Here is a 57,671-nt window from a genome sequence, read left to right on the forward strand (position 1 = left end):
TACGCCAAATATCCACCCCAGAAACAGCGAAACGGTGCGCATTTACAACTCCCTTCTCTAAGTAATGGCTTAATGCCGGCGCGCCATGTTCAGTTCCAAGCCTTGAAGAAGCAAGTTTTTAGTTGCTGTTTATGCAGGGATAAGTCGATTCAATAAAACGACGTGTTGCACCGTCTCTTGCATCTGCTCTGGGCGAACTCAATCACTCAACTCATGCACCAGAAAATCCAGGAACGCCCGTGTCTTCAATGGCACACGTCGGGCGGACGGATACACCGCATTGATTGAGATCGGCGGGGCCTGCCAGTCGCACATCACGGGGATCAGTCGTCCTTGCTCCACGGCTTTTTCGACAATGAAGGTCGGAAGCAGGGCAATGCCCATGCCGGCTTCAGCCGCTTGTGCCAACAGGTCGCCGTTATTGGCATGCAGCGGGCCAGTGACATGGACTTTCTGGGTTTCCTTGCCATTGCTCAGTTGCAGGCTGACGCCGCTTTGCAGGTAGCCATAGTTCAGGCATTGATGCGCCGCCAGATCGCGGGGGACTTGCGGGGTTCCTTCACGAGCCAGATAAGCGGGTGAAGCCACCAGCATGCGGGGCGCCGGGGCGAGATGGCGGGCGACCATGGAAGAGTCCGCGAGGCTGGCAATGCGGATGGTCACATCGAAGCCGCCCTTGACCGGGTCAACCTGCTGGTCGCTGAACACCAGTTGCAGCTCCACCTTGGGATGTTGCTCATGGAATTTGGGAATCAATGGTCCCAGTCGGCACAGCCCGAATGACATGGGCGCGTTGACCCGCAGTACACCCTGCACTTCCCCCAGCCCACTGCGCGCCCGCTGCTCGGCTTCATCCAGCGACGCCAGCACTTCACGACAGGCATCGTAGTACTCGGCCCCCGCCTCAGTCAGATGCAGGCTGCGCGTCGTCCGCAACAGCAATTGCACGCCCAGGTTTTCTTCCAGAGCCTGGATTTGCTTGCTGACTTTCGAGCGAGGTACATCCAGCACACGAGCCGCTGCTGCGAAGCCATTGGCGTTCACTGTGGCAACGAATGTGCGCATGCAGTCGATACGATCCATGAATGTCCCTTATCTGGAAACAATGAGTCTCGATTTTAGGGAATTGTCTCGATAACCGCTAGCCCGTAAATTTACTCCCAAGCCAGCAAGCAAACGCCAGACAGGCAAAGCGGCTAACTCATTAACGATTCGCACTAATCAACTTGAAAGGAAATCATCATGTCCAAACTCGAACTGCTGAACCCGACCAACTCTGCTCTGATCCTGATCGACCACCAGCCACAAATGGCTTTCGGCGTACAATCGATCGACCGCCAGACACTGAAGAACAACACCGTAGGCCTGGCCAAGGCCGCCAAGCTGTTCAACGTGCCAACCATCCTGACGTCGGTAGAAACCGAAAGCTTCAGCGGTTACATCTGGCCAGAGTTGCTGGGTGTGTTCCCCGATCAGCAGCCCATCGAGCGCACTTCGATGAACTCCTGGGAAGACAAGAAACTGGTGGAAGCGGTCAAGGCGACCGGTCGCAAGAAACTGATCATCGCGGCACTTTGGACCGAGGTCTGCCTGACCTTCCCGGCTCTGGAAGCCATGGCTGAAGGCTACGAGGTGTACATCGTCACCGATGCCTCGGGCGGCACGACCAAGGAAGCTCATGACATGTCGGTACAGCGCATGATTCAGGCAGGCGCGATTCCGGTGACCTGGCAACAAGTGCTGCTTGAGTACCAGCGTGACTGGGCACACAAGGAAACTTACGACGCCGTCATGGCGCTGGTTCTGGAGCACAGCGGTGCTTACGGCATGGGCGTCGACTATGCCTACACCATGGTTCACAAGGCACCGCAACGGACCGTTTCCTGATACTCGATTGCAACCCTGCCGGCGCGTCTTGATGACCCGCCGGCATTTGCCGTTTTTGCCATGGCAGTCTGTCGCATGGCCTCAATAAGCCATGAAGCCTTTGAGTAAATATGTCACGATCAATCCCAGCCGAAACGGCACACTAAAGATCATCAGGCTCGACCACATCGTTGCCTTGGAGTACAGCATTTTGAACAGCAAATTGACGGCTGCAGAACTGGCCGTAATCAGTGAAATAGAAGCGACATCCAGCCTTTTGAAGCTGGTGACGCGGCTGACCGGTTTAAGATTTGCTGCCATCGCCAAAGTGACGGAAACCAACTGGACCGCCTGCGCGGTCTGCGATGAAATCCAGTTCGGTGTCGAGCCCGGTCACGAGCTTGAGATTGAAACCACCATCTGCAATGAAATACGCGCCAGCCGCCATACCGTATTGATCGACGAGGTGGCTACAGACCCTCTGTATGCCAACCATCCCGTGCCGAAGCTTTACGGTTTCCAGAGTTATTTCTCCATGCCGATCATTTTTCCGAATGGCGTGTTCTTCGGCACGTTATGCGGGCTTGATCCATTGCCGGCCAAGCTTGGCAATCCAGAGACTGTCGATACCTTGAAGGTTTTCTGCACGTTGCTGGGCAGCACGCTGTATGCGCATGAACAGTTGCTGGAAAGCCAGAGCGAGATGAGTTGTTAATCCGCTGCTTTCGTTTTGCGCTTATGCGGTCGCGGCTCTCGGGGCGATAAACCTGCCCTTCAACTGATGAGAAAATCCATGGAGTGGACTTCACGCAAGAGCAACTGCCCTTTCATTCAGGAATTACTGGACGCATGGCTGAAGGCAGTCAAACGCTATGTCGACATGCTCGATAACGATAACTGCTGGTGGCATAACGAGCGCGCCAATGTCAGTACGCTGGCCGGTGCGGCCTGGTCGCTCGGTTGGGTGGCACTTGAGGAATACCCCACGCGCAAGCATCGCCCCGCGAACTCGGACATAGATAAACCCGAAACAGATGGACGTGGGCGTTGCGATCTCTATATCAGCAACAAGCACGAAGATTTCGCATTCGAGGCCAAACATGCCTGGCAACTGGTCGGCGGGCCGGATGTAGTGAAGGCGGCAATGGTATTGGCGAGAAGGGATGCGCTAGCTCTCAAGAGAGAAGCCAGCCGTCATTTCGCGGCGACCTTTATCGTGCCGTTCTTGCCGAAAGCACAGGTTCAAGGCATGACAGGCGATGATTTGCTGGGACAACTCAAGCAATGGCTGCACAGTCAGAATGAGTTCAACGGCGATAAGCAGCAAAATATCTCCTATGCCTGCACCTTTTCAGGAACAGGCAAGGAGTCATGGAGTAATGACATCAACCACTTCCCCGGAGTGGTACTGGTCCTGGAGGAGGTTCACGTCGCTACGCAGGACAAGAATCAGCCTTTCAAGGACTGAAGACCAGCACCCGATTTCGTCGACGAACGGTAAGGCTCACGCCGACGGCCTTCCTCCTGGTGCAGGCCACGGCCCGCAAGTCCTGGAGGGCTTCTGGAGGTAAAAATATTTTTTTGCCGGAAAACCTTCTTGCCGTGCGATCAAAACAACATCTGCGGTTGTCTGATAAAGTGCCACGCATAGTGGCAAATAGTCACTACCTGTGGATTCTTGAGTTCTATGAGCACCGGCGCCCCTATTCCGCTGAACGAAACGCAACGTTTGCTACGTATTACCGAACTGTGCGTGCTCGAAAACACGGTGGATGATGTCTTTGAAGAAATCGTGGCGATGACCGCCGAGTTCTTTCAGGCTCCCATCGTGTTGATTTCCATCGTCGACGAACATCGACAGTGGTTCCGCGCCCGGTTTGGCCTGCAAGCTCAGGAAACGCCACGGGACGTCTCGTTCTGCGCCTACGCGATTCTCAGCGATGGCTCGCTGGAGGTTGTCGACGCAACCCTTGATGATCGTTTCAAGGATAACGGCCTCGTCACGGGGGAACCGGGCATTCGCTACTACGCGGGCTCGCCTCTGATTACCGAGGACGGTATCGCGCTGGGCACACTCTGCGTCATCGACACGGTTCCCCGTGCGCCCATGAGCGAGCGCGAGGCGCGGATGCTCAAGCGTCTGGCCGCGCTGGTCATGAAGCGTATCGTCGACTTGCGCTTGAGTTGCTTCGTCGACCAGACCACCGGGCTCTATAACCGTCTGCGCCTTGAAGAAGACATTCTTCTGACGCTGAAAACCGGTAAAGAGATGCGCCTGGTGGCCGTCGACATGATTACCCCCGAATTCCTCAACGATATCGTCAAGGCGCTGGGCTACAGCTTTGCTCAGGATCTTGTCGTGGCGATGAGAAATCGTCTGCAAGCCATGCTGCCGTCAAGCTGCCCTCTGTATAAGATCAGCCCGACACGCTTCGGCTTTCAATTACCTGGCGACATGCCGGATGAGTCGATCTATCGCGCCATCATCGAAGACCTTCAATCTCCCGTGATATGCCACGGCATTCCGGTGCAGATGCAGGTCGGCCTGGGCATTGTGCCTCTGGATAGCCAGGCTACGGAGCAGGACTGGGTGCGCCTGGTCATCAGCGCCGCTGACGATGCTCGCGCCCGCCGTACGGGCTGGGCCTTGTACGAGCCTCACATGGATGCGACTCAGCAGCGGTCATTCCAGTTGCTCGGCTCACTGACCAGCGCCGTGCATGCTCACGATCAACTGAGGCTGGTTTATCAGCCTCGCATCGATCTGGCTTCGGGCACCTGTACATCCGTCGAGGCGTTACTGCGCTGGGTCCATCCGACGCTGGGGCCAATCGGCCCTGCCGAATTCATTCCACTGGCAGAAAAGACCGCCCTCATGCGGCCCTTGAGCCTTTGGGTATTGCAGACAGCCATTGAGCAGGCCGCAAGCTGGCAGCAAAAAGGTTTCGATATCCGGGTCGCCATCAACGTGACGCCCGACGACCTGACAGGGCCGGTGTTCACTGATCGGGTGATCTGGCTGCTGAAAAAACATGACATCTCACCTGCGCACTTCGAGCTTGAATTCACCGAAAGCGCATTGATGCAGAACCCGACAGAGGTCCGCAGCCAGCTTGAACGCTTGCGCGAACTGGGTATGCACATTGCGATCGATGACTTCGGCACGGGTTACAGCAACTGGAACTACCTGCGACAGTTGCCCGCGACCACCGTCAAACTGGACCAGTCACTGGTGCGCAACCTGACGGTTGAAGAAGCGGACCAGCGCCTGGTCAAGGCCTTGATCGGGCTGGCCAAGAAGCTGGGGTATTGCGTGGTGGCCGAAGGCATCGAAACCGATGCCATCCGCAAGCTGGTCAGGCAGTGGGGTTGTGATGAAGGGCAAGGCTATCTGATTGCCAGGCCCATGGAAGCCGATACCCTGTTGAGTTGGCTGCAACCCAATCAAACCATGCTAGGCGCAACAGAAACGGCACCCGAAGCGCAAAACCTGTAAAAACGGTTATAACCTTAGATTACATATTCATAACCGCTCAGAACATAAATCGTTATGCTGCCCGCCAGTTTTTACCTGACAACAGGTCTTACAGGGTCATATATGGATGTCGGCGGTCTGGGTTTCGTAGTAGCAGGGCTGGTGGTTGGTTTTATCGTGGGTATGACGGGTGTTGGGGGCGGCTCATTGATGACCCCTATCCTGCTCTGGTTTGGTATCAATCCGGCGACCGCCGTGGGTACCGATCTGCTTTACGCCGCAATCACCAAGTCCGGTGGCGTACTGGTCCATAAAAAGAACGACAACATCGACTGGAAGATTACAGGCTGGTTGACGCTGGGCAGCGTGCCAGCGGTGTTGCTGACCCTGTGGTTTCTGAGCACGCTGGACTCAGCCCCCGATGCGCTGAACGCCATCATCAAGCAGGCACTGGGCATCGTCCTTCTATTGACGGCGCTGGCGGTGCTGTTCAAGAAAAAACTGCTGGCCTTTGCTCACCGTCGCGGCGACGGGCTTTCGTTCTTCAATGGCTCAAGCCTGAACGCTCTGACGGTAGTGACGGGCCTGATCCTGGGCACCATGGTGGCCCTGACCTCCATCGGCGCTGGCGCACTGGGTACGGTGGCTCTGTTCATTCTTTACCCACTGCTGGCCACCCGGCGCCTGGTCGGTACGGAAATAGCCCATGCCGTGCCGCTCACGCTGGTCGCAGGCCTTGGGCATGCAAGCATGGGCAATATGAACTGGGAATTGCTGGGCTGGCTGCTGATGGGCTCGTTGCCCGGCATTTATCTGGGCAGCCACATGGCCGGGCGTATATCCGATGAGCTGCTACGGCCCTTTCTGGCCATCATGCTGGGGATGATCGGCTTCAAGCTGGCGTTCTGATCGAAGCCAGAACCCGGCTGACGGCTTCTGGCACGGAGAGTTCAGAGGTATCGAGAATGACTGCGGCACTTTCGGGTGCTTCGTAAACGCTATCGATGCCCGTCATATTCGGAATCAGGCCACGCCGGGCCTTTTCATACAGCCCCTTGGGGTCTCGCTCTTCGCACACCTGGATGGGTGTGCTCATGTAAATCTCTGTGAAGTCACTCTCACCGATCACATGGCGGGCCACTTCTCGCTCCCGGCGAAAGGGCGAGATAAATGCCGTGATCACGATGACGCCAGCATCCATCATCAAGCGTGCCACTTCCGCAACGCGGCGTATGTTTTCCACCCGGTCTGCGTCGCTGAATCCCAGATCCTTGCTCAACCCTTGGCGAACATTGTCGCCATCAAGCACATAAGTGCGCTTGCCTTCGGCATGCAGCGCCTGCTCCAGCGCATTGGCAATCGTTGACTTGCCGGAGCCCGACAAGCCGGTAAACCAGATGACCTGCCCAGCGTGGCCATTGAGGCGCTCCCTGTCCGGGCGGGTGATGCTGAGTGCCTGGCGATGGATATTCTGCAAATGCGGCTGGCTTTGATCGGCCATTATCGGACCTTGTCCCTTTGGTTTTAATACTGCCCGCACAGAATCCGATTCTGGCGTGCGGGTCGCTGGATGTTATCAACAAACGAACGGCTCGTTGATCCCGATCAAGGGAGATGAAACACGCTCATCGGGATACGTAATTTGTTGTAGCCCAATCGGGATTTTGGGTGCAGGATTTCGTGCGTCAACTTTCCGTGCCGGTGACTCGGCATCTGCTCACCTTACAAAATGGAGATGCGTACCATGCTTATCCGAATTGAAGAAGGTAATTACGGGGCCAACTGGGTTGTGAAGCTGGACGATTACCCAGTGACCTGCCGGAGTTGGCAGGAAGCCAAAGAGTTCGCAGAGCGAATGAAATCCCGAATAGATGCGCCTCATCCCCTGCCACGCTCTGCCCGACGAGCGGCAACGGAACGAGCCACTGCAACCTGACACCCCATCACCCGCCCTCCGGTGCTTGACGGATAAACTCCGGGGGGCATGCTTTTACTGCATTGAGCCAGTTATTTTCCGGGTATTGAGCCCCTGAGACCCGTTCTCGATTTGCCAACATTCATTTCACATCCTCTTCACTTCTGGCTGTGTACATTCACATCACTCCTTTGATGAATCCCATTTGGCCCACCGCGTTGTGGGCCATTTTTTTGCCTGTCGAAAACCGCACGACCTTTGAAAGCCCTTATTGGCCCTGACTGGCAAATACTGTTTCCTGCGCGACAGCAGGCTTGCCGCTGACCGAGCCGTTCACGTTCAGTTGCGCCAGACGATCACTCCCGGTGCCGCTGACTATCGTGCTGCTCCATTGCGCTGCCACGGTCGCCATCCAGCCAAACAGAAACAAAGCAACAACCTGCAACGCCCACTTTGCAATTATCGACATGTGTTTTCTCCATAACGGGTTCGTGATGGCGAGGATATAAGCATCCCTGCATTGCAGAAGAATTGCAGAAAATCACGTTTTATCCACCCGCATCACGTACCCGACGAAGTGCTCCTGAAGTCTGGCATCAGTACTTGCTGGCCTCTTGAGCCGGGTTTGCGGGCTTTGAGATATGCCTTGGGCCTGTAAGCACCCACAACAGCACACCAATCACCGGCACAGCGACAATCACGATAATCCACAACAATTTGTTGCTGGATGTCGTTTCGCTTTTACGCACCCGCAGGACTGCCCATATATCGGCCAGCACAATGAGTGCGACCAGAGCCGTAAAAAACCACAAACCACTTTCAGATATCCAAGGCATTTGAAACCTCCCACCTGTTTGAGCTGAGGCCGCCGAGCAGGCGCCCTTGAATAGAAGAGGTCACGAGAAGCCGGAAAGTTCAGAGAAGTAGGAAAACTCAATGGGTTCATGGAACCGACGGTCCTGGTGGGTGAAACCATTCAGTCAGCCGCCATCAAACCCGATGGGAGCCCGCAGTAGACAGGGAGAGTTGCGGGCAGACACTGAGCCGAGGGATACGCCATGAACACGCCATTGATCGTCAAACTTTTCACCCAACCCAGGGACGCCTGGCGAAACATTCGGGATGAGGAGGAGCAGGAGCCACGGCACTACCTGCCCCATTTGATACTGCTGGCGCTGATACCGGTCATTTGCCTGTACATAGGCACCACTCAGGTCGGCTGGAGTCTGGCGGAAGGTGAAAACGTGAAACTCGGCACCAGGAGCGCATTGCAGCTGTGTGCCTTGCTGTATGTGGCATTTCTGCTCGGGACGATACTGATGGGAGGCTTTATCCGCTGGATGTCTCGCACCTTTGAAGCCCGAGCGACGCTCAATCAGTGCATTGGCTTCGCCACCTACACCGCCACACCCTTTTTCCTTGCGGGCCTTGCAGGGCTGTATCCAGGCCGCTGGCTGGCGCTTCTGGTGCTGGGGCTTGCTTCGGTATATTCGACCATGCTGCTGTTTATGGGCATAGCCACCTTCATGCGCCTGCCCGAAGGCAAGGCACCGCTCTATGCCGCAGCGATCTGGGCGATAGGGCTTCTGGTGCTGGTCACGATTCTGGTGTCGACGATCCTGCTTTGGTACAACGGCCTGACGCCGGAGTATGTGCGGAGTGCGCTGGGCGAAGTGGAGGATTGAGCAGCCTCCAAAGTGATTCATGCCTTGACTGATCGGCATGACTCCATAGGAGCTTGCAAGCAACGAGGCAGGTTTTCCTGAAATACCGCTATCGCGGCCAAGGCCCCTCCAGAGGGTCCTTGGCTGCAACAGGGCACAGCACCGATATCAGGTAATCGGTGCCGGGTTGAACAGCGTGATGTCGTTGTGCAGACGGTAATGCTCGGTCCAGGTCTTTTTCTTGCCGCTGGCCACATCCAGATAGAAGTGGAACAGCTCCCAACCCAGGTCTTCGATGGTCGCGCGACCGGTTGCAATGCGTCCGGCGTCGATATCGATCAGGTCGGGCCAGCGCTGGGCCAGTTCCGTACGGGTCGAAACCTTGACCACCGGGCTCATGGCCAGGCCATACGGCGTACCACGACCCGTCGTGAACACATGCAGGTTCATCCCGGCAGCCAGCTGCAAGGTACCGCACACGAAATCACTGGCTGGTGTAGCGCAGAAAATCAGCCCTTTGCTCTTGAACCGCTCGCCAGGGCCAAGCACGCCGTTGATGGCGCTGTTGCCTGATTTGACGATCGATCCCAGGGATTTCTCGACAATGTTCGACAACCCGCCCTTCTTGTTGCCCGGCGTGGTGTTGGCGCTGCGATCCGCTTCGCCCTTGGCCAGATAACGGTCGTACCAGTCCATCTCACGCACCAGTTCCTTCGCGACGGTCTCGTCTTGTGCGCGGGAAGTCAGCAGATAGATGGCATCGCGTACCTCAGTCACTTCGGAGAACATCACCGTCGCGCCGGCACGCAACAGCAGGTCCGAGGCGTAACCCAGCGCCGGGTTGGCCGTGATGCCGGAAAACGCATCACTGCCGCCGCACTGCATGCCGAGGATCAGCTCCGAAGCCGGTACGGTTTCGCGACGACGCTGGTCCAGTTTTTTCAAGCGGACTTCAGCCAGTTCCATGATCTGTTCGACCATTTCATTGAAGCCATGGCTGGAATCCTGAAGCCGGTACAGCCATGGCTCACTGAGATCCACGGAGCTGTCGTCTTCATGCATGACCTGCCCGGCCTGCAACTTCTCGCAGCCCAGGCTGATGACCAGCGCCTCGCCACCCAGGTTCGGGTTACGGGCCAGGTTACGAACGGTGCGGATCGGAATGTAAGCGTCAGTCGCCGTGATGGCCACGCCACAGCCGTAGCTATGGGTCAGGGCCACCACGTCATCGACGTTGGGATAACGAGGCAAGAGTTCCTCACGGATACGCTTGACCGCAAAGTCGAGGACACCCGTTACACACTGGACGGTGGTGGTGATGCCCAGGATGTTGCGTGTGCCCACGGTGCCGTCGGCGTTACGGTAGCCCTCGAACGTATAACCCTCCAGCGGAGCCTCTTTTTCCGGCACCGCATCGGACATCGGCAGACTGTCCAGCGCAGGCGCAGAAGGCATGCGCAACTGGTCTTCCCTGACCCAACTGCCACGTGGGATAGGCTGCAATGCATAGCCAATGGTGTGGCCGTAACGAATCACGGCCTCCCCTTCGGCCAGATCCACAGTACTGACCTTGTGGCTCTGCGGTACGTTATCGACAGTCACCAGCCCATTGTCGAACTCGGTTCCGGCTGGAACGCCCTGGTCGTTGACCACTACCACCACGTTATCCAGCGGATGCAGCCGGATATACCGTGGAGAATCGGCATGTTGAATCAGGTTCATCACGGTTACCTCAAGGTTTGACTTGGGAAAGGTCGCTGACTTGGTCGTTCAGCAAAGGCCCCTTGGCTGGCGGCTCTTTCAATTCCACGCGCTTGATCTCACCCACGATGAAGATGTAGCTGATTACTGCCAACAGCGCATTCGCGCCGACGAACACCAGTGCCCACTTGAAGGAACCTGTAGAGCTGATGATGTAACCAATCACGATCGGGGTAGTGATCGAAGCAATATTACCGAAAGTGTTGAACAGGCCACCGCTCAAACCGGCGATCTGTTTAGGCGAGACATCGGACATGACAGCCCAGCCCAGCGCCCCCACACCCTTACCGAAGAACGCCAGCGCCATGAAGCCTACGACGACCCATTCAACATCGACATAGTTACAGGTGACGATGGACGTCGACAGCAGCAGGCCACAGATGATCGGTGCCTTGCGGGCGAAGGTCAGCGAGTGGCCTTTGCGCAGCAGGTAGTCGGAAATGACACCACCAAGCACGCCGCCGATGAAGCCGCAAATGGCCGGCAAGGACGCAATGAAACCCGCCTTGAGGATGGTCATGCCGCGTTCCTGAACCAGATACACCGGGAACCAGGTCAGGAAGAAGTAAGTGATACCGTTGATGCAGTACTGGCTCAGATAGATACCGAGCATCATGCGGTTGGTCAGCAACTGGCGAATGTAATCCCAGCGCGGTCCGCCGCCTTTCTTGTCCTTGCTCTTGTCCTGAGTATCCAGGTCGACCATGCCGCCGTTGCTGGCGATATGCTCGATCTCGGCCTCATTGATCAGAGGGTGGTTGCGCGGGCTATAGATGACTTTCATCCACAGCAGCGAGAACACGATGCCACCGGCCCCCATGACAATGAACACATGCTCCCAGCCGAAGGTGTAGACGATCCAGCCCATGAGCGGAGCGAACAGTACCGTGGCGAAGTATTGCGCGGAGTTGAAGATCGCCGAGGCAGTGCCGCGTTCAGCAGTCGGGAACCAGGAGGCCACGATACGTGCGTTACCCGGAAAGGATGGCGCTTCAGCCAGGCCCACCAGGAAGCGCAGCATGAACAGCGCGACGATGGCAGTGGAGACACCGAACTCACCCACATAGCCTTGCAGCAGGGTAAATAGGGACCAGGTGAAAATGCTCAGGGCATAGACTTTCTTCGAGCCGAAACGGTCGAGTAGCCAGCCGCCAGGAATCTGACCGGCCACATAGGCCCAGCCGAATGCAGAGAAGATGTAGCCAAGGGTTACGGCACTGATGCCGAGGTCTTTCTGAATGCTTGAACCGGCAATCGCGATGGTGGCTCGGTCGGCATAGTTGATCGTGGTGACAAGGAACAGCATCAACAGGATCAAATAGCGGACGTGAGTCGGCTTGGACTTTTGCATGTTTTTGAACTCCCACTCATTATTTTTTTACGCGGGTAATACATTTTTTTTGGGTCCAGCTCTGCAGGCCCCTTAAAAGTGTCAGCGGCGACGACAACTTTTACCTGCATGGTCTTGCGGTCTAACGACAAAACCGCTGATCACTCAGCGGCTTTGCCTGTAGCGGTGTTACTGCTTGCCTTGTTTATCCATCAGCGCAGCCAGCAGTTCGACTTCTTCGCCAGTCAGGTCAGTCAGCGGTGCGCGGACCGGACCTGCATCGTAGCCAGCGATTTTTGCGCCCGCCTTGACGATGCTCACGGCATAACCGGCTTTACGGTTACGGATATCCAGGTATGGCAGGAAGAAATCGTCGATGTACTTGCCGACAGCTGCGTGATCGTCACGAGCGATAGCGTGGTAGAAGTCCATCGCCAGTTTCGGCACGAAGTTGAATACGGCCGAGGAATAAACCGGCACGCCCAGCGCCTTGTAGGCAGCGGCATAGACTTCAGCGGTCGGCAGACCACCCAGGTACGAGAAGCGGTCGCCCAGACGACGGCGGATCGAAACCATCAGCTCGATATCACCCAGGCCATCCTTGTAGCCGATCAGGTTCGGGTTGCGCTCGGCCAGTTTCTCCAGCAACGGAGCGGTCAAGCGGCATACGTTGCGGTTGTAGACGACAACGCCGATCTTGACCGATTTGCAGACCGCTTCAACGTGAGCGGCAACACCGTCCTGGCTGGCTTCAGTCAGGTAGTGCGGCAGCAACAACAGGCCTTTGGCACCCAGACGCTCGGCTTCTTGAGCGTATTCGATGGCTTGACGAGTCGGGCCACCGACACCGGCCAGGATTGGCACGCTGGTTTCGCAGGTGTCGACGGCAGTCTTGATGATTTCCGAGTATTCGCTGGCAGCCAGGGAGAAAAACTCGCCAGTACCACCGGCGGCGAACAGCGCGCTTGCGCCGTAAGGAGCCAGCCACTCAAGGCGTTTGATATAGCCAGCGCGGTTGAAATCGCCCTGAGCATTGAAATCGGTAACCGGGAAAGACAGCAGACCGGAAGAGAGGATGGACTTCAGTTCTTGTGGATTCATTATTCGAACACCCTGTGGGACAAAATTATTAGAGGATCACCGGGGGGCAGATCCGATGTCGTAAGTCATCGTACAACTGAAAATAAAATGTCTCAACAGGGATTTGCAGGTTTTTCGGAACTAAAGCGATGAAAGGGCTTTCAGGCCTTTAAAGACGGGGGCTGAGGAATTTCTGGAGGGAGGTGGTGCGTTATATGATCACTGAACGCTACAAGCTACAAGCTACAAGCTACAAGCTACAAGCTACAAGCTACAAGCTTTTGACTTGAAGCTTAAAGCTTGCAGCTTGCAACCTGCCTTTACGCCCTCTGCGACTCAGCCTCTTCATGCGCATGACGCAGACGTTCGCGGCTGTTGGTGAGGTGCAGGCGCATGGCGGCGCGGGCGGCGTCGGAGTCCTGGCGGGCGATGGCTTCGTAGATTTCTTCGTGTTCGCGGCTCAGGCGACTCATGTAATGCTGCTGATCATCATGGGCCAGGCGTGCCGAGTTCAGGCGTGTGCGCGGAATGATGCTAGTGCCCAGATGGGTCATGATGTCAGTGAAGTAACGGTTGCCGGTGGAAAGCGCGATCTGCAGGTGGAACTGGAAGTCCGAAGCCACGGCATCGCTGGCATGGGCTGCACTTTCGTTCAGGGCATCGAGGGCTGCACGCATGGCGGCCAGTTGCTCATCGCTGCGACGCTGCGCAGCCAGGCCGGCGGACTCGACTTCCAGGCTGATTCGCAACTCCAGCACCGCCAGCACATCACGCAGAGTGACGATGGTGGCCGGATCGATCCGGAAACCGCTGGGGCTCGGGATATCCAGTACAAAAGTGCCGATACCGTGCCGCGTCTCGACCAGGCCGGAAGCCTGCAAGCGGGAAATGGCCTCGCGAACCACAGTCCGACTCACGCCCTGCTCTTCCATGATGGCGGATTCGGTCGGTAATTTATCGCCGCGCTTGAGCTGCCCGCTGCTGATGCGCTCGGACAGCTCAGTCACCAGTTCCTGCGCAAGGCTGCGGTGCTTTCTGCGTGCGCGAGGCGCAGCGGTTTGCTTTTCCATATCCAACATCGATCTCGGCACTGTTAAACAAAGACCAATCATAGCTCAGCGGTTATACGATAACACCCTGAAAACTAATGGTCGGGGACAGACAGAATTTAGACAAGGTATTGCCGCGCCGGCTGCTCAAGCAACTTTCCCCCTTCAACCCGTAAATATCGTTCATGGAAACGCTTGAGACTGCTGCGGTGCCCGATGCTGAGAAGGGTCATGTCAGGCTGCTCATCGATAAGCGCCTGATACAACGTCGCTTCGTCCTCTTCGTCCATGGCCGACGTGGCTTCATCCAGATACAGCCACTTGGGCGCAAACAGCAGAGCACGGGCAAAGGCGACACGCTGTTGCTCGCCGGGCGACAACAGGCGCTGCCAATGATTGTTTTCATCCAGCCTTGCGACCAAATGCTCCAGACGGCAGGTGCGCAATACCTCGACAAATCGCTGGGACGGATACTGTTCGGGGACCTGTGGATAACTCAAGGCCTCACGCAACGAACCAATGGGCAGGTAAGGCTTTTGTGGCAGGAACATATAACGCTCGTCCGGCAAGCGGATCTGCCCCTGCCCGTGATGCCATAAACCGCCCAACGCCCGCAGCAATGTGCTTTTGCCACTCCCCGAGCGGCCACTGAGCATGACCCGCTCGCCAGCAGCGATGGACAGGCTGGCATCGCGCAGCAGTTCGCGACCACCGGTCAGGCCCAACCCCAGGGCGCTCAGTTGCAAGACTTCACTGTCACGACTGAGCGCAATGGCCGGGCGATGCGCCTCATTCTCGTCCATGCCCTGACGGAAGCTGAGCAAGCGGTCACAGGTAGCGCGCCACGAGGCCAGCGAAGCATAGGCCTCGATGAACCAACTGAAGTTTTCCTGCACGCTGCCAAAGGCCGAGTTGATCTGCATGAGGTCGCCCAGCTCGATCTTCCCGGCAAAATACCGGGGCGCGCCGACAATGAACGGGAAGATAAGCGCAATCTGCGAATAGCCGGCCGTGAAAAAGGTCAGGCCTTTCTGAACCTTCATGATCGAGCGAAAGTTGCTCCAGATCATCCCGAAGCGACTGCCCAGACGCTGTTTCTCATTGGGTTCGCCATCACACAGCGCAATGCTCTCGGCGTTCTCCCGTACGCGCACCAGGGCAAAACGCAGATCGGCCTCAAAACGCTCCTGTTGATTGCTCAGGACAATCAGCCGCCGCCCGATCAAGTGCGTCAACCAGCTACCGACCACGGCATACACCAGTGCAGCCCAGAACATGTAGCCGGGAATCGTGACGCCCAACACTTCGATGCTGCCCGATACGCCCCACAGAATGACTGAGAACGACACCAGACTGACCACCGTACTCAGCAGCCCGATACCGAGTGACAGGGTTCGGGTCGTGAACTGATCAAGGTCTTCAGACAGACGCTGGTCAGGGTTATCCGTATGACCGGCCTGCTCCAGTTGGTAGTAATTCTTGTGGCTGAGCCACTTGGCGAAATGTTGTTCGGTCAGCCAGCGGCGCCAGCGAATGGTGAGCATCTGCGTCAGGTAGAGACGATAGACCGCCCCCAGAATCGCCACAGCAGCGATGCCACAGAAATACAGAATCAGATGGGTGAAAGACGCCAGGTCTTTCTTTTCCAGAGCGTTGTAGAAATCCCGGTACCAGCTGTTGATCTGGACCGAAATTTCAACACTGAACAGCGACAGGGCAATCACCGCAGCCAGCAGCAACCAGGCCATGCCCTTTTCTTCGCTACGCCAGTACGGCGTGATCAGCTTCCAGACTCTGGGGAGGAACGTGCCACGCGGGGCGTCGTTGACTTCAGGGTTGCGATTCATGATTCAGGCCCGGCTTCTCTATCTGAAAGAAGAACAATGCCCGATCACAATGAAGCAAAAACGCCCTCTGACCTCATGAATAAAACTTCATCAACGGCGCACGGGGCGCTTCTGCAATTTGCGCTGCAAGGTGCGGCGATGCATGCCCAGCGCACGGGCCGTTGCCGAGATATTGCCTTCATGCTCGGTCAGCACACGCTGGATGTGCTCCCACTGCAGACGGTCCACCGACATGGGGTTTTCTGGAACCAGGGTGTCCAGGTTGGCATGTTCGGACAGCAGGGCCGCCAGCACGTCGTCGGCATCGGCCGGCTTGCACAGGTAATTGCAGGCGCCACGCTTGATCGCCTCGACCGCAGTCGCGATGCTCGAATAGCCGGTGAGAATCACCACGCGCATTTCCGGGTCCAGCTCCAGCAGCTTGGGCAGCAGCACCAAGCCCGAGTCGCCGTCCATTTTCAGATCAAGCGCGGCGTATTCAGGGATATCGTTCTGGGCAATCACCAGCCCTTCTTCGGCAGAACCTGCGGTGCTGACCCGGAATCCGCGGCGGCTCATGGCCCGCGCCATTACACGGGTAAAGGTTGCGTCGTCGTCGACCAACAGCAAATGCGGAAGCTCTTCGCCTTCAACCTGGATGTCATCATCACTCATGCTTCATCTCCTTGAGTGTCACGAGGCAAGCGCAGCTCGGTGAGCGTGCCGCCCTCTTCATGACGGTAGAGTTTTACCGAGCCCCCGGCGCGGGTGACGCTGGCCTTGCTCAAAAACAGGCCCAGGCCAAAGCCTTTGCCCTTGGTGGTAAAGAATGGTTTGCCGATCTGCTCGGCGATGGCCAGCGGCACACCCGGGCCGTGGTCACGAATATTGATGCAGATTTCCGCGCTGTCCCAGTTCAGGTTGACTTCCAGCCCGTCGGGGCAGGCATCGGCGGCATTGTTCAAGAGATTGAGCAGCGCCTGGGTCAGGTCAGGCGGCGGTGCCAGCACTGGCACGTTGTCCTTGCCCAGCTGGAAAAAGCGATAACTGACTTCAGGACGCATCAAGTGCCAGCGGTTCAGCGACTCATCCATCCACTGAATCACCGTCTTGTATTCCACTGCCATACGCCGGTTGGCCTCGGCGGCACGCACCAGTTGCTGAAGCGTATGCTTGCATTGCTTGACCTGCTCCTGAAGGACCGACAGATCGTCCTGCAACTCAGGATTACTGTGATCCTGACGCATCTCCTTGAGCAACACGCTCATGGTCGCCAGAGGCGTACCCAGTTCATGGGCCGCGCCTGCGGCCTGAGTCGCGACTGCCAGCAATTGCTCGTCACGCAGGCCTTCCTCGCGGCGCACCGCGCGCAACTGCTCCTGACGACGCAGCTCTTCAGCCATCTTCGCCGCAAAGAACGTAATCACCGAGGCCGCCAGGGCAAAGCTGAGCCACATGCCATAGATCTGCATGTTTTCTCTGGAGATCGGGTAGGTTTCCAGCGGATAGGACCTGTACAGCAGGAGCGTATAGAGCGTCAGTGCGATGCCGGACAGGATCAGGGAATAGCGCCATGGCAAGGTCACGGCGGCAATGGTCAGCGGCACCAGGTAATAAGAGACGAACGGGTTGGTCGAGCCGCCGGAGAAATACAGCAGGGCGCTGTGGATAATCAGGTCCAGCGCCAGTTGCAGCGCATATTCCAGCTCAGTCACCGGCCACGATGTACGCAACCGAATGGCCGTCAGTACGCAAAGCGCCACCGAGCAGCCGAGAGTAATCGACAGCGGCAACCAGGGCAGCGGCAGCACATTGAACAGCCAGGCAATCCCGACCGAGCCTGCCTGCGCAGCCAGCACAAGGGTGCGAATGAAGGTCAGGCGCCACAGGTTCTGGCGTGAGGCTGAAAGCATTTGAACGGGGGCGAGCATGAGCTCTCCTGATGAGCGCTCCAGGCGAATCGAAGCGAGTATAACCAAGCGGGAGGCAAAACTGGAAAAGTGCGTCAAAGCGCCACATATGTGGCCTGTCCGGAACCGGAACTGTTGGCTACAGTCAGATGGATTTGCATCAGTCCGACAACCGTCGGATGACGCTTTTATAACAAGGAGTTGCCCATGTTCAATCTTCGCCCTGTCGCCCTGATCATCACGCTGGGGATCACGATCCTGGCCTGTGCCCAGGCCATTGCCGAGGAACCCCGCTACAACCAGATTTCATTGCGCGCCGAGGTCAATCAAGAGGTCCAGCGCGACCTGATGCTCGTCACGCTTTACACCGAAGCCCAGAACAGCGACCCGGCCAAGCTCGCCGCGCAGATCACCGAAACCCTGAACAAGGCACTGGGTCAGGCGCGTCAGGTAAAGGACGTGACGATCCGCCAGGGCAGCCGTAACAGTTACCCCATTTATGACGAGAAAGGCCAGTCGATCACCGGCTGGCGCGAGCGTGCCGAACTGCGCCTGGAAAGTGCCGACTTCGCCGCACTGTCCAGGCTGACGGGCGAATTGCTGACCGACCTGAAAATGGGCGGCATGGACTTCTCCATCTCCACGCCGACCCGCAAGGCCAGTGAAGACACCCTGCTCAAGGACGCCGTTACCGCATTCAAGGCCCGCGCCCAACTGGTCACCGAGGCGCTGGGTGGCACGGGCTACAAGCTGGTCAGCCTGAACCTCAATACTTCAGGTTATCCACAGCCGTACCTGCGAGCTCCGGTCATGATGATGAAAGCCGAACGCGCCGATGCAGCCCCGACACCAGATGTCGAAGCAGGCACCAGTCAGGTCAGTGTCGCGGCCGATGGCGTGATCGAAGTGCAGATTCCCTGACCTTTCTTCGCGAATGAATTAGCTCCCACTGAGCAAATTCATTCGCGAAACCCCGACACCCCTTGTCTACTTGCCCTACAACACTCAACTCCTCGCCTGATTCTTCCTCCCCGTACAACTCGTAAACTCACCTGTAACTTCAATAACCTTTCAATAAAGGAATCAAGGATGAATCCTGGCACCAGCACGTCCGGCAACTATCAGCAGACTGAAAACACTACCGGTGAGGTCTACGAACCTCTGCCCGTTGCTGCCCGTTTTGAAGCGGGTCAGGGCGAAAAGACCAGAGCCACTCACGGCTCGATAGAAGCAATCCTTGAAACGGCTGGCTTCACGAAGAATGAAATACGGGCCATTTACTTCGGCAACTGGCTGCGCGATTACTCGCAGTTGCTCGACCCGAAGATCGTCCGCGCCACCACCATGCCCAAAAGCTTCCCGGACCTGCTGTCCCGCGAGGCCCTGACCAGAATCGTGGATGTACTGGCCGTAAAGGAGTTCACCGATCTGATGCAGCTCGACCGGTCGAGCTTCACAGTGACGCCGCAAAGGCTCGGTGTTTACCGCCCCGGAGAACACATCGACAACCCCAGGGCCGTCAACCCGAAACCGGCCAACCCCAAAGAGCGTGACGCCGACTTCGAGGACTGGGTAAAACCCGACGACCCGGCCTTGCAGGTCGACTTCCAGACTTCAATGAAACGCTATATCCAGCGCTCTGTAGAGACCATGAGCAGCGAGCTGGATATGGCAACACAGGCAGGCCCGCAATCCTTCGATGGCCTGCGGGCGCTCGGTTCGGGCCTGCATATCCTCGAAGACTTTTTCTCCCACTCCAACTTCGTCGAGCTGAGCCTGATAAAGCTCGGCCACACGAGCGTGCTGCCATGGACCTCCGAAGCCGACTGCCGGCATCGGCTGCCTCTGGTAACCGGCATGTTTGGCGGCAGCGATATCATTGCCAGCCTTGCCGCACCGCTCGGCAAGATCCTGTTCTCGACAGAGAACAAACCGTTTGAAGCCATCAAGGCCGGTGAACGTTACGAACGCGACCAGATCATCCAGATCCTGCTCAGCGAACACCCGAACGACCAACTGTTGCAGAGTTATGAAACATTCCTGACCACCCGCGACCAATGGGCCAGCCTGCCTTTCTCGGAACAGGTCGAACGGTTCTATGCATTCATTGGCGCACCGGGAAGAATCGTCAGCAATGCAATCGGCACAGCCATACAAGGCCTGACTACCTGGCTTGGCAACAGCATCGACGACTTCCAGACGGTCCTGGGTGAAGACCCGAACACCAGCGGCTCTACGAACCCGTCGCACTCACAGCTCGCCAAGGACCATGCCGAGCACCCGCTGCATTCTCTGGCTGCGCTCCTGGCGGAAAAAGCGGTACTGCAAGTGGGCCAGACGATACTCGGTCAATGGTCCAACAAGGGCGTGGCAGAGCATCCTGCACAAGTGGCTGCGAAATTCTTCGTACACCCGATGGACAGCGACTGGCAGGACGCACTGGTTCGCGACTGGGCAAACAGGAACCCTGGGCTGGTAAAACATGCAACGCTCAAAAGCGATCTGGACCGCACCCAGGAGCAGTTGCGAATCAGCACAGAAAAAGCCCTGCTGACCTTCAACAGGGAAAGCTCCAGTTTCCTGCAAACCTTTTACGAGAGTAATTCGCTGTCAGACCTGTGGAATAAAATCACGGGCAAGTAAGAGCGTTGTCCGATTCCCGGCAAATACGGCACTATCCGCTGTCTATCTGCACGTTGATATTCAGAACGGTTATTGCCGCACTTTGCGAGGGGTTTCATGGGACATACGATCTTCAAACCGCTGCTGTTGACTACCGCGCTGCTGGCCTGCGCCCCGCTGGCACAGGCCGCCAGCACTCTGGTGTACTGCTCCGAAGCCAGCCCGGCCGGTTTCGACCCTAGCCAGTACACCAGCGGTACCGACTTTGACGCATCGGCCGAAACGGTTTTCAACCGGCTGACTCAGTTCAAGCGCGGTGGAACAGAAGTGGAGCCAGGGCTGGCGACTCGCTGGGAAGTCTCTGACGACGGCCTGACCTACACCTTTCACCTGCGCGAAGGCGTGAAGTTCCACACCACCGACTACTTCAAGCCAGGCCGGGCGTTCAATGCAGACGATGTGCTGTTCACCTTCAATCGTCTGCTTGATCCCAACCAGCCGTTTCGCAAAGCCTACCCCTCGGAATCGCCCTACTTCACCGACATGGGCCTGAACACCACCATCAAGAACATCGAAAAGGTCGATGCCCACACCGTCAGGTTCAATCTGAACAATATCGATGCCGCATTCGTGCAGAACCTGGCCATGAGTTTCGCCTCGATCCAGTCCGCCGAATATGCCGACAAGTTGCTCAAGGAAGGCAAGGCCGACGAACTGAACCAGAAGCCCATCGGTACTGGTCCCTTCGTGTTCAAGCGCTATCAGAAAGACTCGCAGATCCGTTATGTGGGCAACAAGGAGTACTGGAAGCCTGAAGATGTGAAGATCGATAACCTGATCTTCTCGATCAACAGCGATGCGGCCGTGCGCCTGCAAAAGCTCAAGGCGGGTGAATGTCAGGTCAGCGGCTACCCTCGCCCGCAAGACATCGAAGAATTCAAGAAGGACCCGAAGATCAAGGTTCTGAGCCAGCCTGGCTTCAACCTCGGCTTCCTGGCCTATAACGTCACCCATCCACCGCTGGATCAACTCAAGGTTCGTCAGGCGCTGGACATGGCCATCGATAAACCGGCCATCATCAAAGCCGTCTACCAGAGCGCCGGGCAACTGGCCGAGAACGCGCTGCCACCAGGTCAGTGGAGCTTCGATCCAGCCATCAAGGACGCACCTCACGATCCGGCCAAGGCCAGACAACTGCTCAAGGAAGCGGGGATCGCGCCGGGCACGCAAATCAATCTGTGGGCCATGACGGTGCAGCGCGCCTCCAACCCCAACGCGCGGATGTCGGCACAGATGATCCAGTCCGACTGGGAGAAGATCGGCATCAAGGCCAACATCGTTACCTATGAATGGGGCGAGTACATGAAGCGCTCCCGTGCAGGCGAGCACGATGTAATGATCTACGGCTGGACCGGCGACAACGGTGACCCGGACAACTGGCTCGGCGTGCTGTACAGCTGCGCAGCGGTCAAAGGCAGCAACTTTGCCAAATGGTGCGATCCGGCCTACGACAAGCTGGTGCAACAGGCCAAGGTGACCACCAATCGCGATGAGCGCATCAAGCTGTATCAACAGGCTCAACAAGTGCTCAAGACACAGGTACCGATCACGCCGATTGCCAACTCCAAGGTCTTCCAGCCCATGCGCCAGGAAGTTCAGGACTTCAAGATCAGCCCGTTCGGCCTGACGCCTTTCTATGGTGTCAGCCTGAGCAAGTAATACAGATCCGGTAACAATCACACGCCAACCGGGTGCATTTCACACGCCCGGTTGCGCGTTTATGGTGCGATAAACAGCAGAATTCCTTTGCGCAAACGATCAACTGCGCAGAAATTACATTCACGCGACATTCATGTACGGTCGTTCCACTTTTTGCCACCTCTTTGTCGTCAGCACCTTGCTTCGGGTATGACCCCTGCATAAGTATCGGATGGATCGGCTCACGAGGTCGTTCCCTCCAAATGACAATAACTGAGGCCTCCATGCTCAAACACGCAGTCATTCCGTTCATCGTCGGCGCAAGCCTGCTCGCCAGCGCACCCTTTGCCCAGGCGGCATCCAACCTTGTGTTCTGCTCAGAAGGCAGCCCGGCGGGCTTCGACCCGGCCCAATACACGACCGGTACCGATTTCGACGCATCGGCAGAAACCATGTTCAACCGGCTGGCCCAGTTCGAGCGCGGTGGCACTGCTGTTGAGCCTGGTCTGGCGACCAGTTGGGACGTTTCCGCGGACGTGCTGACCTACACCTTCCATCTGCGCAAGGGCGTCAAGTTCCATACCACGCCGTACTTCAAGCCAAGCCGCGACTTCAATGCCGATGACGTGCTGTTCACGTTCAACCGCATGATCGACAAGGACCAGCCGTTCCGCAAAGCGGCTCCCACCGAGTTCCCGTATTTCACCGACATGGGCATGGACAGCAACATCGCCAAGGTTGAGAAAGTCGACGACTACACCGTGAAGTTCGTCCTCAACACGGTTGATGCTGCGTTCATCCAGAACATGGCCATGTCCTTTGCCTCGATCCAGTCTGCCGAATACGCCGACCAGCTTCTCAAGGAAGGCAAGGCTGCGGACATCAACAGCAAACCTGTCGGCACAGGCCCGTTCGTATTCAAGAGCTATCAGAAAGACTCCAATATCCGTTACACCGGTAACAAGGATTACTGGAAGCCCGAGGACGTCAAGATCGATAACCTGATCTTCGCCATCACCACCGATCCATCGGTGCGCATGCAGAAGCTCAAGAAGAATGAATGCCAGATTACCGCCTATCCGCGGCCTGCCGACCTTGAAACGCTCAAGGCCGACAAGAACCTGAAGATGCCCGATCAGGCAGGTTTCAACCTGGGTTACATCGCTTACAACGTGATGGACAAGATCAAAGGCAGCGACACGCCAAACCCGATGGCGCAACTGAAGGTCCGTCAGGCACTGGACATGTCCGTCAACAAGCAGCAGATCATCGACTCGGTTTACCAGGGCGCGGGCCAACTGGCCGTCAACGCCATGCCTCCGACTCAATGGTCTTATGACGACACCATCAAGGACACGAAGTACGACCCTGAGAAAGCCAAGGCCCTGCTCAAGGAAGCCGGCATCAAGGAAGGCACCGAGATTACCTTGTGGGCCATGCCGGTTCAGCGTCCTTACAACCCCAATGCCAAGTTGATGGCCGAGATGCTTCAGGCTGACTGGAAGAAGATCGGCATCAACGCCAGGATCGTCAGCTACGAGTGGGGCGAGTACATCAAACGTTCCAAAGGCGGTGAAAACGGCGCCATGCTGATTGGCTGGAGCGGTGACAACGGTGACCCGGACAACTGGCTGGGCACGCTGTTCGGCTGCGATGCCATCAATGGCAACAACTTCTCCAAGTGGTGCGACCAGCCTTACGACGCAGTTATCAAACAGGCCAAGGCAACACCTGACCAGGCCAAACGCACCGAGCTGTACAAGCAGGCGCAACACCTGCTCAAGGACGCCGTGCCGATGACGCCTATCGCGCACTCGACTGTCTATCAACCGATGCGCAATACCGTTGAGGACTTCAAGATCAGCCCGTTTGGCTTGAATTCCTTTTATGGAGTCGGCGTCAAGTAATAGCAGTTTGCCTGCGCTGCTCTTGCAGCGCAGGCGCTGAATATCTGCGTGGAAAAATAAACTCGCCAAGTAGCGTAATTGCAGCTAAAAGCAATTACCTACTTGATTGAAGTTTTTTTCCTACAACAACTAGAGCCTGCGAACCTATTTACCACAAGCTCCGGCCGACATACCGTCGTGGCAGTTTTACTTACTTCAGATATTGTTTTCGGACGTGTCGTTACATATGAGTGCTATCACTCGTCCTTTGGAGGACAGGAATCCTTATGCGTAAAACAATCGCGATAACATCATTAGTGGGCCTTGGACTACTCAACACAGCGACCGCAACACAGGCTGCCAGCAGCCTGGTGTTCTGCTCCGAGGCCAGCCCGGCTGGCTTCGATACAGCCCAATACACCGCGGCGACAGACAACGATGCAGCCGAGCCGATCTACAACCGCCTGACCGAATTCAAGCCCGGCGATACCAGCGTCTTACCGGCACTGGCCACCAGTTGGGATGTCTCGCCAGACGGCCTGACCTACACCTTCCACTTGCGTGAAGGCGTCAAATTCCATAGCAACAAAGACTTCAAGCCCAGCCGCGATTTCAATGCAGACGATGTGGTTTTCACCTTCAATCGCATGCTCAAGACCGACCACCCGTTTCGCGTGGCTTATCCGACCGAGTTCCCCTACTTCAACGGCATGGGCCTGAACAAGAAGATCAAGTCCATTGAAAAAACCGGGCCACTGACCGTCGTATTTACCCTCAATACTGTCGACGCCGCTTTCATCCAGAACATCGCGATGAGCTTCGCCGCGATTCTCTCCGCCGAATACGCCGACCAACTCCTGGCCAAGGGCGATCCACGGGATATCAACCAACAGCCTATCGGCACTGGCCCTTTTGTGTTTCAGCGTTATCAGAAGGACTCGCAGATTCGCTACAAGGCCAACAAGGAATACTGGGACCCGAGCCGCGTAAAGGTCGACCAGCTGATTTTCGCAATCAATACCGACGCCTCGGTGCGCATGCAGAAGCTGCGCAAGAACGAATGCCAGGTTTCACTCAACCCACGGCCCGCCGATCTCGACGCCCTGAGAGCCGACAAGCAATTGCAGGTACTGCAACGTCCTGGCTTCAACCTGGGTTACATCTCTTACAACGTGCGTCATGAACCGCTGGGCAATCTGCAAGTGCGTCAGGCGCTGGACATGGCGGTCAACAAGCAGGCCATCATCAACGCCGTCTATCAGGGCTCCGGGCAACTGGCGGTCAACGCCATGCCACCGACCCAGTGGTCTTATGACGACAGCATCAAGGACGCGCCTTTCAACCCGGAAAAAGCCAAGGAGCTGTTGCGGGCAGCAGGCGTCAAGGAAGGCACTGAGCTGACACTCTGGGCCATGCCGGTCCAGCGCCCCTACAACCCCAACGCCAAGCTGATGGCCGAAATGCTCCAGTCCGACTGGGCCAAGGTCGGGATCAAGGTCAAGATCGTCAGCTACGAATGGGGTGAATACCTCAAGCGCACCAAGAACGGCGAGCACGACATGTCCCTGATCGGCTGGACCGGTGACAACGGTGACCCGGACAACTGGCTCGGCACGCTTTACAGCTGTGCGGCGATTGGCGGCAACAACTACTCGATGTGGTGCGACGAGAAATACGACGCGCTGATCAAGTCGGCTATCTCCACCACCGACCGGGAACAACGTATCGACCTGTACAAACAGGCACAGCGCTATCTCAAAGAACAGGTGCCCATCACGCCTGTTGCGCACTCCACGGTCAACCAGCCACTGCGCGCTGAAGTCGAGGGTTTCTACGTAAGCCCCTTCGGTCGCAACAGCTTCTCGGGCGTCAGCGTCAAAGACTGATCCATACACCATCCGCTTTCATCACTCGTTGCCAGGCAGCGCGTGATGAAAGCGGGTGGCCGGGCACATAAAACAAAACCAGGCCTGAAGCCTGATATCACCCAAGCCGGACAGAAAAACTGGCGTTATAACAATGAAAACAAAGGAGCTGTAACCCTTGAAAACAACCAGCACGGCATTGCTTGCATTATCTCTGACGTCCTTCGGCGCGGTAGCCCAGGCAGAAGAAAGCAGCCATACATTCGTCCCGACTCAACTGAGCACCTCCAACGCACAAGACGAGGCAAAAGGCTTCTTCGAAGACCAGCACCTGACGGGCACCACCCGCAACTGGTACTCCAATGAGCTACTACGTGGGGACGACCGCTTCAGCTACCGGAAGAACGGTGTGGCGACTCCGACTCCGCGCCGAATCAACTGGGTGCAAGGCACCATCGTCAACTACAGTTCGGGCTTCACCCAAGGCACTGTCGGCTTCAGTACAGAAGTGGCGGTGTACAACGCCATCGCTCTGGACAGGGATCGCAAGGACATTGCTGGTGGCGGTAACCGCACACAGGCCGAAAACAACGGCGACGCGGTCGGTCAATGGAGCAAACTGGGCCTGGGCAACGTCAAGGCACGCATCTCCAACACCACCCTGACCGCCGGTCGCCAGTCGATCAACACACCGGTCGTTGCCTATCTCGGCAACCGGGCCTTGCCTTCCAGCTTCCAGGGTTTTGCCCTGCAGAGCGACGAGTTGAACAACCTGTCCATTCAGGCTGCCACCTTTGACCGGATTTCACCTCGTAGCGAGCAAAGTCTGACGAAGTTCCGCTCCACCTATACCAACATCAATGCCACCTCAGACCGCATGAGCATGGTGGGTGCCGACTACAAACCTTTTAGCAACGTGACCGCCAGCCTCTACGCCTCGGATCTGGAAGACTTCTGGAAACAGTACTACTTCGGCTTTACCCACGAGATCGGTGACAGCAAGGCGCTGGCCCTGAGCAGCAACCTGAACTACTACAAGACCAAGGACTCGGGCCAGAGCAAGCTCGGCGCTATCGATAACGATACCTACAGCCTGTCGTTCACCGCGACTCACCAGGCGCATAGCTTCGGCATCGCGTACCAGGAAGTCATGGGCAACGAATACTTCGACTATGCCCGGGAAACCAACGCCATCTTTCTGGCCAACTCCCTGCTGTCGGACTTCAACGGCCCGAACGAGAAATCCCTGCAACTCAGCTATGTCATCAACATGACCGACTACGGCGTACCAGGCCTGAAATTCAATGCCTATCAGGCACGTGGCTGGGGCATCGACGGGACCCATTACAGAGGCACAGGCTACTCTGACGTCACCGATCTGCGCGGCGAAAGTCATTACGAATATGGCATCGGCACCAGCTACGCCTTGCAGTCCGGCCCGCTCAAGGCCACAACCGTACGCGCCACTTACACCACACACCGCTCCACTGGGGCCCAGATTGATGGCGACATCAATGAATTTCGTCTTGTGACCACGATCCCATTCAAGATTCTGTAAGCGGTCATGCCGCTCGGGCCTGGGTCGTGTTCCAACATGACAAAGGCCCGAGCCATAACCTTTGCATTGCTAAAGGAGGTTTCTATTGAAACTGCTCACACTACGCGCCTCGATCGCCATCGCGCTGTTCGGCGTCGCCGCCAGTGTCTGCGCCAAACCGCTGGTGGTCTGTACCGAAGCCAGCCCGGAAGGCTTCGACATCGTTCAATACACCACCGCCGTGACGGCAGACGCCTCGGCAGAAACCATCCTTGAGCGCCTGATCGCGTTCACGCCCGGCACCACAGACACCGTTCCCGGTCTTGCCGAAAGCTGGGAAATCAGCCCCGACGGCCTGATCTATACCTTCAAGCTCCGACGCGGGGTCAAGTTTCAGACCACCGATTACTTCAAACCCACCCGCGACATGAACGCCGACGATGTGCTCTGGAGCTTCCAGCGGCAGATGGACAGCAACCATCCCTGGCATGCGCTCTCACTGGTGGGTTACCCCTATTTCGAGAGCATGGGCTTCAAGGACCTGCTCAAGAATGTTGAAAAAATCGACGACTACACCGTAAGGTTCACCCTCTCGAAAGCCGAGTCGCCTTTCCTGCGTAACCTGGCGATGCCTTTCACCTCGATCTACTCGGCCGAATACGCCGATCAGTTGCTCAAGAGTGACAAGACCGCCGACCTGAACAGCAAGCCGATTGGCACCGGCCCGTTCATCCTGACCCGCTATGCCAAGGATGCTCAGGTCCGCTATAAAGCCAACCCGGACTACTGGAAGCTGAAGGTCCCCAGTGAAGCGCTGATCTTTGCGATCACTCTGGATAACAACACTCGTTTACAAAAACTCAAGGCAAATGAATGTCAGGTTGCGCTTTATCCAAAACCTGACGATATTGCCAGCATCAAGGCTGACCCGAATCTCCAGATCGACGAGATGGAAGCCATGATGACCAGCTATGTCGCCATCAATACATCGCACAAATACCTTGACGATGTGCGTGTGCGGCAGGCGATCAACCTGGCTTTCGACAAGAAGTCCTACATCAAGGCTCTGTTTGGCGAAGGCAAGGCCACCGAGGGCGTCGGCCCGTACCCACCGACCATGATCGGCTACGACAACGATAGCCAAAGCCCGCCGTACGATCCGGCCAAGGCCCGTACCTTACTCAAAGAGGCCGGTGTTCCAGAGGGACAGGTGTTTACCCTGTTCACTCGCAATGGGGGTGCCGTGACCAACCCCAATCCGTTGGTGGGGGCTCAGATGCTTCAGAGCGATCTGGCCAAGGTAGGCATCAAGCTCGACATTCGCGTCATGGAATGGGGTGAAATGCTTAAGCGCGCCAAGAATGGCGAACATGACATGGTTTTTGCGGGCTGGGCAGGCGACAACGGCGACCCGGATAACTTCCTGACGCCGAACCTCGGCTGCGACGCCGCAAAAAATGGCGAAAACTACGCTCGCTGGTGCAACAAGGTCTTTGAAGACGTGATCACCCAGGCCAGGGAAAAAACCGACCCCGCCGAACGTGCCGCGCTCTACAGGCAAGCCCAGCAAGTGTTCAACCAGGAGCAACCATGGATAAGCCTGGCGTATCCAAAACTGTTCGTTGCAATGCGTAAGAACGTCGAAGGCTTTCATATCAGCCCGCTGACCAATAACAACTTCACCACTGCACGGGTGAAGTAAGAAAAACAGCCGCCCGCGTCCACAAGATCAAGGGCGGCATGCCTGAAAGGCTGATGAGGTACACCACAAGATGTTTAGTTTTATTGCCCGCCGGGTGGGGTTGCTGATCCCTACCTTCTTCGGCATCACCTTGCTGACGTTCGCCCTGATTCGCCTGATCCCCGGTGACCCGGTCGAAGTCATGATGGGCGAACGCCGGGTCGACCCGGAAATGCATGCCCAGGCCATGGAGCGCCTTGGTCTGAACAAACCGCTTTATGCGCAGTACATCGATTACGTCAGCAAGCTCGCCCAGGGCGACCTCGGCGAATCCCTGCGTACTCGCGAAAGCGTATGGACCGAGTTCACCTCGCTGTTCCCCGCCACGCTTGAACTGTCGATTGCGGCATTGATCTTCGCAGGCATTTTCGGACTTCTGGCCGGGGTCATTGCGGCACTCAAGCGCGGCTCGCTGTTCGATCACGGGGTCATGGGGGTTTCCCTGGCGGGGTACTCGATGCCGATCTTCTGGTGGGGTCTGATCCTCATCATGTTCTTCTCGGTATCCCTGGGCTGGACCCCGGTATCGGGACGCATCGACCTGCTGTATGACATTCAGCCCGTCACCGGTTTCATGCTGATCGATACCCTGCTCAGCGATGAAGAAGGCGCATTCCTCGATGCCCTGCATCACCTGATTCTTCCTGCCATCGTGCTGGGCACCATCCCGCTGGCGGTGATTGCCCGGATGACCCGCTCCTCGATGCTGGAAGTCTTGCGTGAAGATTACGTGCGTACCGCACGGGCCAAGGGCCTGTCGCCTGCTCGCGTGGTATTCGTCCATGGCCTGCGCAATGCGTTGATTCCGGTTCTGACCGTATTCGGCCTGCAAGTCGGCGCACTGCTGGCGGGTGCCGTACTGACCGAAACGATCTTCTCCTGGCCCGGCATCGGCAAATGGCTGATCGAGGCCATTGGCGCACGGGATTACCCGGTCGTACAGAACGGTATTCTGCTGATCGCCTGTCTGGTGATCCTGGTCAACTTCGTGGTGGATATCCTCTACGGCTTTGCCAACCCACGCATCCGTCACCAGCGCTGAGATCCTGACCAATGAGCACACCTACTCCTGAGGTAGCAGTCGATCAAAGCCTGCTTTACCCATCGCCTTACAAAGAATTCTGGCAAGCCTTTTCCCGGAACAAAGGTGCCGTTGCCGGCCTGATGTTCATGATCCTGATCGTGTTCTGCGCGCTGTTCGCCCCTTGGGTTGCGCCCCACGATCCGAGCGAGCAATACCGCGACTTCCTGCTGACCCCTCCGGTCTGGCTTGAAGGCGGTCAATGGCAATTCCTTCTCGGCACCGATGAACTGGGCCGCGACCTGTTGTCCCGGTTGATTCAGGGCTCGCAACTGTCGCTGCTGATCGGCCTGTCTTCCGTAGTCATGTCGCTGATCCCCGGCATCCTGCTGGGCCTGCTGGCCGGGTTCTTCCCGCGCTTCCTCGGCCCTGCGGTCATGCGTCTGATGGACATCATGCTCGCCCTGCCCTCGCTGCTGCTGGCAGTTGCCATCGTCGCAATCCTCGGCCCTGGCCTGATCAACACCGTGATCGCCATTGCCATCGTGTCGCTGCCGTCCTATGTGCGCCTGACCCGTGCTGCGGTGATGGGCGAACTGAATCGCGACTACGTGACCGCTGCCCGTCTGGCCGGAGCCACTCTGCCACGCCTGATGTTCGTCACCGTGCTGCCCAATTGCATGGCACCGCTGATCGTACAGGCGACCCTGAGTTTCTCCTCCGCCATTCTCGATGCCGCGGCACTGGGTTTCCTGGGGCTTGGCGTACAACCGCCGACGCCTGAGTGGGGCACCATGCTCGCTTCGGCCCGCGACTACATCGAACGCGCCTGGTGGGTCGTGAGCCTGCCCGGTCTGACCATTTTGCTCAGCGTGCTGGCAATCAACCTGATGGGCGACGGCCTGCGCGATGCGCTGGACCCGAAACTCAAGAATGCCGCCTGAGGAGATTCGTATGTCACTTCTGCAAATCCAGAATCTCAACGTCCGCTTTGGCGACAGCAAGGCCGTCCCCGTTGTGGATGGCCTGTCGCTGAGTGTCGAAAGAGGCGAAGTCATGGCCATCGTCGGCGAATCGGGGTCCGGCAAGTCCGTGACCATGATGGCGCTGATGGGGCTGATCGACGCTCCCGGCATCATCACCGCCGACTCGCTCAGTTTCGATGGCAACGACCTGCTCAAGCTCAACGCACGCCAACGTCGCCGTATCATCGGCAAGGACCTGGCGATGGTATTTCAGGACCCGATGACCGCGCTGAACCCCAGCTACACCGTGGGTTTTCAGATCGAGGAAGTCCTGCGCCAACACTTGAAACTGTCCGGCAAGGCCGCACGCCAACGCGCCCTGGAACTGCTCGAAAAAGTGGAAATCCCCGGCGCTGCCGCACGCCTGAATGCCTACCCGCACCAACTGTCCGGCGGCATGAGCCAGCGCGTGGCAATTGCCATGGCCATCGCCGGTGAACCCAAGCTGCTGATCGCCGACGAGCCGACCACCGCACTGGACGTCACCATCCAGGCACAGATCATGGATCTGCTGCTGAGCCTGCAAAAGGATCAGGACATGGCGCTGGTACTGATCACTCACGACCTGGCCGTGGTTGCCGAAACCGCGCAGCGTGTCTGTGTGATGTACGCAGGGCAAGCCGTGGAAGTCGGTCAGGTGCCCGGCCTGTTCGACATTCCGGCTCATCCGTACAGCGAAGCATTGCTGGCCGCGATCCCGGAACACAGCATGGGTGCAGCGCGTCTGGCAACATTGCCCGGCATGGTACCTGGCCGTTATGACCGCCCAATCGGCTGCCTGCTGTCGCCACGCTGCCCTTACGCCCAGGAGAACTGCCGCACCCAGCGCCCGTCCCTGGACCCTAAAGCCCACAGCCATGCACGCTGCTTCTATCCCTTGAATCAGGAGGTGGCGTAATGAGCGTCGTACTTACCGCCCGCGACCTTACCCGTCACTACGAAGTCTCTCGCGGCCTGTTCAAGGGCAATGCACTGGTGCGTGCCCTCAATGGCGTGTCCTTTGAGCTGGAAGCAGGCAAGACCCTGGCCGTGGTCGGTGAATCCGGCTGCGGGAAATCCACACTGGCTCGCGCCCTGACCCTGATCGAAGAGCCCTCTTCCGGCTCCCTGAAAATCGCCGGGCAGGAAGTTGCCGGCGCCAGCAAGGCCGAGCGCAAGCAATTGCGCAAAGACGTGCAGATGGTGTTCCAGAGCCCGTATGCCTCGCTCAATCCCCGGCAGAAGATCGGGGATCAACTGGGCGAGCCGCTGCTCATCAATACCGACCTCAGCCGTGCCGAGCGCCGGGAAAAGGTTCAGGCGATGATGAGCCAGGTGGGCTTGCGTCCAGAGCATTACCATCGCTACCCGCACATGTTCTCCGGTGGTCAGCGTCAGCGTATCGCCCTGGCCCGCGCCATGATGCTGCAACCCAAGGTGCTGGTGGCCGATGAACCGACCTCGGCGCTGGATGTGTCGATCCAGGCGCAGGTACTGAACCTGTTCATGGATCTGCAGCAGGAGTTCAACACAGCCTACGTGTTCATCTCCCACAACCTGTCGGTGGTGCGCCATGTGGCGGACACGGTATTGGTGATGTACCTGGGACGACCTGCGGAAATGGGGCCGAAAGAGGAAATCTACAACCGTCCTCTGCACCCGTACACCCAGGCACTGCTCTCGGCGACCCCGACCATTCACCCGGACCCGCTGAAGCCGAAGATAAAGATCGTCGGCGAACTCCCCAACCCTCTCGACCCGCCAAGCGGCTGCGCCTTCCACAAGCGCTGCCCCTACGCGACCGAGCGCTGCTCAACGGAAGTACCCGAGCTACGGACGGTGGATAACCGTCAGGTAGCCTGTCATTACGCGGAGCAGTTTGTGGCTGCGTAATCCTTCGCGAATGAATTCGCTCCTACCGTAGGAGCGAATTCATTCGCGATCTCAATCAATAAACATCCCTTCTGTAACGCCCCTGCTCGATCAGTTCGGTCACCGCCTGTTCGCCCAGCACATCCTTCAAGACCTGATCCACACCCGCCGCCATCCCTTCCAGACTGCCGCAGATATAAATCGCTGCGCCTTGATCCAGCCAGGCCCGCAACTCATTGGCGGCTTCGCGCAAGCGATCCTGCACGTAGATCTTTTGCGCCTGATCGCGAGAAAACGCCAGGTCCAGCCGCAACAGATCACCGCTGGCCAGCCAGCCTTTCAGCTCGCCGGAACAATAAAAATCATGAGCCACATTCCGCTCGCCAAACAGCAGCCAGTTACGCGATTGCCCCTGGGCGATGCGCGCCTTGAGCAGGCTGCGCAAGCCCGCAAGACCGGTGCCGTTACCCAGCAGGATCATCGGGATCGGCTCGGCCGGCAGATGGAAGCTGCTGTTGCGGCGCAGACGCAGGCTGACTGCGCCGTCCAGCGCGGCATGCTCGGTCAGCCAGCCAGAGCCCAGCCCCAGGCTGCCATCGGGATGCAGTTCCTGACGCACGATCAGTTGCAGTACGCCATCTGCCGGAATCGAGGCGATGGAATATTCGCGGGCGGACAACGGCACCAGTGCATTGAGCAATGCCTGAGCGTGCAGCCCGACAAGATGCGCCCGGTGCTGCGGCAATTGGCGGGTAGCCAGGGCCTGAGCCAGGGTTTCCTGCAAACCGTCCACACTGACCGGCATATCCTGAGCAATGCCCAACCCGTTAAGGAAATGCTCAATGGCTGCTGCACTGTTGCGTGGCAAGACCTCGATCAGATCACCGGCCAGCCAGGTCGCCGGACCTGGCGCTGCCAGATCGACCAGAAAGACTTTTGAACCACTGCTGCCGGGGTTCAGCAGTTCACGGCGAACCAGCGTCCAGTTCTCGAAAACCGGAGCCTGCCAGGTGGTGGAGGGTTTGCTGCCCGTCAGTTGCCCAAGCTGTTGTTGCCAGTGCTGCAAGGCGGCTGGGTCGGCGCTGTCGACTTCCACTGGCGCAAACAGGGTGCGGCCGCCACGCTCGCTCAGCCAGTCATGCAAACGGTGAGCGAAACCACAGAAATGCTGATACTGCCGATCCCCCAAGGCCAGGACGGCGTAGTTCAGGTTCTGCAGCGATAACGGGCTGCCCAGCAATTTACGCTCGAAACCACGAGCGCTGTCCGGCGCTTCGCCATCGCCAAAGGTGCTGACCACAAACAAGGCATTGCTGCTCTGGCTCAGGTCCTGCCCGGTCAGCTCGCCCAGGCGCTGCACCCGCACCGGCAAACCCGCCGCCTGCAACTGCCCGGCGGTCTGCCAGGCCAGTTGCTCGGCAAAGCCACTCTGGCTGGCAAAACCGATCAGCCACGATGACGCATCATTATTGGCTACCAGACCGCCACGGGCCTCTTTGATCTCGCGCTTCTTGCGACGCCGATCCAGATACAGCAGCCAGCCGGTGATGAAGAACAGCGGCATCATCAATGACGCAACGGTCATTACGATACGCCCGACAATGCCGAAATAACTGCCCACGTGCAGCGCGTAATTACTGCTCAGCAATTGTGCGCTCAGGCTCTTGTCCTCATACCGCACGACAAAATTGATCTTGCCGGTGGCCGGGTCCAGATTGAGGGTGCCGAAGGCACGCGGATGCGGCGAACTCTTGAGCAGGTAGAACACGGTAGCAGGCTGACCGCCGCTCGCAGGCAGTCTCAGGTTATAGGAACTCAGTTCAGGCCCGGCCGCTTCCTGAATGCTGGCCCAGACGGCATCGTAATCCACAACCAGCGGGCCCGGAGGCTGCACAGGCTTATCGCCTTTGCCTTGCTCGACAGGTGGAGGATCGCCCATCAGTTTGTTCATGCCATTGCTGAACCAGTCATAGGACCAGTTCAGGCCGGTCACGGCGAACAACAGATAAAACAGCAGGCACCAGGTCCCGAATATCGAGTGCAGGTCCCAGTTGAAACTGCGGCCTTTCTTCGCCCAATCCATGGTCAGCCAGACGCGCCAGTCCAGTGCCTTGCGCGGCCAGCGCAGATAGAGCCCGGACAGACAGAAGAACACCAGAATCAGGGTACACGCCGCGGTGATCTGCTTGCCGACTTCACCTGCCGCAAGATAGCGATGCACGTTCAGGACAAAATCGAAGAAACCCTCACCTACACCGTTGCCCCGAAGCTCCCCGGTATAGGGGTCGAAATTGCGCTTGGGACCGCGTCGTTGGCCCGGATCAGGTGTGAAATAGACCTGGGCAACGCGATTCCCCACCGTCTGGACACGCAGGATCGCCACTGTCAGGCCCGTGGCGGCCTCCAGCTTGCGGACCAGTTCGGGCGGCGGCAAGGTTGCGCCACGCTCCTGAACGAGCAGCACATCAGGATTGAGCGCGTCGAGAATCTCATCCTCGAACGAATACAGCGCACCGGTAATGCCCATCAAGGCCAGAACCAGCCCCGCCGTGATTCCGAAGAACCAATGAACCTGAAACAGGACTTTCTTCAACACACCCACTACCTCGCCGGCATTTTGCGGTGCGTATTATGCGCTAAATGTTATTTATTCTCATCTTTACGGAGACGGCGCTACGCCTCGTACAGCATTGAGCCTTGAAGCTCATCAGGGTGAAGCACGGTGCAAGACCCTCTACGGAATATCAAATGCCGTACGACAAAGAAGCATTCGCATAATTACCCGACCTCTTATTTATACAAGAATATCAACTAACACCCTGACAACTAGTTCACCAGCCGTCACAAAACTTTCACACAACTACTTACCAACCCAAAACATTTATCCTACAAGACACGACTATCTTTCGCCTTTGACACTCATGATCCCGCCCCCCTAATCTTCATCTGAAGCAATAACTGAAACACATAAAACCGGATCCAATAATGGTCCCACTGGAAAATAAGGACATGTCCAATGACTGCACTACTTGAAAGATTAGCTACCGACACCAACACGACCGGCGACCCTGTAACCGACGAAGCAATACAGTCAGCCGATGTATTCTTCAATGTATCTTCCGGAAATGACACAGAAGTTCAACGCACACCTGGCTTGATACTGACCAAGCAACAGATCGTCAATCTCAAACAATATGAACTGGTCGGCCTGGCACTGCCCACAGAGATTGACGCCGTCATTTCCTACCTGGGTTACAGCAGCGGAGCGGGTGTCGGGCTGGAACCTGAGGACTTTCTGAAAAGCTATAAGATAGTGCATGCCCATGCAAGGCGCTGGAGCCCTCTGCGCAGTCAGTTACTGGCGGTTGGCAGCAAACTTAAAGTGTTCGCAGGCCAGATGCTGGTCTACGACAAGAGCATGGAGGACATCTACAGCGACATCAAGGCCGGCAAGATCATTGAACAGTTCGACATCAAGACACTGGAAGACGTCAAACGCCTGTCCCGTGAACTGGGTGACAAATTTCCGGGGATCGATCTGAGCGAAAGCGACAAGGAAACCGCAAAGGACATCGGTTTCTATCTGGCTGAAATCCTGCGCAAGGTCAAGGAAAGCCAGGCAGACGCACAGGACATCAAGGAAGAACTGGAAAAGTTCGGTCTGGACCTTGCGCTTTACGTCACACCGGAAATTCAGCGCAAGGTCACCGCAATCGATAACAGCTCATTGCCCACGGATGTCACCAGGCTGAATAACAGTATCGAGCGCAGGGCAAAAGATATCGATGAAAAGAACAAGGAATACAAGGCGGCCGTTGAACGCTCTCTGGGCTCGGTCAGTAAACTGAATATTGTCGGCCTTGCGCTGGGCATCTATTTTGGCGTTGAAGCCGAAGGGGTTCGTAAAGCAAGAAACGAACTGATCTCGCAACAAACCAAAGAAATCGATGAGCTGCAACTTAAAAACAAGATCCTTGGTTCATTGAGCAGGGTCAAGTTTGACCTGCAAAATCTCGTCACCGTTGTTATTGACGCTGACATCGCAACCAAAAACCTGATTACGGTCTGGAACAAACTATTCATTTTCATTGACGGGTCGGCAAAGTCGTCATTGGAAATCAACGATGCCTTGTCACTCCGGGTATTCATGAATCGCTTCAGACAAGTCGTACAACCCTGGAAAACCATCGAACAGGACTCTGATGCGTTACTTGACGTATTCAAAGAAGCTGACGAGGAATTTAAACGGATTTATGGAAAATGAACATGACGAATACTATGACTACCCTTGATACCCCCATGAATATCAAGACACCTGACCTGCTGATAATGATCAATAGCCAAAGTGCCCTGAGCAGCAAACTGGTCACTGCCGATGTCCTGTACGCCAAGACCTATTACCTGCCCGCTATTTATGAACGCTTCAAGCGTATCAATAACGCAATTGTCATCGAGCACCAACGCCTTGGCGCGGCTTGTATGCGGCTGATGCTCGATATCGAGTCCCGAATCGCCCAATTGAGAAAGTACGACCAGGAACTCGGCGAAACCATGGATCAAGGCGAGATCAAAGACATTCAAGCCGAACGTACCCTGGCCCTGAAAAACGCCATGGCCCTGGCAAGTGCCGAATCAGTCAAGCTGGCCAATGCCTTGATCGGGATGAAGGAAGCCACCAATCGTCAGCAGACCCGGGAGTTCCAGGCAAGCCTTGAACAAGACGTCCTCCGGGCAACAACCGGGATCAACGAAGCCAATACCACACTGGCCAACGTTCGCGAGGAGCGCCGGGTACTGAGCGAAGCCATCGATGCCATTGAAAGCAAAGGGTTCGCCAGCATTGCCAAGGACACCCTTCTCACGGCTGAAAAAGTGATTGCTCTCGGTGTACAACCTCCGCAGATCGCGGTTATCACCTTGGCGATAGAGCAGATGAAAGCGACCCTGGACTATGGCAACGAGGGGATCAACTTCATAGCCATGATCAAACGTCGCGACAGCCTGCGTGAACGAATCGACAAGCTGTTTGAGCAATTGACCCAGAGGGAGAAGGAAAAGCTGGCGCTGACTCAACGTATCGAGCTGATCGAGTGTTTCAACACCATGGACGATCAGCGCACGCTTTATGTAGAGCAATACCAGAAGATTGCTCAAACAATAGACAGTTTCCTCGCAGCCAATCAGGCAGCCGCGCAGGATGAAAATGCGTTCCGCAGGCGCTTCATCAGCTACGGGCTGCAACTGGCCAGCTATCTGCGCCCCATCCGCTAATCACTCCACACGCTGAATTCAAGGGAAATGGCCTGTTCCATTTCCCTTGCCTCACTACACAACTCATCAGGGGCTCAATAATGGCAGGGAATCTGATCCATCAAAGCGACCTCACGGGGCTCGACAACTATATGCAGGTCTTGCGCAGACTCCCCGAGTTCACCCGCTCATTCAAGGTCAACCTTGATCTGGTCCCGGTACGAGAGTACGGAGCCTACCGGATACCGGAAATTGCAGAACTGCTGGCCAAGGCAAGCCAGCACTTGTCCATCTGGTCGAAAATCCTGCCAGCCATTAATACCCTGCATAGTGAACTCGAGGCATTTCTAGAGAAAATCATGCAGTCCTTAGAGAACATCAGGAGCAGCAAGGACGTCTCTGCGCAATTGGTTGAACAAAGCAGAAAACGACTGGGCATGTTCCTGGAGGAACTCGATGATCACATTGAAACGCTGCAATCCCTGACAAAAGGCATCTATACCTTTCTTCCTCGCCTCATCGACTTCATGAACAGCAACATCTATCGACACGCCAATGAATACAACCTGATCGAAACAAGCAGAGAGCAGAGTGTTGCGCTGCAAAAACTCACCGCCTCAATCCCTTCGAATCGAAAAGGCCCGGCGCTTTCTCCCGAAGCGCGACTCAACGGAGCACGAAACTACGTACTCATTACCCAACGGCAATATGCAGAGGCCTACTGCGCAGCAGCCAATATGAATGCCTACATGACAAGGATGTGCGACTTGTTGGGGATCGCATTCGCCCACACTCTGCGAATGCGTAAAAGCGACACCCCTTCACGCCCCTATCTGGAGGCACGCCTGCTGCTGGTCAGCCTGAAGGAAATCAAGCGTTTCACACAATGGTTCAACAGCCTGACCGCCAGACCCGCCTGAACGGTTGCCGACAGGGAGCCCAAATAAAAAAGCCCGCAATCGCTTGCGGGCTCTCGGACAGGCTGGACGCTTACACGTAATACGATTTCAGCGGCGGGAAGCCGTTGAATTCAACAGCGCTGTAGCTGGTGGTGTAGGCGCCGGTAGACAGCCAGTACAGGCGGTCACCGATAGCCAGGTTCAACGGCAGGCCGTACTTGTAGTTCTCGTACATGATGTCGGCGCTGTCGCAGGTAGGACCCGCGATGACCACTTCTTCCATCTCGCCTTTCTTCTCGGTCCAGATCGGGAACTTGATGGCTTCGTCCATGGTTTCGATCAGGCCGGAGAACTTGCCCACATCCGTGTATACCCAACGCTCGACGGCGGTACGCGACTTGCGCGCAACCAGCACGACTTCGCTGACCAGGATACCGGCGTTGGCGATCAGGGAACGGCCTGGCTCCAGAATGATTTCCGGCAGGTCATCACCGAAGTCTTCCTTCAGGAAGCGGATGATTTCCTCTGCGTAGGTTTCCAGGCTGTTGGTACGGGTGATGTAGTTGGCCGGGAAGCCGCCACCCATGTTGATCAGCTTGAGCTCGATACCGTCTTCTTCTTTCAGACGCTCGAAAATCACCTTCACCTTGGCGATGGCTGCGTCCCAGACGCTGATGTCGCGCTGCTGCGAACCCACGTGGAAGGAGATGCCGTAAGGCACCAGACCCAGGTCACGAGCCAGGATCAGCAGGTCCATGGCCATGTCGGTCTGGCAACCGAACTTGCGCGACAGAGGCCAGTCGGCAGTGGTCGAGCCTTCGGTCAGGATACGCACGTAGACTTTCGAGCCCGGCGCGGCCTTGGCGATGTTGCGCAGGTCGGCTTCCGAGTCGGTCGCGTACAGACGCACGCCCTTGTCGTAGAAGTAACGAATGTCCTTGGACTTCTTGATGGTGTTGCCATAGCTGATGCGATCAGCGCCTACGCCACGGCTCAGCACCTTGTCCAGCTCATAGATCGAAGCGATGTCGAAACTCGAACCCTTTTCCTTGAGCAGGTCAATGATCTCGACCGCAGGGTTGGCCTTCACCGCGTAGTACACCTGGGCGAACTCAAAACCGGCGCGCAGGTCATCGTAGGCCTGGCTGATCACCTGGGTGTCGATGACGACAAACGGGGTTTCTTGCTTGTCAGCGAACGACTTGATCTTCTTGAAAGAAGCGTCAGAGAAATAGTCTTCGACCTTGATCGGCATGCTTGGGAACTCCACTTGGCAAACAGATGAATATAAATGGGTGTAAATGAACGCCCTCCGTATCCCCACTTTGGTTCGCCTACTTCCCAAGGCATGTCGCCGAAAGCAAAAAGGCCATGGGGATCATGCCCCTTGGCCTTGCTGTCTCGTCGTCAGTACTTGAGCCGGATGGATCGTTTCCAGCATGGACGTTCGGCGCGAACTTTAGGACCTGAGAGGCTTGAGATCAACAAAAAATGTCGCGTTTTGACACACGTTCGGCAGATAACCGAGTTGACCGCCGTTATAACCGACCCTGATGACAGGCTGATGTTCATTTTCAGGGCGATTTGGGTGACAGCCTGCAAGGCCATTTTCTCGTAAGTCGCCGTAGGAGCGACTTCAGTCGCGAACACCGTCCTTCGCGAATGAATTCGCCCCTACCCCGCATTAGCTCAGCGCTTCAGCCGCAACCTCAGCCGGCGAAACAATACTGGTCTTCATGCCCCGTGAACGCCCGGAACTCAGATAAGCAGCAATCGATTCTTGCGTCACCTCACCGAGGAACACCCGCTCGGCATCCAGCACCGGCAGCCAGGCGCGGTTGAACTCGTACATGCGCGACAGCAGGATGCGCAAGTGTTCGTCGTAAGCGGCCGTGGCGTTGAACTCGCTCAGGAACTGGGCGCAGGTGCCCTGCTGGCGATGCAAGTCGCGACGACGCACGTACCCCAGTGCCTTGTTCTCGGCATCGGTGACGACAATGTAGCGACGGTCGTTTTCGTCCATCACTTCCAGCGCATCGGCCACCGGAGTTTCCGGGCTCACCGACGGTGCGTTGTCGGCAGCATCTTCGGCCTTGACCAGCAGCAGGCGCTTGAGTGTGCTGTCCTGGCCGACGAAGTTGCTGACGAACTCGTCCGCCGGGTGCGCCAGCAAAGTGTCCGGGTGGTCGATCTGCAACAGCTTGCCCGCCCGGAAGATCGCAATCTTGTCACCCAGCTTGAGGGCTTCGTCGATGTCGTGGCTGACCATGATCACAGTCTTGTTCAACGCACGCTGCATCTCGAAGAACTCGTTCTGGATCATCTCGCGGTTGATCGGGTCGACAGCGCCGAACGGCTCGTCCATCAGCAGCAACGGCGCTTCGGCCGCCAAGGCACGAATCACTCCGATGCGCTGTTGCTGACCACCGGACAGCTCACGGGGATAGCGATGCAGATACTGCTTGGGCTCAAGCTTGATCATGCTCATCAGTTCGCGGGCACGGTCGTGGCAGCGTTGCTTGTCCCAGCCGAGCAGCTTGGGCACGACCACGATGTTTTCTTCGATGGTCATGTTCGGGAACAGGCCGATCTGCTGGATCACGTAACCGATGTTGCGGCGCAGGGTCACTTCGTCCAGGTCGGTGGTGTCTTCGCCATTGATCAGCACCTTGCCGGAGGTCGGCACGATCAGGCGGTTGATCATTTTCAGCGTGGTGCTCTTGCCGCAACCCGAAGGCCCGAGAAAGACGCAGATCTCACCTTCATTGACGGTCAGGCTTACCGAGTCCACGGCTTTGACGTCTTTGCCGTTGGAGGTGAAGGTTTTGGTCAGATTCTGAAGTTCGATCATTTGAGCAATCCTTTTGGAGTCAGGGTGCGTTGCAGCCATTGCAGGAGCAGGTCGGCGAAGATGGCCAGAATGCTGACCAGCACTGCGCCGACGATCAGCATCGACATGTCGCTGCGGCTGATTGACGCGAGAATGAGTACGCCCAGGCCACCGGCACCGATCGTGGCGGCGATGGTCATGACACCGATATTCATCACCACGGCGGTGCGCACACCGGCGAGGATCACAGGCACGGCAATCGGCAGTTCAACCATGCGCAGGCGCTGGCCGAAGGTCATGCCGATACCTTTGGCAGCTTCGCGGATACCCGCATCCACACCCGTCAGGGCCAGGTAGGTGTTGCGCATGATCGGCAACAGTGAATAGAGAAACACCGCCGTGATCGCTGGCAACGGGCCAAGGCCCTGGCCGAATTTGGAATAGAACGGCAGCAGCAGACCGAACAGGGCAATGGACGGCACCGTCAGCAGCACCGTGGCACTGGCTTGCAGCGGCCCGGCCAGCGTCGGAAAGCGTGTCATCAACACACCGAGGGGAACACCCACCACAATCGCCAGGCTCACGGCGATACCGACCAGGGTGATGTGCTGCCAGGTCAATTGCATGACCTGAGCCCAGTCCAGATGGGAGAAGGCGCTAAAGAAACTCATATCGTCTCCTTCCTTATTTGAGTGGATGCTGGCGCAGGAAATCTGCGGCGACTTTGGCGGGGCTTTCATGACCGACATCGACGCGGGCGTTAAGCTCGATCATGGTCTGGTTATCCAGAAGGTCAGCCAGCGGCTTGAGCAGCGTGGCGATTTCAGGATGGGCATCCAGGTACTCCTGGCGAATCACCGGCGCGGCGGTGTAATCCGGGAAGTAATGCTTGTCGTCTTCCAGCACCTTGAGCTTGAAGGCGTTCAGGCGTCCGTCAGTGGTGTACACCAGCCCGGCGAACACCTGCCCGTTACGCAAGGCGGTGTAGACCAGTCCGGCGTCCATCTGCCGGGTATTCTCGCGACCGAGATTCATGTCGTAATGCTTGACCATGCCGATCAGCCCATCGGAACGATTGGCAAACTCGGTGTCCAGCGCTACGACATGACCCTCTTTGGCTTCGTCCTTGAGCACCCTGGTCAGGTCGCTCATGGTGTTGACCTGTGGATACTGATCGGCAATTTTCTGCGGCAGTGCCAAGGCATAGGTGTTGTTGAAGCGGGACGGGGAAAGCCAGACCAGGCCTTTCTTTGCATCCACTTCCTTGACCCGTGCGTAGGTCTGCTCGCTGTCGAGCTTTTCGTCGATATGGTTGTAGGCCACCAGCGACACACCGGTGTACTCCCATAACAGATCGAGTTGACCGCTTTCCTGTGCGCTGCGGGCCAGGTTGCTGCCCAGGCCGCCGGTGATCTGCACGTTGTAGTTCTTGGTGCGCAGGTATTGCGCGGTCAGTTCGGCGAGCATGGTCTGCTCGGTAAATACCCGTGCGCCAATGCGCAGCAAGGGTTTTTCTGCTGCCTGGGCAAAACTGCTGAACAGCAGCCCGAGGCCCAGTAACAAAGCTAGCTTTTTCATGGAAGTTCCTTTCTCTCAGCGGCTCAGGCCGCGCTCCAGCCAGATGCGACTCAACAGAGAGACCAGGCCATCAAGCACCAGAGCGAGCAACGCCGTACACGCGGCACCCAGCAGCAATTGCGGCTGATTGTTCAGGGCAATACCGGGGAAAATCAGGCTGCCAAGGCTGTTGGCACCAATCAGGAACGCCAGCGGCGCGGTCCCCACATTGATCGCCAGCGCCACGCGAACACCGCCGACGATGATCGGCACGGCATTGGGCAGCTCGACACGCAGCAACACCTGACGCGGTGTCATGCCGATGCCGGTGGCGGCTTCCTTGAGTGAACCCTGAACGTTTTTCAGGCCTTCGTAGGTGTTGCGCACGATGGGCAGCAACGAGGCGAGGAACAAGGCGAAGATGGCTGGACCACTGCCGATCCCGAGAATCCCGAGAGCGATGGCCAGAACCGCGAGGGGTGGAACGGTGTTGCCAATGTTGAATATCTGCATGAAGCGTTCGGCTCGGCCGACCATGTTCGGTCGGCTGAGCGCAATGCCGGCAGGGATACCGACCACGACAGCCGCCAACATTGAAACCAGAACCAGAACCAGATGGGCCTGCAGGTAAAACAGCAGATCATCCTTGTACTTCATAAACGTATCGATGCCGATCCAGTGGACCAGCAGGGCCAGGAGTACGATGCCGACCGTACCTCCCAATAGCCCCTTGCCATAGCGATTAGCCACGGGCGGACTCCTTATTTCAGTCGGCGAACGCGCTGCCTGTGACGCCCGGTAATGAGCGCCTGCAATAACGTTCGCGAAGAGCAGCAGGTGGATCGCCAGTGAGGATTTTTCCTCGGCGAATACACAGGCCATGAGCGCAACTTCGTCAAGCTAACTTGCTGATTTATCAGCTCTTGATGCCGGCCTTACATAGCCTGTTACAAGAGAGTGGACGTCTCCACGGTCTGAAAGGTTCCCACGGGAGATGCTATTTGGCCACCCTGAATCGACTGAACGGTTCGGTTATTGGCTTGAGTTGAGCTATAATCTGCGCCCTTTTTTTGACTCTCTTTCAGGCGATTTCCCATGACCCAACAGGCCGCCGAAGTCGCGAAACGCCGCACTTTCGCCATTATTTCCCACCCGGACGCCGGTAAAACCACCATCACGGAAAAACTGCTCCTGATGGGCAAGGCCATTTCCGTCGCCGGTACGGTCAAATCCCGTAAATCAGATCGTCATGCCACATCCGACTGGATGGAAATGGAGAAACAGCGCGGCATCTCCATCACCACTTCGGTCATGCAGTTCCCGTATCGCGATCACATGATCAACCTGCTCGATACCCCGGGTCACGAAGACTTCTCCGAAGACACCTATCGCACCCTGACGGCAGTCGACTCGGCGCTGATGGTTCTGGACGGCGGTAAAGGTGTAGAGCCTCGCACCATCGCCCTGATGGATGTCTGCCGCCTGCGCGACACGCCTATCGTCAGCTTCATCAACAAACTCGACCGCGACATCCGCGACCCTATCGAGTTGCTGGACGAGATCGAAGCCGTCCTGAAGATCAAGGCCGCACCGATCACCTGGCCGATTGGCTGCTACCGCGACTTCAAGGGCGTCTATCACCTGGCTGACGACTACATCATCGTCTACACCGCCGGTCACGGTCATGAGCGCACTGAAACCAAGATCATCCAGAAACTGGACTCGGACGAAGCCCGTGCTCACCTGGGCGACGAGTACGACCGTTTCGTCGAGCAGCTGGAACTGGTGCAGGGCGCCTGCCACGAGTTCAACCAGGAAGAGTTCATCAACGGTCAACTGACTCCGGTGTTCTTCGGTACTGCACTGGGTAACTTCGGTGTCGACCACGTGCTTGATGCCGTAGTGAACTGGGCGCCCAAACCTCTGGCGCGGGTTGCCAACGAGCGCAGCGTAGAGCCGGTCGAAGAGAAGTTCAGCGGTTTCGTGTTCAAGATCCAGGCGAACATGGACCCTAAACACCGCGACCGTATCGCCTTCATGCGCATCTGTTCGGGCCGCTACGACAAGGGCATGAAAATGCGCCATGTACGTCTGGGCAAGGATGTACGGATCGGCGACGCACTGACATTCTTCTCCTCCGAGCGCGAGCAACTGGAAGAGGCGTATGCCGGTGACATCATCGGCCTGCACAACCACGGCACGATCCAGATCGGCGACACCTTCACCGAAGGCGAAAGCCTGGGCTTCACCGGTATCCCGCACTTCGCGCCGGAACTGTTCCGCCGCGTACGCCTGAAGGATCCGCTCAAGTCCAAGCAACTGCGCCAGGGCCTGCAACAGTTGGCCGAAGAAGGCGCAACGCAGGTGTTCTTCCCGCTGCGCAGCAACGACATCATCCTGGGCGCAGTCGGCGTGCTGCAGTTCGATGTGGTCGCCAGCCGTCTGAAGGAAGAGTACAAGGTCGAATGCGCCTACGAGCCGATCACCGTCTGGTCAGCCCGCTGGATCGACAGCGGTGACAAGAAGAAACTCGAAGAGTTTGAAAACAAGGCTGTGGAAAACCTGGCTCTGGACGGCGGCGGTCACCTGACCTACCTGGCACCGACCCGCGTCAACCTGGCCCTGATGGAAGAGCGCTGGCCGGACGTGAAATTCCGCGCAACCCGCGAACACCATTGATCTGAATTCGCCTGCCTCAGTCACAGTGCGCAGGAGTAATGCAGATCAGTTAAGGCCATAAATCACTTTGTGGGAGGCAGCTTGCTGGCGACTTCAGCGTACAGACGCAGAATATCTGCCGGTTTTCACGCCTTTTCGCCAGCAAGCTGCCTCCCACAAGTTTTGCTTGCACCTTAACTGATCGGCATTAGTGCGTAGCGACTTCAGTCGCGAATGCACGAGCCCAAAAATTACTTGCAGGCGTACTGCGCCAGCTTTTCCTGCATGAAATCCAGAAAGCACTGAATTCTCAGCGCCAGCTTCGAGTTGCGGTAGTACACCGCATGGATGGGCTGTCGATACCCGCTGTGGGCATCGGCCAGCACAACCTGAAGACGCCCCTCACGAATATCTTCGTGGGTCATGAAGTGCGACAGGCACACGATCCCCTCTCCCGCCAGTGCAAGGTGACGCAATGTGTCGCCACTGGATGCTGACAATGCCGGCTGAATCGGCCAGCGATCTCCACCCGCATGACGCAGCGGCCAGTTATTCAGGGTTTCGCTGTGGGAGAACCCCAGCAACGTATGGTTCGCCAGTTCCTCGACCGAGGTCGGTACACCATGTCGCTTCAAATAATCCGGGCTGGCCAGGATATTGAGCGGGGTACATCCCAGAGAGCGGGCATGCAGGGTTGAATCGGCCAGAGTCCCGATGCGGATGGCGATATCGGTGTTCTGCTCAAGCAGATCGATAACCAGATCATTGCTGTTGAGTTCAAGCTGGATGTCCGGGTACAGCTGGCGAAACTCGGCCACGTAAGGCACGATCGAGTGCAGCATGAACGGCGAAGCGGCATTGACGCGCAAACGTCCGGACGGTCTTTGTCGGGACAGGGACAGATGCTCTTCCAGATCCTCCATCTGCTCAAGAATCTGCCGGGCTCGCGCCAGAAAGAACTTGCCCTCCTCCGTCAGATCCATGCGCCGCGTGGTGCGGTTGATCAGTGTGGTTTCCAGCTTGGCCTCAAGGCGCGCCAGGGTCCGGCTGACACCGGAAGGTGTTTGCCCCATGTGCTCGGCGGCGGCAGAAATCGACCCGCTTTCGATCACCGAAACAAAGACCTGCAATTCATCGGACCTGGCTTTCATTGTTGCCCCCAGCTCAAAACAGACTGGATATTAGCGCCGTTCGTTCGCTGCCGTGGGAGCGGATTCATCCGCGAAATAAATCAAACCCCAAACACTTGAGCCAGATGCGCCTCATAGCGCTTCACATCGCTGTCGATATCCGGGCGCTTCATCACATCCACCGCCAGGAAAGTCGGCAGGCCGGTCATGCCCAGAAACTGGTTGGCCTTGTGAAACGGGAAGTACACCGCGTCCACGCCCCTGGCTTCAAAGAAATCGGTCGGGTCGTCGAAGGCCTGCTGCGGCGCATTCCAGGTCGCGGAGATCATGTACTGCTTGCCTTGCAGCAAGCCGCCACTGCCGTATTTCTGCGAAGCGTCGGAACGGGTACGACCGTCGTTGGCGTACAGGCTGCCATGCCCCTCGGTGAAGACTTCATCGATGTACTTTTTCACAGTCCATGGCGCGCCCATCCACCAGCCAGGCATTTGCCAGACCACGACGTCGGCCCAGAGAAACTTCTGCACTTCTTCGGCCAGGTCGTAGCCGCCGTCGATAAAGGTTTCCTTCACGTCGAAACCGGCACGGTCCATGAAAGCCACACCGGCTTCATGCAAGGTTGCGTTATAGCGGCCTTCAGAATGCGCGAATTGTTTGCCGCCGTTCAGGAACAGGATCTTTTTCATGTCAGCCTCATGGATAAATGCTTGAAAACCCGACCCGCCGAAAGCCGGATTGAAAGTCAAAAACAATGGGCCGCAGGATAAAGAAACACGTGCAAGTGAGTAATGACCCGTCAGGCAAAATACTTTTGCCTGAAAGGCACGAATCAATCATCAATTATTGATTTAAAAAGGGTCAGCCTGCTATCAACAAATGCAGCCCAAGCGCTCCCATCCCGATAAAGAACACTCGCTTGAAAACCAGGGCGCTGATTCGCTGGCGAAGCCATTGGCCCAACAACATACCCAGCAAGGCCGGGATCAGCGCCAGCAGTGACGCCCCCATTTCACCGCCACCCAGTGCCCCGTTCCACAGCAAGCCTGCCGCCAGCGCCAGTGTCGAAACGGTGAACGACAACCCTAGCGCCTGCACCAGTTCATTACGCTCCAGCGACAACGCTTGCAGGTAAGGCACAGCTGGAATCACGAACACGCCGGTGGCCGAAGTGATGATCCCGGTGATGAAACCGCATACCGGCCCAAGCCAGCGTTCGGTCCTGGCGGACACCTTGAAAGTCGGCAGAAACAGCCCGCTCAGCGCATAGAGCAGCAACGCCCCGCCCAGTGCGCGAGTCATCGAATGCCCGCCGCTCATGCCCAGCCAGAACGACCCCAGAAATGTGCCGATGACGATCAGACTGAGCATTGGCCACAAGCGCCTGAGCAACGGCTTCAAGTGGCCACCTGTCGCCAATTGCCAGATGTTGGTGAAGGTAGAAGGAATGATCAGCAGAGCCGCAGCCTGTGCCGGCAACATAGCCAGCCCCAAAAGCCCCATGGCCACTGTCGGCAAGCCGAGCCCGATCACACCCTTGACCGTTCCGGCCAGGAGAAAGGTACCGATCACCAGAGCGGTAAGGCCCCAACCGGCAGTTTGATAAAAATCCAGGAATGTATTCATGGCCCTATCCTGAGCCAGCCGAATCGTTTTGAATATCTGTCTTGCACCAAGCCTGCCTCAAGCAAAGACAGAGGCTGAACCTATCGATCGCAAGCGCGAGGCTCACCATGCACTTCGATTTCATTGACTTGCGGCTGTTCCTGAATGTCCTTGAAGCCGGCAACATCACTGCTGGCGCGGCACACAGCCATTTGTCACTGACATCGGCCAGTGCGCGGATCAGGGCGCTGGAAGCTTCACTCGATACGCCTTTGCTCGAACGCGGCAGACGTGGTGTCACCCCGACTCCGGCAGGCAAAGCCCTTGGGCAGCATGCGCGGCTGATCCTGCAACAGGTCGAACGCATGCAGTTCGATCTGGCGGACTACGCCAAGGGTTTCAAAGGGCAGGTCCGGCTACTGTGCAACACCTCGACGCTCAGCGAACACCTGCCGGAATTGCTGGCCAGTTTCCTGGTCACTCACCCCAATATCGATCTCGACCTGGAGGAACAACCCAGCTTGCGCATCCTGCATGCCGTGCGCCATGGTACGGCCGATATCGGCATCATTTCCGATGCGATGGACGCCAGCGACCTGCAGACCCGACCATTTCGCGATGATCCTCTGACACTCATCATGCCGGTGGATCATCCACTCGCCACCCTCTCCGCAGTGCGTTTCACACAAACTCTGGATAACGAATTCGTTGCCCTGTCGGCCAGCAGCGCCTTGGGTATCTATCTCGAAGAACAGGCGCTGCACGCCGGCAAGCGCTTGCGCATCCGGGTTCGTGCCGAAGGCTTCGACGGCGTCATCCGCATGGTCGCCCATGGCGCCGGGCTGGGGATCGTGCCGCAGGCCGCCGTGAATCGCTGGCAAGGTCCAGAAACATTCAAGGCGTTGCCGTTGAGCGATGCCTGGGCTGATCGAAAACTGCTGCTGTGCGCAACGGACTTCGACTCACTGCCAGGCTATGCCAAGGCATTGTTGACGTTTCTGGACCCTGGGCATTTTTACTCAGTACCCCAGTGATAACCCTGTGTTGCGACGCGGGTCGTTGGCCCCGTAGAAACGGTTATTGCCCACCGGTTTGCCTTCCAGCGAAGGTGCGCCGACCAGGATTGCAGCAACGTGGTTGAGCGGCTGAGGCCCTGCAAACTTGTGCCCCCAGCTTTCGAGGATCTTGAGCGTATCCGGGCTGACGGCGAACGCCTCAAGGTTGGTGGTTTCCGGCTGCCATTGCTGATGGAAGCGTGGTGCATCGACGGCTTCCTGAATGTTCATGCCGTAGTCGATCACGTTGAGCATGGTCAGCCAGGTTGCGGTAATGATCCGGCTGCCGCCCGGCGTGCCGACCACCATGACAACCTTGCCATCCTTGGTGACGATGGTCGGGCTCATGGATGAAAGCGGCGTCTTGCCCGGTGCGATGGCGTTGGCTTCGCCCTGCACCAGACCGAACATGTTGGGCACGCCCACCTTGGTGGTGAAGTCGTCCATCTCGTCATTGAGAATGACGCCGGTCTTGCTGGCCATGACCCCGGCACCGAACCAGTTGTTGAGGGTGTAGGTCACCGAAACCGCATTGCCCCATTTATCGATGATGGAGTAATGAGTGGTGTTATTGCCTTCATGGGGCGCGACGCCCGGTTTGATCTTGTTGGAGTCACCGGCCTTTTGCGGATCGATGGCCTCACGCAGTTTGGTGGCGTAGTTCTTGTCCAGCAGGTGCTCGATGGGATTCTTGACGAAATCCGGGTCGCCCAGATAGCTGTTGCGGTCGACATAGGCATGACGCATGGCTTCTATCTGATAGTGCGTGCCCTGGGCCGAGCGATAGCCCAGCTCTTTCATCGGGTAGCCTTCAAGGATATTCAGCATCTGGCAGATGACCACGCCGCCCGAGCTGGGTGGCGGTGCCGAAACCACGTGATAGCCACGGTAGTCACACTCGATGGGCGCAAGCTCGCGGGGCTTGTAGTGATCGAGGTCAGCCTGGGTAATGATGCCCTTGCCGGCCTGGCTGGAATCCACCAACGCCTTGGCGACCCAACCTTTGTAGAATCCGTCGTTACCCTTGTTGGAGATTTCCTGCAGGGTCTTGGCCAGATCCTTCTGCACCAGTTTCTGACCGACTTTCAGCGGCTCGCCCTTGTCCAGGAAGATCGACCCCGAGTCGGCCATATCCGCCCTGAACACATCAGTGGCCGTCGACAGCAGATCGACATCGCCCTGCTTCAGGACAAAGCCGTCCTCGGCGAGCTTGATGGCCGGAGCAATCACGTCCTCACGCTTGCGGGTCCCGTATTTGCTCAGCGCCAGTTCCATGCCCGCGACTGTTCCCGGCACGGCCACAGACAAGTGACCTTTGGAACTGAGATCAGGAATGACATTGCCCTGCTTGTCCAGATACATGTCGGCAGTGGCCGCCAGCGGAGCCTTTTCGCGGAAATCCAGGAACGTCTTGCGCCCGTCGGCCAGTTGAATCGTCATGAAACCACCGCCGCCCAGGTTGCCTGCTGCGGGGTAAACCACTGCCAGTGCATAACCGACCGCCACGGCGGCATCGATCGCATTTCCCCCGTCCTTGAGAACATCGACACCCACGTGGGTCGCCAGATGCTGGGCGCTGACCACCATGCCGTTTTCGGCGGCGACCGGTGCCTGAGAGGCGGCGTGAACAGGGGCGTAAGCCAGAATGAGTGCTGTCGCGATCAGCGACCTGGAGAGGGGTTCAAACTTCATGTCGTTCCTTCTTTTTCTGAGTCGGGGGACGTTTGGCAAGCGTCATGCAAAACGCCTCAAGGCCGTATCCGGCACTCTTGCGCGGGCCAAACGCCGTCCAAAGTAGCGGTTCCTGCCGCCCCTGCCAACAACCGGTCCAACGTGCGACTCAGCGATCACTGCGTTTATGGGATAAGATCGCGTTTTAAAATGAGAATCATCCATATCTTCATGCGCCAGTTTTCTTCCCGGGAAATACGATGACGTCCACTGTCGCAGCCCCGCGCATTCTGGTCGTCGACGACCATCGCAAGATCCGCGACCCGCTGGCCGTCTATTTGCGCCGCCATCAGTTCGAGGTGCGTACGGCAGAAGATGCCGCTGGCATGTGGCAGTTGCTCAAGCATCAGGCATTCGATGTCATCGTGCTGGATGTCATGCTGCCCGATGGCGATGGCTTTGAACTGTGCAGCAAACTGCATCGACGCGAGAACATTCCGGTGATTCTGCTGACCGCTCGCGACACCTCCGCCGACCGGGTTCACGGCCTGGATATCGGTGCTGACGATTACGTGACCAAACCGTTCGAGCCTCGCGAACTCGTCGCGCGGATCAACAGCCTGTTACGTCGGCGTGGCACAGGCCAGAGCAGAGCGAGCAGCGCGCTGCCGCCCGCCGACACATCGGATCTGAAGCAACGTTATGAGTTCGCCGGTCTGAGTTTCACCGCCAGCAACAGCACGCTGATACGTCTCGACGGCTCGGCTGTGAGGCTCAGCACAGTAGAAAGCCGGCTGCTGCAGGTACTGCTCGCCAACCCCAATATCATTCTGAGCCGCCAGCGCCTGATCGATCTGACAGCCCGCCCCGGCACTGAAGTGTTCGACCGCGCCATCGACCGGCAGATCAGCCGCCTGCGCCGCAAACTCGATGACAACCCGCTGGAGCCGGACTTGCTGCGCACCATCTGGGGCGACGGCTACATGCTGGTCGCCACTGTCACCTTGCCCGACGCATGAAGCTGCTGCGACGTTTATGGCCCAGGCGCATGGCCCATCAACTGGGCGTCTTGCTGCTGCTCGCGCTGCTGGCTTCCAATGCCATCGCCATGCTTTATCTGCAACGTACCGGCGCCCTGATTCACCCGTTGTCACGCACACTGGCCATTGAACGGCTGATCACCGCCTATCATGCGGCACAGGGTTTATCCGCCGAAGATGCGTCGCGCCTGCTGACTTCAATGCAGACACCTGACTCGCACTTCTGGGTCGCCAGCAGCGCCATCGCCGATGCCAGTGATATGCGCCCGGAAGAACATCGCATGGTCAGCGACCTGAAGAAACGCCTGACCCTGCCCGCCGATGCTCTCATCGGCATGCAACTGGAACGCATCAGCGGAGGCCCGGCACGCGAGCATGTTTTCGTGGCAGCCGGTTGGGCACCGCTGAGGTTGCGTACCAGCATCGGGCTGCCTGAAGGCAAGCAGTTGAACGCCATCCAGCATCCGGCCGGGGGTTACGAATGGGGCCGCATGCTGGCCTATACCTTGCCGGTCACCACCATTCCAGTGTTGTTGATCGTGATCTTTTTCATGCGGCGCGTGGTGCAGCCGGTCAAGACACTGGCGCAGGCGACCGAGCGGGTCAGTCGCGGAGAATGGATATCACCCTTGCCGCTTTCAGGCCCGCAAGAGGCTCGCGACCTGACAAAAGCTTTCAATGTGATGCAGGAACGCATCGCCCGGCATGTCGAAGGCAGGACGCGAATGCTCGCCGCCATCAGTCATGACCTCAATACGCCCATCACCGAACTGCGCCTGCAAATGGAGTTGCTGGAAGACAGCCCCGAGCGCGACGACATGCTCGAAAGCCTCGATGAACTACGCGCCATGGTGCGCGAAACGTTGAACTTCGTGCGCGGTGATGCGGTGCAGGAAGCGACAGTCAGAATATCGCTGACCGCCCTGCTCGACGACCTCGCCCGCCGCTACCAGAGCATGGGCCAGCCAATAGGCTGGGAACGCGGGCAAGAAGTCTATTGCCACTGCCGCCCACTGGCGCTCAAACGAGCACTGACCAACCTGATAGACAATGCCTTGCGCCATGCGGGGGATGCCACTGTGAGCCTTACTGTCGACGAGTCGGAAATCCGCCTGGAAATCCTCGACCACGGGCCGGGGATCGAACAGGACTGGCTGACCCAGGTGTTCGAGCCCTTCGTGCAATTGAGCCAGAGCGGCGCGGATAACACCCAGGGCGGGCTGGGCCTTGGCCTGGCCATCGCACGCTCCTGCATCCAGGCCCATGGCGGCGAACTCACCCTGGAAAACCGCCCGCCTGCGGGGTTGTGTGCGGTTGTAAGGTTGCCCTCTGTTCGCGAATAAATTCGCTCCTACCCCGCTCGCCGTGGGAGCGAATTCATTCGCGAAAAGCTCAATCAGAACCGCACTGTCGTACTCGCCCACAACGTACGGCCATAGTTGACGGTGCCATAGGTTTCGTCATCCAGACGTCGGTCGGTCACGTTATACAGCGCGCCATTGAGCGAGACATTTTTGGTCAGTTCATAAGACCCGCCAAAGTCAGCCGTGGTGTAAGCCGGTGACGCTTCGTCGGTGATGGTGTTGCCGTATTCCTTGCCGTAGTAATTGGTCGCCGCCCACAGTTGGGTGCGGTCGTTCAATTGCCATTCGGCACGCAGGTTGGCTTTGCGCTCCGGCGTCAGGGCCAGTGGCGCACCGGCGTTGGCGCCGCTCTTCTGCTCGGAGTCGGTATAGGTGAAGTTACCCTTGATCGCGACGGCCGATGTCACATCCCAGCGACCATTCAGCTCGACGCCCTGGATGACCGCTTTATCGACGTTGACCCGGTCCATTACGGTGAAACCGTTCCAGACCTCTGTGGTGGTCACAGTCGACAGTTTGTCCTGGAAGTCGTTGTAGAAAACGGTCGCACCAGCCGACAGGTTATTGCGGTTGGACCACAGCGCCGACAGTTCGTAGTTGGTGCTGGTTTCCGGCTTGAGGTCCGGGTTGCCGAACATCACGAAACGGTTGCGTCGCAGGTAGGAGTATCCCGGAACCACGGCACGCACTTCAGGTGCCTTGAAGCCACGGGCGACACCGCCCTTGAATGTCCAGTCATCCGTCGCACGCCACACACCATAGACCCGCGGGCTGAAATGCACGCCGTACTGTTCGTGGTCGTCCATGCGCAGGCCGGTGGTCAAAGAGAACGTATCGGTCATCGACCATTCGTTTTCGGCGAACAGCGCCCTCTGCACAACGGAGAACTCGTAGTTCCTGCGATCACCCAGCCCCTGGTTCCAGTCGGTGACCGTGGTGTCGTTCCACTGCATGCCAACCGTGGTGATGTTGTGCTCGGTCGGCATCACCAGCTTGGCGTCGAATACGGTGTTCTCGACCTCAGGCTTGCGGCCCAGCACATCGGTCTGGGTCGAGTCGGCCAGACCTTCACGGCTGGATTTCTCGTAGGCCAGCGACACATCGGAAGTCGCCCAGCCCCAGCGGCCCTGGTGGGAAATAGACCAGTGATCGCGGTTGTTTTCCTGCTCGCGGGTCGCCCAGTTCGCACTCAGGCCATCGCCGTTTTTCAGGCGGGTCGCACCGGCTTCCAGCAGGATCTCGTGGTCGGCGTTCGGGGTAATCGCCAGGCGCGCCGTGAGGTCACGGTGGTCTGCCTTGCTGAAGCCGTTGGTTTGTTCGATATCGTCGTCAGCCTGACGATCCAGATAACGTCCCCAGACCTGCAAGCCCAGCAGGTCTTCCTTGATCGGGCCGCTGAGGTAGAACTGGGTCTGGCGAGCATTGCCCTGATCGCTGTGCTGACGAGCCGAGTAATCGTAGGTGATCGAACCGCCCCACTCCGGCGTCACCTTGCGGGTGATGATATTGATGACGCCACCGATGGCATCGGAGCCGTACAGCGAAGACATCGGGCCGCGTACCACTTCGATTCGCTCGATGGCTTCGGCAGGCGGAATGAAACTCTGTTCGTAGCCGCTGTTGCCGTTGACCCGGGATTCGCGAGCGCTCTGGCGCTTGCCGTCCACCAGGATCAGCGTGTAATCGGCAGGCATGCCACGAATGGAAATATCCGTCTCGTTGGCCCCACCGTTGACCGTGACACCTTCGACATCACGCACCGCATCGGTCAGATCACGAAAGGATTTCTTGCGCAGATCGTCACCGGAAATGACGGTCATCGAGGCGGGTGCATCCTCCAGGTTCTGCTCATAACCGGCAGCCGTTACCACCACGTCTGCAATCGACAGCACATTGGCCGACTCTTCGGTTGTGGCCTGCTCTTGTGCATGCACCTGACCCGAAGCCAGACACGCCAGCGCAAGTTTGATCATTACAGCTGAAGGCCGTAGACGGAGAGGAGAATGCATGGAACGTCCTTACGATTCAAAGAAGTAAAAGAGAATCGTATGCATCTACATTCACAAAGGTTGGACAAGATGTGACAAATGAAGAGAACCACTCTCTGCTTGCCAGAGATTCCCTGTCTCGCTGGCGGGATGGCTCTTCCTCTGCTGAGTGAAGTTTCCGAGAAGGTCACGCCCTATTGCGCCCCGGAATCGGCCTCTCTAGGCTCTTGCGACCTGCTTCATTCACCTTCGAGTTGCCCATGCCCGACATAAAACCGTTCATCGTCAACGAAGCCCTCAGCCAGCAGGATGTACTCAACCTCGCTTCCGATCTGCTGCGTTGCATCATTGCCACCGCCAATGAAGCCAGTGAAAGTCATAACCATGACCTGACAATCTCGATCCTGCATCTGGCGCAAATGGCCAAGGCCATGGTCGACCGCTCACTGGATTCGATGGTGGCTTGAGCCCTGCGGGCTGCGCTTTACTCCTTCCTCAGATACCCCTCGACTATCGCTGAAAAATCCTTGTTGCCATCACCCCGCAGACTCATCGCCTGATAAAGCTGCTGGGCAAGGGCACCAAGGATCACCGGCTGATGCGCTGCCTTGGCCGCTTCGGTTGCCAGGCCCAGGTCCTTGAGCATCAGCTCTGCGCCAAAACCGCCGGTGTACCCTCGCGAAGCCGGTGCGGTTTCCACGATCCCGGGCCAGGGGTTATAGAACTCTGAACTCCAGCAACGCCCGGTCGAACTGTTGATGATCCCGGCAAGCACCTGAGTATCGATCCCCAGCGAATTGCCCAGTGCCATGGCTTCGGAAATTCCGATCATGGAAATGGCCAACAGCATGTTGTTGCAGATCTTGGCGATCTGTCCGGTACCGACATCCCCGCAATGCACGATGTTGCGGCCCATCTGCGACAGCACCGGCTTGAGCACGGCAAAGTGTGCGGCAGTCCCGCCGACCATGAACGTCAGCGTCCCGGCCTGAGCGCCAGCGGTTCCACCGGAAACCGGCGCATCGCCCACCACCACGCCTTGCTTGCCTGCAATGCTGGAGATTTCACGTATGGTCTGTGGATCGATGGTGCTGCAATCAACAGCCGGCACACCGGCAGCAATACCCGCCAGCACGCCATCTTCCCCCAGATAAACGCTGCGCACGTGGACTGCGGCGGGCAGCATGGTGATGACCAGTTCGCTGCCCTGAGCGGCATGTTTCGGGGTTTCACGAATACTTGCGCCCAGGGCGGCAAGCTCGGCCAGTACGGTCTTGTTCAGGTCACACACATGCAACTGATGACCGGCCTGAATCAGGTTGCGCGCCATGGGTGCTCCCATGTTGCCCAGGCCGATAAATGCGATTTTCATTGTTGTTCTCCTTGGCAGGTCGTCAGCTCGAAATACATCGAGTATAGAAGAGGCCTGCCAGGGGATTAACGCGCTCACATTGCAGACGGTTTCGATCCGTTACTGGCGCAACAAATCCGGGTTTTCGCCAAGG

Annotated in this window: 51 protein-coding genes (2 of these 51 running past the window's edge); 26 read left to right on the forward strand and 25 right to left on the reverse strand. The window is 57.4% G+C overall.

All coding sequences use genetic code 11. The features are described 5' to 3' along the window. On the reverse strand, positions 1-42 hold the 5' end (the start) of the coding sequence (locus Q6A51_RS16600; RefSeq protein ID WP_304575296.1) for a hypothetical protein. 756 nt of this gene lie to the left of the window's left edge; only the first 42 of its 798 coding nucleotides appear in the window; the start codon lies at positions 40-42; its stop codon lies beyond the left edge, outside the window. A 156-nt stretch (positions 43-198) separates the two neighbouring features. After that, a complete protein-coding gene (locus Q6A51_RS16605) occupies positions 199-1,083 on the reverse strand; it encodes a LysR family transcriptional regulator (protein WP_201020132.1) in 885 nt (294 codons plus the stop codon). A gap of 159 nt (positions 1,084-1,242) precedes the next feature. On the opposite strand from Q6A51_RS16605, the gene Q6A51_RS16610 reads away from it, so the two are divergent. From Q6A51_RS16610 to Q6A51_RS16630, 5 genes are all read left to right on the forward strand, one after another. Next, entirely contained in the window at positions 1,243-1,887 is a 645-nt protein-coding gene (locus tag Q6A51_RS16610; RefSeq protein WP_201005588.1) for a hydrolase, read from the forward strand. 190 nt (positions 1,888-2,077) lie between these two features. Further along, positions 2,078-2,581, forward strand: coding sequence for a GAF domain-containing protein (locus tag Q6A51_RS16615; protein ID WP_201005589.1), 504 nt, complete (start codon positions 2,078-2,080; stop codon positions 2,579-2,581). Between the two features lie 78 nt (positions 2,582-2,659). Next, positions 2,660-3,334, forward strand: coding sequence for a hypothetical protein (locus tag Q6A51_RS16620; protein WP_304575297.1), 675 nt, complete (start codon positions 2,660-2,662; stop codon positions 3,332-3,334). Positions 3,335-3,553: 219 nt separating this feature from the next. Continuing rightward, positions 3,554-5,362 (forward strand): putative bifunctional diguanylate cyclase/phosphodiesterase, encoded by a 1,809-nt coding sequence (locus Q6A51_RS16625; RefSeq protein WP_304575298.1) that lies wholly within the window; start codon positions 3,554-3,556, stop codon positions 5,360-5,362. Between the two features lie 102 nt (positions 5,363-5,464). After that, positions 5,465-6,250 (forward strand): sulfite exporter TauE/SafE family protein, encoded by a 786-nt coding sequence (locus tag Q6A51_RS16630; protein WP_201020129.1) that lies wholly within the window; start codon positions 5,465-5,467, stop codon positions 6,248-6,250. Here the strand turns inward: Q6A51_RS16630 and cysC are convergent. Next, a complete protein-coding gene (gene cysC, locus Q6A51_RS16635) occupies positions 6,234-6,842 on the reverse strand; it encodes an adenylyl-sulfate kinase (protein ID WP_201020128.1) in 609 nt (202 codons plus the stop codon). The two genes, Q6A51_RS16630 and cysC, sit on opposite strands and share 17 nt — an antisense overlap. 243 nt (positions 6,843-7,085) lie before the next feature. Here cysC and Q6A51_RS16640 point away from each other — a divergent pair, with 243 nt between their 5' ends. Further along, the gene (locus Q6A51_RS16640) at positions 7,086-7,277 is read left to right on the forward strand and encodes a hypothetical protein (protein ID WP_236124259.1); all 192 of its coding nucleotides are present in this window, start codon (positions 7,086-7,088) and stop codon (positions 7,275-7,277) included. A 247-nt stretch (positions 7,278-7,524) separates the two neighbouring features. Here Q6A51_RS16640 and Q6A51_RS16645 read toward each other — a convergent pair whose 3' ends face one another. Together Q6A51_RS16645 and Q6A51_RS16650 are read right to left on the reverse strand one after the other, a co-directional pair. Beyond that, complete coding sequence (locus tag Q6A51_RS16645; protein ID WP_201020191.1) at positions 7,525-7,725, reverse strand: hypothetical protein; 201 nt, start codon at positions 7,723-7,725, stop codon at positions 7,525-7,527. Positions 7,726-7,852: 127 nt separating this feature from the next. Further along, positions 7,853-8,092, reverse strand: coding sequence for a PLDc N-terminal domain-containing protein (locus Q6A51_RS16650; RefSeq protein ID WP_201020127.1), 240 nt, complete (start codon positions 8,090-8,092; stop codon positions 7,853-7,855). Positions 8,093-8,314: 222 nt separating this feature from the next. Here Q6A51_RS16650 and Q6A51_RS16655 point away from each other — a divergent pair, with 222 nt between their 5' ends. Beyond that, on the forward strand, positions 8,315-8,941 hold the full coding sequence (locus tag Q6A51_RS16655; protein ID WP_201020126.1) for a Yip1 family protein: 627 nt from the start codon (positions 8,315-8,317) through the stop codon (positions 8,939-8,941). A gap of 147 nt (positions 8,942-9,088) precedes the next feature. Here Q6A51_RS16655 and garD read toward each other — a convergent pair whose 3' ends face one another. From garD to Q6A51_RS16690, 7 genes are all read right to left on the reverse strand, one after another. Then, entirely contained in the window at positions 9,089-10,642 is a 1,554-nt protein-coding gene (garD, locus tag Q6A51_RS16660) for a galactarate dehydratase (protein ID WP_304575299.1), read from the reverse strand. A 10-nt stretch (positions 10,643-10,652) separates the two neighbouring features. Continuing rightward, complete coding sequence (locus Q6A51_RS16665) at positions 10,653-12,032, reverse strand: MFS transporter (protein ID WP_201005604.1); 1,380 nt, start codon at positions 12,030-12,032, stop codon at positions 10,653-10,655. Positions 12,033-12,200: 168 nt separating this feature from the next. Next, a complete protein-coding gene (gene kdgD / locus Q6A51_RS16670) occupies positions 12,201-13,112 on the reverse strand; it encodes a 5-dehydro-4-deoxyglucarate dehydratase (RefSeq protein WP_201005605.1) in 912 nt (303 codons plus the stop codon). 299 nt (positions 13,113-13,411) lie between these two features. Beyond that, positions 13,412-14,161, reverse strand: coding sequence for a FadR/GntR family transcriptional regulator (locus Q6A51_RS16675; RefSeq protein WP_201005606.1), 750 nt, complete (start codon positions 14,159-14,161; stop codon positions 13,412-13,414). Between the two features lie 98 nt (positions 14,162-14,259). Continuing rightward, on the reverse strand, positions 14,260-15,987 hold the full coding sequence (locus Q6A51_RS16680; protein ID WP_304575300.1) for an ABC transporter ATP-binding protein/permease: 1,728 nt from the start codon (positions 15,985-15,987) through the stop codon (positions 14,260-14,262). A gap of 90 nt (positions 15,988-16,077) precedes the next feature. Further along, entirely contained in the window at positions 16,078-16,641 is a 564-nt protein-coding gene (locus tag Q6A51_RS16685; protein ID WP_025258431.1) for a response regulator transcription factor, read from the reverse strand. Beyond that, the gene (locus Q6A51_RS16690) at positions 16,638-17,897 is read right to left on the reverse strand and encodes an ATP-binding protein (RefSeq protein ID WP_201020123.1); all 1,260 of its coding nucleotides are present in this window, start codon (positions 17,895-17,897) and stop codon (positions 16,638-16,640) included. Before Q6A51_RS16690 ends, Q6A51_RS16685 begins: the two co-directional genes overlap by 4 nt. Before the next feature lie 186 nt (positions 17,898-18,083). Between Q6A51_RS16690 and Q6A51_RS16695 the strand changes: the two genes are divergently transcribed. From Q6A51_RS16695 to Q6A51_RS16745, 11 genes are all read left to right on the forward strand, one after another. Further along, positions 18,084-18,797: an SIMPL domain-containing protein gene (locus Q6A51_RS16695; protein ID WP_304575301.1), complete on the forward strand. Its 714-nt coding sequence runs from the start codon at positions 18,084-18,086 to the stop codon at positions 18,795-18,797. Between the two features lie 168 nt (positions 18,798-18,965). Then, complete coding sequence (locus tag Q6A51_RS16700; RefSeq protein ID WP_201020121.1) at positions 18,966-20,519, forward strand: HET-C-related protein; 1,554 nt, start codon at positions 18,966-18,968, stop codon at positions 20,517-20,519. A gap of 96 nt (positions 20,520-20,615) precedes the next feature. Then, on the forward strand, positions 20,616-22,217 hold the full coding sequence (locus Q6A51_RS16705; RefSeq protein ID WP_201020120.1) for an ABC transporter substrate-binding protein: 1,602 nt from the start codon (positions 20,616-20,618) through the stop codon (positions 22,215-22,217). Positions 22,218-22,480: 263 nt separating this feature from the next. Then, positions 22,481-24,103: an ABC transporter substrate-binding protein gene (locus tag Q6A51_RS16710; RefSeq protein WP_374063466.1), complete on the forward strand. Its 1,623-nt coding sequence runs from the start codon at positions 22,481-22,483 to the stop codon at positions 24,101-24,103. A 266-nt stretch (positions 24,104-24,369) separates the two neighbouring features. Further along, positions 24,370-25,968 (forward strand): ABC transporter substrate-binding protein, encoded by a 1,599-nt coding sequence (locus Q6A51_RS16715; RefSeq protein ID WP_304575302.1) that lies wholly within the window; start codon positions 24,370-24,372, stop codon positions 25,966-25,968. 157 nt (positions 25,969-26,125) lie between these two features. Continuing rightward, complete coding sequence (locus Q6A51_RS16720; protein WP_201020118.1) at positions 26,126-27,505, forward strand: OprD family porin; 1,380 nt, start codon at positions 26,126-26,128, stop codon at positions 27,503-27,505. Between the two features lie 85 nt (positions 27,506-27,590). Then, positions 27,591-29,186 (forward strand): ABC transporter substrate-binding protein, encoded by a 1,596-nt coding sequence (locus tag Q6A51_RS16725; RefSeq protein WP_304575303.1) that lies wholly within the window; start codon positions 27,591-27,593, stop codon positions 29,184-29,186. A 70-nt stretch (positions 29,187-29,256) separates the two neighbouring features. Further along, the gene (locus Q6A51_RS16730; RefSeq protein ID WP_201005615.1) at positions 29,257-30,267 is read left to right on the forward strand and encodes an ABC transporter permease subunit; all 1,011 of its coding nucleotides are present in this window, start codon (positions 29,257-29,259) and stop codon (positions 30,265-30,267) included. 11 nt (positions 30,268-30,278) lie between these two features. After that, positions 30,279-31,190 carry an ABC transporter permease subunit gene (locus Q6A51_RS16735; RefSeq protein ID WP_201005616.1) on the forward strand — a complete coding sequence of 304 codons (912 nt, stop codon included), beginning with the start codon at positions 30,279-30,281 and terminating at the stop codon, positions 31,188-31,190. A 10-nt stretch (positions 31,191-31,200) separates the two neighbouring features. Beyond that, positions 31,201-32,169, forward strand: a complete 969-nt coding sequence (locus Q6A51_RS16740) for an ABC transporter ATP-binding protein (RefSeq protein ID WP_201020116.1) — start codon at positions 31,201-31,203, stop codon at positions 32,167-32,169. Next, positions 32,169-33,143 (forward strand): peptide ABC transporter ATP-binding protein, encoded by a 975-nt coding sequence (locus Q6A51_RS16745; protein WP_304575304.1) that lies wholly within the window; start codon positions 32,169-32,171, stop codon positions 33,141-33,143. Before Q6A51_RS16740 ends, Q6A51_RS16745 begins: the two co-directional genes overlap by 1 nt. Positions 33,144-33,198: 55 nt before the next feature. On the opposite strand, the gene Q6A51_RS16750 is transcribed toward Q6A51_RS16745, so the two are convergent. Continuing rightward, the gene (locus Q6A51_RS16750; protein ID WP_304575318.1) at positions 33,199-35,715 is read right to left on the reverse strand and encodes a sulfite reductase flavoprotein subunit alpha; all 2,517 of its coding nucleotides are present in this window, start codon (positions 35,713-35,715) and stop codon (positions 33,199-33,201) included. Between the two features lie 423 nt (positions 35,716-36,138). Here Q6A51_RS16750 and Q6A51_RS16755 point away from each other — a divergent pair, with 423 nt between their 5' ends. From Q6A51_RS16755 to Q6A51_RS16765, 3 genes are all read left to right on the forward strand, one after another. Beyond that, positions 36,139-37,386 (forward strand): alpha-xenorhabdolysin family binary toxin subunit A, encoded by a 1,248-nt coding sequence (locus Q6A51_RS16755; protein WP_201020114.1) that lies wholly within the window; start codon positions 36,139-36,141, stop codon positions 37,384-37,386. 2 nt (positions 37,387-37,388) lie between these two features. Beyond that, positions 37,389-38,393: an alpha-xenorhabdolysin family binary toxin subunit B gene (locus Q6A51_RS16760; RefSeq protein ID WP_304575305.1), complete on the forward strand. Its 1,005-nt coding sequence runs from the start codon at positions 37,389-37,391 to the stop codon at positions 38,391-38,393. A gap of 80 nt (positions 38,394-38,473) precedes the next feature. Further along, positions 38,474-39,292: a hypothetical protein gene (locus Q6A51_RS16765; protein WP_304575306.1), complete on the forward strand. Its 819-nt coding sequence runs from the start codon at positions 38,474-38,476 to the stop codon at positions 39,290-39,292. Positions 39,293-39,362: 70 nt separating this feature from the next. Here the strand turns inward: Q6A51_RS16765 and Q6A51_RS16770 are convergent, their stop codons facing one another. The 5 genes from Q6A51_RS16770 to Q6A51_RS16790 form a co-directional block, all read right to left on the reverse strand. Beyond that, complete coding sequence (locus tag Q6A51_RS16770; protein ID WP_025258414.1) at positions 39,363-40,526, reverse strand: type III PLP-dependent enzyme; 1,164 nt, start codon at positions 40,524-40,526, stop codon at positions 39,363-39,365. A 429-nt stretch (positions 40,527-40,955) separates the two neighbouring features. Beyond that, the gene (locus Q6A51_RS16775) at positions 40,956-42,122 is read right to left on the reverse strand and encodes an osmoprotectant ABC transporter ATP-binding protein OsmV (RefSeq protein ID WP_201020111.1); all 1,167 of its coding nucleotides are present in this window, start codon (positions 42,120-42,122) and stop codon (positions 40,956-40,958) included. Continuing rightward, complete coding sequence (locus tag Q6A51_RS16780) at positions 42,119-42,772, reverse strand: ABC transporter permease (RefSeq protein ID WP_201005626.1); 654 nt, start codon at positions 42,770-42,772, stop codon at positions 42,119-42,121. Before Q6A51_RS16780 ends, Q6A51_RS16775 begins: the two co-directional genes overlap by 4 nt. 13 nt (positions 42,773-42,785) lie before the next feature. Next, positions 42,786-43,679, reverse strand: coding sequence for a glycine betaine ABC transporter substrate-binding protein (locus Q6A51_RS16785; RefSeq protein ID WP_304575307.1), 894 nt, complete (start codon positions 43,677-43,679; stop codon positions 42,786-42,788). A 15-nt stretch (positions 43,680-43,694) separates the two neighbouring features. Further along, positions 43,695-44,408, reverse strand: coding sequence for an ABC transporter permease (locus Q6A51_RS16790; protein WP_201005628.1), 714 nt, complete (start codon positions 44,406-44,408; stop codon positions 43,695-43,697). Between the two features lie 345 nt (positions 44,409-44,753). On the opposite strand from Q6A51_RS16790, the gene Q6A51_RS16795 reads away from it, so the two are divergent. Continuing rightward, entirely contained in the window at positions 44,754-46,337 is a 1,584-nt protein-coding gene (locus tag Q6A51_RS16795) for a peptide chain release factor 3 (RefSeq protein WP_304575308.1), read from the forward strand. A 230-nt stretch (positions 46,338-46,567) separates the two neighbouring features. Here the strand turns inward: Q6A51_RS16795 and Q6A51_RS16800 are convergent, their stop codons facing one another. From Q6A51_RS16800 to Q6A51_RS16810, 3 genes are all read right to left on the reverse strand, one after another. Further along, positions 46,568-47,467 (reverse strand): LysR family transcriptional regulator, encoded by a 900-nt coding sequence (locus Q6A51_RS16800; protein ID WP_304575309.1) that lies wholly within the window; start codon positions 47,465-47,467, stop codon positions 46,568-46,570. Between the two features lie 80 nt (positions 47,468-47,547). Then, positions 47,548-48,132: an NAD(P)H-dependent oxidoreductase gene (locus tag Q6A51_RS16805; protein ID WP_201020108.1), complete on the reverse strand. Its 585-nt coding sequence runs from the start codon at positions 48,130-48,132 to the stop codon at positions 47,548-47,550. 172 nt (positions 48,133-48,304) lie between these two features. Beyond that, positions 48,305-49,069, reverse strand: a complete 765-nt coding sequence (locus tag Q6A51_RS16810) for a sulfite exporter TauE/SafE family protein (RefSeq protein ID WP_201020107.1) — start codon at positions 49,067-49,069, stop codon at positions 48,305-48,307. Between the two features lie 107 nt (positions 49,070-49,176). On the opposite strand from Q6A51_RS16810, the gene Q6A51_RS16815 reads away from it, so the two are divergent. Further along, positions 49,177-50,082: a LysR substrate-binding domain-containing protein gene (locus tag Q6A51_RS16815; RefSeq protein WP_304575310.1), complete on the forward strand. Its 906-nt coding sequence runs from the start codon at positions 49,177-49,179 to the stop codon at positions 50,080-50,082. Here Q6A51_RS16815 and ggt read toward each other — a convergent pair. Continuing rightward, positions 50,068-51,795, reverse strand: coding sequence for a gamma-glutamyltransferase (ggt, locus tag Q6A51_RS16820; RefSeq protein WP_304575311.1), 1,728 nt, complete (start codon positions 51,793-51,795; stop codon positions 50,068-50,070). The two genes, Q6A51_RS16815 and ggt, sit on opposite strands and share 15 nt — an antisense overlap. A 239-nt stretch (positions 51,796-52,034) precedes the next feature. On the opposite strand from ggt, the gene Q6A51_RS16825 reads away from it, so the two are divergent. Next, positions 52,035-52,793: a response regulator transcription factor gene (locus Q6A51_RS16825; protein WP_304575312.1), complete on the forward strand. Its 759-nt coding sequence runs from the start codon at positions 52,035-52,037 to the stop codon at positions 52,791-52,793. Between the two features lie 29 nt (positions 52,794-52,822). After that, a complete protein-coding gene (locus Q6A51_RS16830; RefSeq protein ID WP_304575313.1) occupies positions 52,823-54,157 on the forward strand; it encodes an ATP-binding protein in 1,335 nt (444 codons plus the stop codon). Between the two features lie 53 nt (positions 54,158-54,210). Here the strand turns inward: Q6A51_RS16830 and Q6A51_RS16835 are convergent, their stop codons facing one another. Then, a complete protein-coding gene (locus Q6A51_RS16835; protein WP_304575314.1) occupies positions 54,211-56,187 on the reverse strand; it encodes a TonB-dependent receptor domain-containing protein in 1,977 nt (658 codons plus the stop codon). A 239-nt stretch (positions 56,188-56,426) separates the two neighbouring features. Here Q6A51_RS16835 and Q6A51_RS16840 point away from each other — a divergent pair, with 239 nt between their 5' ends. After that, positions 56,427-56,633, forward strand: a complete 207-nt coding sequence (locus Q6A51_RS16840) for a DUF6124 family protein (protein ID WP_304575315.1) — start codon at positions 56,427-56,429, stop codon at positions 56,631-56,633. A 17-nt stretch (positions 56,634-56,650) separates the two neighbouring features. On the opposite strand, the gene mmsB is transcribed toward Q6A51_RS16840, so the two are convergent. Then, positions 56,651-57,538 (reverse strand): 3-hydroxyisobutyrate dehydrogenase, encoded by an 888-nt coding sequence (mmsB, locus tag Q6A51_RS16845; RefSeq protein WP_201020101.1) that lies wholly within the window; start codon positions 57,536-57,538, stop codon positions 56,651-56,653. A 99-nt stretch (positions 57,539-57,637) separates the two neighbouring features. Further along, a protein-coding gene (locus Q6A51_RS16850; RefSeq protein WP_374063468.1) for a M20 family metallopeptidase crosses the window boundary here: on the reverse strand, positions 57,638-57,671 show its end. Its footprint extends 1,361 nt past the window's final position; only the last 34 of its 1,395 coding nucleotides appear in the window; the start codon falls outside the window, past its right edge; it ends in the stop codon at positions 57,638-57,640.

Source organism: Pseudomonas serbiensis (assembly GCF_030580745.1).
Classification (GTDB): Bacteria; Pseudomonadota; Gammaproteobacteria; order Pseudomonadales; family Pseudomonadaceae; genus Aquipseudomonas; species Aquipseudomonas serbiensis.

Bases quoted from the DNA above. Each gene is read 5' to 3' on its own strand.
- Q6A51_RS16760 (WP_304575305.1), top strand. From the start codon at position 37,389: ATGACGAATACTATGACTACCCTTGATACCCCCATGAATATCAAGACA.
- Q6A51_RS16735 (WP_201005616.1), top strand. From the start codon at position 30,279: ATGAGCACACCTACTCCTGAGGTAGCAGTCGATCAAAGCCTGCTTTAC.
- Q6A51_RS16775 (WP_201020111.1), bottom strand. From the start codon at position 42,122: ATGATCGAACTTCAGAATCTGACCAAAACCTTCACCTCCAACGGCAAA.
- Q6A51_RS16815 (WP_304575310.1), top strand. From the start codon at position 49,177: ATGCACTTCGATTTCATTGACTTGCGGCTGTTCCTGAATGTCCTTGAA.
- Q6A51_RS16745 (WP_304575304.1), top strand. From the start codon at position 32,169: ATGAGCGTCGTACTTACCGCCCGCGACCTTACCCGTCACTACGAAGTC.
- Q6A51_RS16795 (WP_304575308.1), top strand. From the start codon at position 44,754: ATGACCCAACAGGCCGCCGAAGTCGCGAAACGCCGCACTTTCGCCATT.
- garD (WP_304575299.1), bottom strand. From the start codon at position 10,642: ATGAACCTGATTCAACATGCCGATTCTCCACGGTATATCCGGCTGCAT.
- Q6A51_RS16755 (WP_201020114.1), top strand. From the start codon at position 36,139: ATGACTGCACTACTTGAAAGATTAGCTACCGACACCAACACGACCGGC.
- Q6A51_RS16705 (WP_201020120.1), top strand. From the start codon at position 20,616: ATGGGACATACGATCTTCAAACCGCTGCTGTTGACTACCGCGCTGCTG.
- Q6A51_RS16625 (WP_304575298.1), top strand. From the start codon at position 3,554: ATGAGCACCGGCGCCCCTATTCCGCTGAACGAAACGCAACGTTTGCTA.
- Q6A51_RS16605 (WP_201020132.1), bottom strand. From the start codon at position 1,083: ATGGATCGTATCGACTGCATGCGCACATTCGTTGCCACAGTGAACGCC.
- Q6A51_RS16640 (WP_236124259.1), top strand. From the start codon at position 7,086: ATGCTTATCCGAATTGAAGAAGGTAATTACGGGGCCAACTGGGTTGTG.
- Q6A51_RS16630 (WP_201020129.1), top strand. From the start codon at position 5,465: ATGGATGTCGGCGGTCTGGGTTTCGTAGTAGCAGGGCTGGTGGTTGGT.
- Q6A51_RS16780 (WP_201005626.1), bottom strand. From the start codon at position 42,772: ATGAGTTTCTTTAGCGCCTTCTCCCATCTGGACTGGGCTCAGGTCATG.
- Q6A51_RS16740 (WP_201020116.1), top strand. From the start codon at position 31,201: ATGTCACTTCTGCAAATCCAGAATCTCAACGTCCGCTTTGGCGACAGC.
- Q6A51_RS16680 (WP_304575300.1), bottom strand. From the start codon at position 15,987: ATGAATCGCAACCCTGAAGTCAACGACGCCCCGCGTGGCACGTTCCTC.
- Q6A51_RS16830 (WP_304575313.1), top strand. From the start codon at position 52,823: ATGGCCCATCAACTGGGCGTCTTGCTGCTGCTCGCGCTGCTGGCTTCC.
- Q6A51_RS16690 (WP_201020123.1), bottom strand. From the start codon at position 17,897: ATGCTCGCCCCCGTTCAAATGCTTTCAGCCTCACGCCAGAACCTGTGG.
- Q6A51_RS16715 (WP_304575302.1), top strand. From the start codon at position 24,370: ATGCGTAAAACAATCGCGATAACATCATTAGTGGGCCTTGGACTACTC.
- Q6A51_RS16610 (WP_201005588.1), top strand. From the start codon at position 1,243: ATGTCCAAACTCGAACTGCTGAACCCGACCAACTCTGCTCTGATCCTG.
- Q6A51_RS16700 (WP_201020121.1), top strand. From the start codon at position 18,966: ATGAATCCTGGCACCAGCACGTCCGGCAACTATCAGCAGACTGAAAAC.
- Q6A51_RS16695 (WP_304575301.1), top strand. From the start codon at position 18,084: ATGTTCAATCTTCGCCCTGTCGCCCTGATCATCACGCTGGGGATCACG.
- Q6A51_RS16825 (WP_304575312.1), top strand. From the start codon at position 52,035: ATGACGTCCACTGTCGCAGCCCCGCGCATTCTGGTCGTCGACGACCAT.
- Q6A51_RS16645 (WP_201020191.1), bottom strand. From the start codon at position 7,725: ATGTCGATAATTGCAAAGTGGGCGTTGCAGGTTGTTGCTTTGTTTCTG.
- Q6A51_RS16675 (WP_201005606.1), bottom strand. From the start codon at position 14,161: ATGGAAAAGCAAACCGCTGCGCCTCGCGCACGCAGAAAGCACCGCAGC.
- Q6A51_RS16730 (WP_201005615.1), top strand. From the start codon at position 29,257: ATGTTTAGTTTTATTGCCCGCCGGGTGGGGTTGCTGATCCCTACCTTC.
- kdgD (WP_201005605.1), bottom strand. From the start codon at position 13,112: ATGAATCCACAAGAACTGAAGTCCATCCTCTCTTCCGGTCTGCTGTCT.
- cysC (WP_201020128.1), bottom strand. From the start codon at position 6,842: ATGGCCGATCAAAGCCAGCCGCATTTGCAGAATATCCATCGCCAGGCA.
- Q6A51_RS16810 (WP_201020107.1), bottom strand. From the start codon at position 49,069: ATGAATACATTCCTGGATTTTTATCAAACTGCCGGTTGGGGCCTTACC.
- Q6A51_RS16685 (WP_025258431.1), bottom strand. From the start codon at position 16,641: ATGAGTGATGATGACATCCAGGTTGAAGGCGAAGAGCTTCCGCATTTG.
- Q6A51_RS16650 (WP_201020127.1), bottom strand. From the start codon at position 8,092: ATGCCTTGGATATCTGAAAGTGGTTTGTGGTTTTTTACGGCTCTGGTC.
- Q6A51_RS16785 (WP_304575307.1), bottom strand. From the start codon at position 43,679: ATGAAAAAGCTAGCTTTGTTACTGGGCCTCGGGCTGCTGTTCAGCAGT.
- Q6A51_RS16620 (WP_304575297.1), top strand. From the start codon at position 2,660: ATGGAGTGGACTTCACGCAAGAGCAACTGCCCTTTCATTCAGGAATTA.
- Q6A51_RS16805 (WP_201020108.1), bottom strand. From the start codon at position 48,132: ATGAAAAAGATCCTGTTCCTGAACGGCGGCAAACAATTCGCGCATTCT.
- Q6A51_RS16710 (WP_374063466.1), top strand. From the start codon at position 22,481: ATGCTCAAACACGCAGTCATTCCGTTCATCGTCGGCGCAAGCCTGCTC.
- Q6A51_RS16665 (WP_201005604.1), bottom strand. From the start codon at position 12,032: ATGCAAAAGTCCAAGCCGACTCACGTCCGCTATTTGATCCTGTTGATG.
- ggt (WP_304575311.1), bottom strand. From the start codon at position 51,795: ATGAAGTTTGAACCCCTCTCCAGGTCGCTGATCGCGACAGCACTCATT.
- Q6A51_RS16835 (WP_304575314.1), bottom strand. From the start codon at position 56,187: ATGCATTCTCCTCTCCGTCTACGGCCTTCAGCTGTAATGATCAAACTT.
- Q6A51_RS16800 (WP_304575309.1), bottom strand. From the start codon at position 47,467: ATGAAAGCCAGGTCCGATGAATTGCAGGTCTTTGTTTCGGTGATCGAA.
- Q6A51_RS16770 (WP_025258414.1), bottom strand. From the start codon at position 40,526: ATGCCGATCAAGGTCGAAGACTATTTCTCTGACGCTTCTTTCAAGAAG.
- mmsB (WP_201020101.1), bottom strand. From the start codon at position 57,538: ATGAAAATCGCATTTATCGGCCTGGGCAACATGGGAGCACCCATGGCG.
- Q6A51_RS16655 (WP_201020126.1), top strand. From the start codon at position 8,315: ATGAACACGCCATTGATCGTCAAACTTTTCACCCAACCCAGGGACGCC.
- Q6A51_RS16840 (WP_304575315.1), top strand. From the start codon at position 56,427: ATGCCCGACATAAAACCGTTCATCGTCAACGAAGCCCTCAGCCAGCAG.
- Q6A51_RS16765 (WP_304575306.1), top strand. From the start codon at position 38,474: ATGGCAGGGAATCTGATCCATCAAAGCGACCTCACGGGGCTCGACAAC.